The 56,717-nt window shown below is 68.4% G+C and carries 53 protein-coding genes and 1 tRNA gene (2 of these 54 cut by a window edge); 24 read left to right on the top strand and 30 right to left on the bottom strand.

The genetic code is table 11. The features are described 5' to 3' along the window. The 3 genes in view from CLV29_RS14520 to ssd are tightly spaced (each overlapping or abutting the next) and all read right to left on the bottom strand, a layout consistent with a single transcriptional unit that may run on beyond the window. Positions 1–111: the 5' portion of a type II secretion system F family protein gene (locus CLV29_RS14520; protein ID WP_133755822.1), read on the bottom strand. 720 nt of this gene lie to the left of the window's left edge; only the first 111 of its 831 coding nucleotides appear in the window; its start codon is at positions 109–111; its stop codon lies beyond the left edge, outside the window. Then, on the bottom strand, positions 108–1,337 hold the full coding sequence (locus CLV29_RS14515) for a TadA family conjugal transfer-associated ATPase (RefSeq protein ID WP_133755821.1): 1,230 nt from the start codon (positions 1,335–1,337) through the stop codon (positions 108–110). The genes CLV29_RS14520 and CLV29_RS14515 overlap by 4 nt, the downstream gene beginning before the upstream one ends. Continuing rightward, positions 1,334–2,392, bottom strand: a complete 1,059-nt coding sequence (ssd, locus tag CLV29_RS14510; protein WP_133755820.1) for a septum site-determining protein Ssd — start codon at positions 2,390–2,392, stop codon at positions 1,334–1,336. The genes CLV29_RS14515 and ssd overlap by 4 nt, the downstream gene beginning before the upstream one ends. Before the next feature lie 1,022 nt (positions 2,393–3,414). Between ssd and CLV29_RS14505 the strand changes: the two genes are divergently transcribed. Further along, complete coding sequence (locus CLV29_RS14505; protein WP_133755819.1) at positions 3,415–4,164, top strand: class I SAM-dependent methyltransferase; 750 nt, start codon at positions 3,415–3,417, stop codon at positions 4,162–4,164. 3 nt (positions 4,165–4,167) lie between these two features. Here CLV29_RS14505 and CLV29_RS14500 read toward each other — a convergent pair whose 3' ends face one another. From CLV29_RS14500 to CLV29_RS14480, 5 genes are read right to left on the bottom strand one after another with little or no spacing between them, the layout of a single operon-like run. Then, on the bottom strand, positions 4,168–5,346 hold the full coding sequence (locus CLV29_RS14500) for a VWA domain-containing protein (RefSeq protein ID WP_133755818.1): 1,179 nt from the start codon (positions 5,344–5,346) through the stop codon (positions 4,168–4,170). Continuing rightward, positions 5,339–7,648, bottom strand: coding sequence for a DUF5682 family protein (locus CLV29_RS14495; protein WP_133755817.1), 2,310 nt, complete (start codon positions 7,646–7,648; stop codon positions 5,339–5,341). Before CLV29_RS14495 ends, CLV29_RS14500 begins: the two co-directional genes overlap by 8 nt. Next, positions 7,648–8,730, bottom strand: a complete 1,083-nt coding sequence (locus tag CLV29_RS14490) for an ATP-binding protein (protein ID WP_133755816.1) — start codon at positions 8,728–8,730, stop codon at positions 7,648–7,650. Before CLV29_RS14490 ends, CLV29_RS14495 begins: the two co-directional genes overlap by 1 nt. Continuing rightward, positions 8,727–10,181: a DUF5691 domain-containing protein gene (locus CLV29_RS14485; protein WP_166649294.1), complete on the bottom strand. Its 1,455-nt coding sequence runs from the start codon at positions 10,179–10,181 to the stop codon at positions 8,727–8,729. Before CLV29_RS14485 ends, CLV29_RS14490 begins: the two co-directional genes overlap by 4 nt. Further along, the gene (locus CLV29_RS14480) at positions 10,178–11,473 is read right to left on the bottom strand and encodes an SWIM zinc finger family protein (protein ID WP_133755814.1); all 1,296 of its coding nucleotides are present in this window, start codon (positions 11,471–11,473) and stop codon (positions 10,178–10,180) included. The genes CLV29_RS14485 and CLV29_RS14480 overlap by 4 nt, the downstream gene beginning before the upstream one ends. Positions 11,474–11,667: 194 nt before the next feature. On the opposite strand from CLV29_RS14480, the gene acs reads away from it, so the two are divergent. Then, positions 11,668–13,614 carry an acetate--CoA ligase gene (gene acs / locus CLV29_RS14475; RefSeq protein ID WP_243831957.1) on the top strand — a complete coding sequence of 649 codons (1,947 nt, stop codon included), beginning with the start codon at positions 11,668–11,670 and terminating at the stop codon, positions 13,612–13,614. 104 nt (positions 13,615–13,718) lie between these two features. Continuing rightward, the gene (gene nhaA, locus CLV29_RS14470) at positions 13,719–14,921 is read left to right on the top strand and encodes a Na+/H+ antiporter NhaA (RefSeq protein ID WP_133755813.1); all 1,203 of its coding nucleotides are present in this window, start codon (positions 13,719–13,721) and stop codon (positions 14,919–14,921) included. A gap of 18 nt (positions 14,922–14,939) precedes the next feature. Here nhaA and CLV29_RS14465 read toward each other — a convergent pair whose 3' ends face one another. The 6 genes from CLV29_RS14465 to CLV29_RS14440 all read right to left on the bottom strand — a co-directional run bounded on the left by CLV29_RS14465 (position 14,940) and on the right by CLV29_RS14440 (position 20,607). After that, the gene (locus tag CLV29_RS14465; protein WP_133755812.1) at positions 14,940–15,620 is read right to left on the bottom strand and encodes a DUF1028 domain-containing protein; all 681 of its coding nucleotides are present in this window, start codon (positions 15,618–15,620) and stop codon (positions 14,940–14,942) included. Continuing rightward, positions 15,617–16,027 carry a RidA family protein gene (locus CLV29_RS14460; RefSeq protein WP_133755811.1) on the bottom strand — a complete coding sequence of 137 codons (411 nt, stop codon included), beginning with the start codon at positions 16,025–16,027 and terminating at the stop codon, positions 15,617–15,619. The genes CLV29_RS14465 and CLV29_RS14460 overlap by 4 nt, the downstream gene beginning before the upstream one ends. After that, complete coding sequence (locus CLV29_RS14455) at positions 16,024–17,277, bottom strand: flavin-containing monooxygenase (protein WP_133755810.1); 1,254 nt, start codon at positions 17,275–17,277, stop codon at positions 16,024–16,026. Before CLV29_RS14455 ends, CLV29_RS14460 begins: the two co-directional genes overlap by 4 nt. Next, positions 17,274–18,023, bottom strand: coding sequence for an IclR family transcriptional regulator (locus tag CLV29_RS14450; RefSeq protein ID WP_133755809.1), 750 nt, complete (start codon positions 18,021–18,023; stop codon positions 17,274–17,276). The genes CLV29_RS14455 and CLV29_RS14450 overlap by 4 nt, the downstream gene beginning before the upstream one ends. A gap of 239 nt (positions 18,024–18,262) precedes the next feature. Further along, positions 18,263–19,186 carry a LysR substrate-binding domain-containing protein gene (locus CLV29_RS14445; RefSeq protein WP_243831956.1) on the bottom strand — a complete coding sequence of 308 codons (924 nt, stop codon included), beginning with the start codon at positions 19,184–19,186 and terminating at the stop codon, positions 18,263–18,265. A gap of 20 nt (positions 19,187–19,206) precedes the next feature. Then, on the bottom strand, positions 19,207–20,607 hold the full coding sequence (locus tag CLV29_RS14440) for an LLM class flavin-dependent oxidoreductase (protein ID WP_208292980.1): 1,401 nt from the start codon (positions 20,605–20,607) through the stop codon (positions 19,207–19,209). A gap of 50 nt (positions 20,608–20,657) precedes the next feature. Here CLV29_RS14440 and CLV29_RS14435 point away from each other — a divergent pair, with 50 nt between their 5' ends. The 8 genes from CLV29_RS14435 to CLV29_RS14400 all read left to right on the top strand — a co-directional run bounded on the left by CLV29_RS14435 (position 20,658) and on the right by CLV29_RS14400 (position 28,630). After that, the gene (locus tag CLV29_RS14435; RefSeq protein ID WP_166649293.1) at positions 20,658–22,085 is read left to right on the top strand and encodes an FAD-binding oxidoreductase; all 1,428 of its coding nucleotides are present in this window, start codon (positions 20,658–20,660) and stop codon (positions 22,083–22,085) included. A gap of 123 nt (positions 22,086–22,208) precedes the next feature. Further along, positions 22,209–23,351: an aminotransferase class I/II-fold pyridoxal phosphate-dependent enzyme gene (locus tag CLV29_RS14430; RefSeq protein ID WP_133755806.1), complete on the top strand. Its 1,143-nt coding sequence runs from the start codon at positions 22,209–22,211 to the stop codon at positions 23,349–23,351. 142 nt (positions 23,352–23,493) lie between these two features. Beyond that, positions 23,494–24,363 (top strand): transporter substrate-binding domain-containing protein, encoded by an 870-nt coding sequence (locus CLV29_RS14425; RefSeq protein ID WP_166649292.1) that lies wholly within the window; start codon positions 23,494–23,496, stop codon positions 24,361–24,363. Positions 24,364–24,396: 33 nt separating this feature from the next. Next, positions 24,397–25,254 (top strand): amino acid ABC transporter permease, encoded by an 858-nt coding sequence (locus CLV29_RS14420; RefSeq protein WP_133755804.1) that lies wholly within the window; start codon positions 24,397–24,399, stop codon positions 25,252–25,254. Positions 25,255–25,295: 41 nt separating this feature from the next. Then, positions 25,296–26,048, top strand: coding sequence for an amino acid ABC transporter ATP-binding protein (locus CLV29_RS14415; RefSeq protein WP_133756014.1), 753 nt, complete (start codon positions 25,296–25,298; stop codon positions 26,046–26,048). Positions 26,049–26,109: 61 nt separating this feature from the next. Further along, positions 26,110–26,676, top strand: a complete 567-nt coding sequence (locus CLV29_RS16585; RefSeq protein WP_133755803.1) for a flavin reductase family protein — start codon at positions 26,110–26,112, stop codon at positions 26,674–26,676. 57 nt (positions 26,677–26,733) lie between these two features. Continuing rightward, positions 26,734–27,948, top strand: coding sequence for an allantoate amidohydrolase (locus CLV29_RS14405; RefSeq protein ID WP_133755802.1), 1,215 nt, complete (start codon positions 26,734–26,736; stop codon positions 27,946–27,948). Positions 27,949–28,093: 145 nt separating this feature from the next. Continuing rightward, a complete protein-coding gene (locus CLV29_RS14400; protein ID WP_133755801.1) occupies positions 28,094–28,630 on the top strand; it encodes a phage holin family protein in 537 nt (178 codons plus the stop codon). Positions 28,631–28,743: 113 nt separating this feature from the next. Here the strand turns inward: CLV29_RS14400 and CLV29_RS14395 are convergent, their stop codons facing one another. From CLV29_RS14395 to nth, 4 genes are all read right to left on the bottom strand, one after another. Then, positions 28,744–30,477, bottom strand: a complete 1,734-nt coding sequence (locus CLV29_RS14395) for a glycerol-3-phosphate dehydrogenase/oxidase (protein ID WP_243831955.1) — start codon at positions 30,475–30,477, stop codon at positions 28,744–28,746. Positions 30,478–30,709: 232 nt separating this feature from the next. Continuing rightward, positions 30,710–31,357: an NUDIX hydrolase gene (locus CLV29_RS14390; protein WP_133755800.1), complete on the bottom strand. Its 648-nt coding sequence runs from the start codon at positions 31,355–31,357 to the stop codon at positions 30,710–30,712. Continuing rightward, positions 31,354–32,004, bottom strand: coding sequence for a TlpA family protein disulfide reductase (locus CLV29_RS14385; RefSeq protein WP_133755799.1), 651 nt, complete (start codon positions 32,002–32,004; stop codon positions 31,354–31,356). Before CLV29_RS14385 ends, CLV29_RS14390 begins: the two co-directional genes overlap by 4 nt. Continuing rightward, on the bottom strand, positions 32,001–32,654 hold the full coding sequence (gene nth, locus CLV29_RS14380) for an endonuclease III (protein WP_133756012.1): 654 nt from the start codon (positions 32,652–32,654) through the stop codon (positions 32,001–32,003). The genes CLV29_RS14385 and nth overlap by 4 nt, the downstream gene beginning before the upstream one ends. 176 nt (positions 32,655–32,830) lie before the next feature. Here nth and CLV29_RS14375 point away from each other — a divergent pair, with 176 nt between their 5' ends. Next, complete coding sequence (locus tag CLV29_RS14375; protein ID WP_133756011.1) at positions 32,831–33,508, top strand: Crp/Fnr family transcriptional regulator; 678 nt, start codon at positions 32,831–32,833, stop codon at positions 33,506–33,508. Between the two features lie 4 nt (positions 33,509–33,512). On the opposite strand, the gene CLV29_RS14370 is transcribed toward CLV29_RS14375, so the two are convergent. The 5 genes from CLV29_RS14370 to CLV29_RS14350 form a co-directional block, all read right to left on the bottom strand. After that, a complete protein-coding gene (locus CLV29_RS14370) occupies positions 33,513–34,271 on the bottom strand; it encodes an MBL fold metallo-hydrolase (protein WP_133755798.1) in 759 nt (252 codons plus the stop codon). Next, entirely contained in the window at positions 34,268–35,047 is a 780-nt protein-coding gene (locus tag CLV29_RS14365; protein ID WP_133755797.1) for an NUDIX hydrolase, read from the bottom strand. The genes CLV29_RS14370 and CLV29_RS14365 overlap by 4 nt, the downstream gene beginning before the upstream one ends. Positions 35,048–35,049: 2 nt before the next feature. Then, complete coding sequence (locus CLV29_RS14360; protein WP_133755796.1) at positions 35,050–35,511, bottom strand: RidA family protein; 462 nt, start codon at positions 35,509–35,511, stop codon at positions 35,050–35,052. Next, positions 35,508–35,669 (bottom strand): Sp36 family protein, encoded by a 162-nt coding sequence (sp36, locus tag CLV29_RS14355; protein ID WP_133755795.1) that lies wholly within the window; start codon positions 35,667–35,669, stop codon positions 35,508–35,510. The genes CLV29_RS14360 and sp36 overlap by 4 nt, the downstream gene beginning before the upstream one ends. A gap of 62 nt (positions 35,670–35,731) precedes the next feature. Then, positions 35,732–36,646, bottom strand: coding sequence for a DUF808 domain-containing protein (locus tag CLV29_RS14350; protein WP_133755794.1), 915 nt, complete (start codon positions 36,644–36,646; stop codon positions 35,732–35,734). A 102-nt stretch (positions 36,647–36,748) separates the two neighbouring features. Here CLV29_RS14350 and bagA point away from each other — a divergent pair, with 102 nt between their 5' ends. Together bagA and CLV29_RS14340 are read left to right on the top strand one after the other, a co-directional pair. Further along, positions 36,749–37,729: an ATPase BagA gene (bagA, locus tag CLV29_RS14345; RefSeq protein WP_243831954.1), complete on the top strand. Its 981-nt coding sequence runs from the start codon at positions 36,749–36,751 to the stop codon at positions 37,727–37,729. Continuing rightward, positions 37,726–38,871, top strand: coding sequence for an ArsA family ATPase (locus tag CLV29_RS14340; protein WP_133755793.1), 1,146 nt, complete (start codon positions 37,726–37,728; stop codon positions 38,869–38,871). Before bagA ends, CLV29_RS14340 begins: the two co-directional genes overlap by 4 nt. A gap of 119 nt (positions 38,872–38,990) precedes the next feature. Here CLV29_RS14340 and CLV29_RS14335 read toward each other — a convergent pair whose 3' ends face one another. Continuing rightward, positions 38,991–39,254, bottom strand: a complete 264-nt coding sequence (locus tag CLV29_RS14335) for a WhiB family transcriptional regulator (RefSeq protein WP_133755792.1) — start codon at positions 39,252–39,254, stop codon at positions 38,991–38,993. Positions 39,255–39,450: 196 nt separating this feature from the next. Here CLV29_RS14335 and CLV29_RS14330 point away from each other — a divergent pair, with 196 nt between their 5' ends. The 6 genes from CLV29_RS14330 to CLV29_RS14305 all read left to right on the top strand — a co-directional run bounded on the left by CLV29_RS14330 (position 39,451) and on the right by CLV29_RS14305 (position 45,627). Then, on the top strand, positions 39,451–41,958 hold the full coding sequence (locus CLV29_RS14330) for a penicillin-binding protein (RefSeq protein WP_166649291.1): 2,508 nt from the start codon (positions 39,451–39,453) through the stop codon (positions 41,956–41,958). 3 nt (positions 41,959–41,961) lie between these two features. Then, the gene (locus CLV29_RS14325; protein ID WP_133755790.1) at positions 41,962–42,876 is read left to right on the top strand and encodes a metallophosphoesterase; all 915 of its coding nucleotides are present in this window, start codon (positions 41,962–41,964) and stop codon (positions 42,874–42,876) included. A gap of 161 nt (positions 42,877–43,037) precedes the next feature. After that, a tRNA-Pro gene (locus CLV29_RS14320) sits at positions 43,038–43,114 on the top strand. A 197-nt stretch (positions 43,115–43,311) separates the two neighbouring features. Beyond that, the gene (locus tag CLV29_RS14315; RefSeq protein ID WP_133755789.1) at positions 43,312–44,130 is read left to right on the top strand and encodes a glycerophosphodiester phosphodiesterase; all 819 of its coding nucleotides are present in this window, start codon (positions 43,312–43,314) and stop codon (positions 44,128–44,130) included. 61 nt (positions 44,131–44,191) lie between these two features. Continuing rightward, entirely contained in the window at positions 44,192–44,995 is an 804-nt protein-coding gene (locus CLV29_RS14310) for a CoA transferase subunit A (RefSeq protein ID WP_133755788.1), read from the top strand. Further along, a complete protein-coding gene (locus CLV29_RS14305) occupies positions 44,992–45,627 on the top strand; it encodes a CoA transferase subunit B (protein ID WP_133755787.1) in 636 nt (211 codons plus the stop codon). The genes CLV29_RS14310 and CLV29_RS14305 overlap by 4 nt, the downstream gene beginning before the upstream one ends. A gap of 72 nt (positions 45,628–45,699) precedes the next feature. On the opposite strand, the gene CLV29_RS14300 is transcribed toward CLV29_RS14305, so the two are convergent. Further along, positions 45,700–46,110, bottom strand: a complete 411-nt coding sequence (locus tag CLV29_RS14300; protein WP_133755786.1) for a hypothetical protein — start codon at positions 46,108–46,110, stop codon at positions 45,700–45,702. Between the two features lie 2 nt (positions 46,111–46,112). Further along, on the bottom strand, positions 46,113–47,381 hold the full coding sequence (locus CLV29_RS14295) for an aspartate kinase (protein WP_133755785.1): 1,269 nt from the start codon (positions 47,379–47,381) through the stop codon (positions 46,113–46,115). A gap of 307 nt (positions 47,382–47,688) precedes the next feature. Here CLV29_RS14295 and CLV29_RS16285 point away from each other — a divergent pair, with 307 nt between their 5' ends. Continuing rightward, positions 47,689–48,162 (top strand): DUF1707 SHOCT-like domain-containing protein, encoded by a 474-nt coding sequence (locus CLV29_RS16285; protein ID WP_166649290.1) that lies wholly within the window; start codon positions 47,689–47,691, stop codon positions 48,160–48,162. A gap of 2 nt (positions 48,163–48,164) precedes the next feature. Here the strand turns inward: CLV29_RS16285 and CLV29_RS14285 are convergent, their stop codons facing one another. The 3 genes from CLV29_RS14285 to CLV29_RS14275 all read right to left on the bottom strand — a co-directional run bounded on the left by CLV29_RS14285 (position 48,165) and on the right by CLV29_RS14275 (position 52,007). Beyond that, entirely contained in the window at positions 48,165–49,640 is a 1,476-nt protein-coding gene (locus CLV29_RS14285) for an amidase (RefSeq protein WP_133755783.1), read from the bottom strand. Further along, entirely contained in the window at positions 49,640–50,944 is a 1,305-nt protein-coding gene (locus CLV29_RS14280) for an MFS transporter (protein WP_133755782.1), read from the bottom strand. The genes CLV29_RS14285 and CLV29_RS14280 overlap by 1 nt, the downstream gene beginning before the upstream one ends. Positions 50,945–51,089: 145 nt before the next feature. Then, on the bottom strand, positions 51,090–52,007 hold the full coding sequence (locus CLV29_RS14275; RefSeq protein ID WP_133755781.1) for a LysR family transcriptional regulator: 918 nt from the start codon (positions 52,005–52,007) through the stop codon (positions 51,090–51,092). A 92-nt stretch (positions 52,008–52,099) separates the two neighbouring features. Between CLV29_RS14275 and CLV29_RS14270 the strand changes: the two genes are divergently transcribed. Then, on the top strand, positions 52,100–53,131 hold the full coding sequence (locus CLV29_RS14270; protein ID WP_133755780.1) for a Gfo/Idh/MocA family protein: 1,032 nt from the start codon (positions 52,100–52,102) through the stop codon (positions 53,129–53,131). A 91-nt stretch (positions 53,132–53,222) separates the two neighbouring features. Beyond that, entirely contained in the window at positions 53,223–54,347 is a 1,125-nt protein-coding gene (locus CLV29_RS14265) for a M24 family metallopeptidase (protein ID WP_133755779.1), read from the top strand. Positions 54,348–54,370: 23 nt separating this feature from the next. Here the strand turns inward: CLV29_RS14265 and CLV29_RS14260 are convergent, their stop codons facing one another. Next, complete coding sequence (locus CLV29_RS14260; protein WP_133755778.1) at positions 54,371–54,796, bottom strand: PPOX class F420-dependent oxidoreductase; 426 nt, start codon at positions 54,794–54,796, stop codon at positions 54,371–54,373. A 176-nt stretch (positions 54,797–54,972) separates the two neighbouring features. Here CLV29_RS14260 and CLV29_RS14255 point away from each other — a divergent pair, with 176 nt between their 5' ends. Beyond that, a protein-coding gene (locus tag CLV29_RS14255; protein ID WP_133755777.1) for a bifunctional metallophosphatase/5'-nucleotidase crosses the window boundary here: on the top strand, positions 54,973–56,717 show its 5' portion. 298 nt of this gene lie beyond the right edge of the window; only the first 1,745 of its 2,043 coding nucleotides appear in the window; the start codon lies at positions 54,973–54,975; its stop codon lies beyond the right edge, outside the window.

Genomic DNA, 56,717 nt, shown 5'->3' with positions numbered 1-56,717 from the left:
CCAGCGTCCACCAGCTGCCGGTTCCTCGGGTTGCAAACGGGACAGTGGTACACGGACCGGCCACAGGAGCCAGCCGAAGACGGCGGCACAGACGACGGCGATGATGATCATCGGCTGAGGATCCGGTCGAGCCGTTCGGCACCGCTGCACCGTTGGACCTGATCATGATCGAACCGCACGGCGGTCTCCGCACGGACCTCACCGGCGCTACGAGTCGCGACGCAGATCTCGGACAGGCTCCGGAGCCCGTCGCGTCCACGGCTGAGATGGATGAACACGTCGACAGCCGCCGCGAGCTGGGAATGCACCGCGTCCCGACCCATCCCACCGAGTGCGGCCAATGCCTCCAGCCGCGCCGGGACATCGCTCGCCGAGTTGGCGTGGACCGTACCGCAACCACCCTCGTGGCCAGTGTTCATCGCCGTCAGCAGATCGGCAACCTCGGCACCACGTACCTCACCGAGCACCAGCCGGTCGGGCCGCATCCGCAGCGCCTGCCGCACCAGGTCGGTGAGACTGATCCGACCGGCCCCCTCGGCGTTGGCCGGTCTGGCCTCCAGCCGCAGGCAGTGACCATGATCGGGATTGAGCTCCCGGGAGTCCTCGACGATCAGGATCCGTTCGTCATCGGGTACGCGGCTGAGCAGCGAGGCGAGCAAGGTGGTCTTGCCGGTGCCGGTGCCACCGCTGATCAAGAAGGCCGCCCGACAGTTGATCAAGGCATCGAACAGCTCCGCGGCGACCGGGTGCAGGCTGCCCAGCCGGACCCACTCGGCCAGGTCGAGCACCGTCCGGCGGGGAACTCGCAACGACAGGCAGGTGCCCGGATCGGCCAGCGAGGAGAGGATGGCGTGCACCCGTACCCCGTCGGCCATCCGGGCATCGACGAACGGCGCGCTGTCGTCCAGCCGTCTCCCGGCCAGGGCCGACAACCGGCTGGCGAGTCGGCGTACCTCGGCGTCATTGGCGAAACTGATGCCTGCCGGTTCCAGCCCGCGGCCCCGATCGACGAAGACCTGGTCGGGTCCGTTGACCAGCACATCGGTGACGCCCGGCTGGTGCAGCAGATCCTCCAGCGGCCCGGCCCCGGTGATGTCGCGCCGCAGTCGGCCGACGGTCTCGGCGAGCAATCGGTCGGTGACGGCGAACCCGGCCGCCCGCATGGCCTGCGCCACATCGGCCGGGGTGGGCGCCTGCTCGAGCTCGGCCAGCCAGGGCCGCAGGCGATCGAGGTCGACCTCGGCCCGAGTCGGGTCGGTGCTTTCGCGGTCCCGGCCGGATCCGACCCCGCCGAGGACCGTCGTGGCCGGATACCCCCGCCGATCGACGGTACTCATGCCGCCGACCACCACTGGCCGACCAGTGCATCGACCGCGCGGATCCAGCGACGCCCCGCGACCGCCACCGGGCCCATACCCTGATCGACCCCGCGGGCGATCCGGTGGTCGGTCGGCACCGCACCCACGAGTGGTACGCCGACCAGCTCGGCCACCTGATCGGCCGACAGCTCTCCCCACCGGTGCCGGCGCACGACCAGCCGCACAGCAGCGGCCGGCAACCGGATCCGCGTCCGGCGGGCGGCAGCGATGGAGGCGATGTCATTGCCCACCACCAGCCAGACCTCCGAGGCCAGGCGGATCACCGACTCGCTCACCGCGCCGCCACCGCGACCGAGATCGACCAGACTGGCCACGGCCTCCTCACCGGCTGCCCGCAGCACCGCGGTGACGGCCGAGGGATTCGGCTCCGGAGAACGAGGATCGGCCGACAACACCTTCACCCGGTCGCGGCCGGGCAGTTCGTCCAGCAGCCCGCGCAGGTGACCGTGGGCTGCGGCGAAATGCGACCAGCGTCGTCCGGGCACCGACTCCACGCCCAGCACCAGGTCGATCCCGCCGCTGCCCGGGTCGACATCGACGACCGCCACCGGTCCGGCCGCTTCGCCGACCGCGCCGCGGGCGCTGGGCAACCGCTGGGCCATCCCGACAGCCAAGGTCGAAGTGCCGATACCGCCGCAGCCACCGACCAGCGCGAGCAACCTGCCGCTGCCCGGTTCGGGGTCACTGCCGAACAGGGTGGTCAGCCAGCCGATCCCCTCCGGCAGCGCCAGGATCGATGCGCCCAGTGGCTGCGACCAGCGGCACAACGCCTCGGTCTGATCGTCGTGGCCCAGTAGTACGGTCTCGCCCCGTCTGCTCGGCAGTTGTTCGGTCACTCGTTGGGCCTGGTCGACACCGACCAGCACCAGCGGGCTGCTGGACCAGTTCCGGGACAACTCGACCGTCCCGTCGGCCAAGGTCGGACTGACCCCGGCGACAGCAGCGCAGGACTGGACCTGGTCCAACAGCTTTCGGTCGGCAGTGATCACCAAGGGATCGTTCGGACTCGCCATGCAGGCAGCTTCGCCGTCGCACGTACCGGATCCCAGAGCCGCCGGAAAATCTGTGGACAAAGGGGTTCCGTTTTGCTGTGGCTTGAGTCACACTGGGTTCAAGGCCTTCACAAGTGAACAGGTGGCCACGCCGAGACCAGAACCGTCCAGGGGTTGCCGAGACCGATGCAGAGCGCACGGCCGGCGATACGAACACTGCACGCATGGCGCCTGATCACAAGTGAGCACTGGCGTCCGTCGGGAGACGGGCGCCATTGCGCTGTCCGGGTGTCGGGTCACCGATGCTGCTGGCAGATCGGCCCATACAGCCGGGCAATCCGCCAATCGATCCGACCGGCATCGTCGCCGGCGCCATGGGCGGCCCTGGATGTGCAACCCTCCGGATGATTGGTGCGTGCCCCGCGAGGCAGTTGCCGCAAGCCTCAGCATCCACAGAACCCGCACTCGAGCACCGCCAACTCCCCCGAGATCGGCGATTGCCAGCCAACGCACAGTTGGCTTGCTGCGAACAACTGCCCCGCCGCCTCAAGCTGACGTGGAATGTCGCGAGGCTGCAGATTCTGACGCCGCAATCACCCGAAGTGGGATGGCGAAACGGGAGCTGACTACCTCGATGGGTGACCCTGGTACCAATCCGCTAGGACGGGAGGACCCTGGAGACCACCACCTGGGCCAGGCGTGGAAACCTTCGGGTCGTGGATCGTCAATCTGAAGTTGCGGCAACGAGGCTCGCTCAGAGCCGTCACCGGGTTCTGGGGACGTTCACTGCTGCTCCTCATTCTTCCTGCGGCGTCCTACTACCTCGTGGCGGGGGTGGTAGGTCTCCTGGCGACAGCCGTCCTACGCTGAGTAGGGCAAGGGCCCGCCGGTTCGCCCTGGAACTCCACAACCGGGTGGTACGAGCCCGGGAGACGCCGCCCGGCCACCCAGGTGCCCCGTCGAACCTGTTCGGTCGCTGTGGAGTGCTCGACACGGGCCGAGTCTGCCGTCGTTGCCCGCCGCCGACCCTTAAGGTCGGGCCCATGAGCATCCGACGTACCCCCTTTCCCGAGGACAGCGTCGGTTGGGCTCTGCCGGATGCCCGGTCGACCGTGCTCGGCATCGGCCGGCTCGGCGGCTTCGCCGAGCTGGCCAGCCGGGCCGGGCACCGGGTGGTCTGCGCCGAGGCCCGGAAGGCCGCCGCCGAGCGGATGGCCGGCCGGGTCAGTGCCGGAGCCGTCTGCTCCGAACCGACCGCATTGCCCTTCGCCTCGCACAGCTTCGACCGGGTGGTGATCGGCGAGGGACTGACCGAGAGCGCGAAGCTGCACCGTTCATTGCCGGAGATCGCCCGGGTGCTCCGGGCCCGCGGCCGGGTGGTGCTGGTGCTGAACAGCCGCGACGACACCGTTCCCTGGGTGAAGCGGCTGGGCGCCCTGGTCCAGCAGCTCGACCCGAGCGCCATGCGCGGCGCCTACGGCACCGAGACGGCCGCGGTGATCGAGGAATGCGAACACTTCGGCACCGTCGCGACCCGGACCTGGCGCAACTGGGTGCCGATCACCCGCCGTGGCCTGATCGACATGGTCAGCGCCCGGCCGGCGGTCAACCGGTGCGAGGAGACCCAGCGGGCGACCGTGCTGAAGGACATCGGCGCCCTCTACGACGCCAGCTGCCGCGCCCCGGACTCGCTGATGCTGCCGTTCCAGACCACCATCTGGAGTGCCGCGGCCGACCATTCCCAACTGGGACTGACCGCCCCGACCGAGAGCCTGCGGATCAAGATCCGCTGAGACTCAGCCCTGACTGCGTTCGGCCCGGTAACGCTCACCCCAACTTCGCAGGTCCGCACCCCGGACCGCCGCGGCCAGCAGCTCGGGGAACGCATCCGGGGTGCAGGCGAAGGCCGGGATGTCCAGCTCCACCAGCTGTGCAGCAAGATCATGATCGTAGGCCGGTGCCCCACTGTCGGCCAACGCCAACAACGCCACACACTGCACACCGGCGGTACGCAGCTGCCCCAGCCTGGTGAGCAACTCCTCGGAATCTCCGCCCTCGTAGAGATCACTGATCAGGACGAAGATCGAGTTCTGCGGTTGGGTGATCAAGGTCGAGCAGTAGCCGACGGCCCGGTTGATGTCGGTACCGCCACCGAGCTGGATCCCGAACAGCAGATCGACCGGATCCTCCAGCTGGTCGGTCAGGTCCACCACCTCGGTGTCGAAGGCCACCACCTGGGTACGCACCGAGCGGATCGAGGCCAGCACGGAGGCGAAGACCGAGGCATAGACCACCGATTCGGCCATCGACCCCGACTGATCGATCGCCAGCACGATCTCGCGCTGGACCGCCGTCGAACGCCTTCCGTACCCGATCAACCGTTCCGGCACCACGGTGCGGTGCTCGGGTTGGTAGTGCTTCAGGTTCGCCCGCACCGTCCGGTTCCAGTCGATGTCGGCGTGCCGCGGCCGATGGGTACGCGAGGCACGGTCCAGCGACCCCCGCAGCGCCGAGCGGGTGGTTTCGCCGATCCGCTTCTCGATCGCCTCCACCACCTCCCGTACCACCTGTCGGGCCGTCTCCCGGGATTCGGCCGGCAACGCATCGGCCAGCGCCACCAGGGTCCCGACCAGGTGCACATCGGGCTCGATCGAGGCCAGCATCTCCGGCTCCAGCATCAACCGGTGCAGTCTGTGTCGTTCGATCGCGTCACGCTGCATCACCTGCACCACCGTCGAGGGGAAGTAGCTGCGGATGTCACCCAACCAGCGCGCCAGCTTCGGCGAGGAACTGCCGAGACCGGCCGAACGGGGTGCGCCCGAGGCTCCCCCACCATCACCGCTGTCGTAGAGCTGACTCAGTGCCTTGTCCATCCCCTGATCGGAGGTGGGCAACGGTTCGTCCCCGCCGGTCACCAGCCGCCACCGACGCCGTCGCTCGTCCGTTCCTGCGCCGCCGGGCTGTTCCTCAGACATGCACACCCCCGTCCACCGACCCGATCCGCTCCGCACCTGCCGGCGTCGAGCTCGGAGTCAGGATGCTGCGGATCGTCTGCAGCACCCCGGCTGCGGCCAACAGGTCGATCTCGGGTTCGTCGCTGATCGCTGCCCGCTCGACACCGGCCGCCACCCGATTCAGCTCCCGACGCTCGGGTGGGGAGAAGGCACCGAAGGTACGCCGCAGCAGCGGCAGCACATCGAGGAACTCGATCTCGGCCAGTTCACCGAGCCATTCATCGACCAGGGCCAGCAAACGCTCGTCGTGGATCAGCAGCAGCGGACCGCCGGACAGGAAACCCTCGGCCCACAACGCCTTCTCCGCCGCCGACGAGCCGACCGACAGGGCCGCATGCAACCGGTCCCCCGCCTCGTCGACGCTCACCTGGCCACCGTCCAACAACATCCGCACCACCCGGCCGGAGATCCCGGGCGGCAGATCGGCCCGGTCCAACAGGGTCTGCAAGGTCTCGATCCACACCTGTTTGGCGCCGGGCAGCAGCGGTACCACCCGGTGGGTGTCGTCGATCCGCTCCCGGGCCTGTTCGGCCGCTTCCGGTGCGAGCCCGCCGAGGGCGGCGCCGAGTCCGGCACAGGCACGATCGAGCAGCCCCCGCGCGACCGTGGCCAATGCCTGCGTATCGGTGCCCCGGACATCGCCGTAACGCTGCGCCTCCACCAGCGGAACCAGCGCGGCCAACAACTCCAACACATCGTTGGTCCGGGCCGCCCGAGCGTCCAGGCCGCGCATCAGCTGCGGCAGCACCCCCGGCAGCTCGGCGACGATCGCCGCCGAGATCGCCTGGGTGATCGTGGCAAGATCATCACTGCGCTGCGACAGCCGGTACTCGGCCGCGGAGACCAAGGTCGTCCCCCACAACGATGCCTCGATCAGCTTCACCGACAGCTCCGGCTGCCAGAGCACCGCCCAGCCCTCCTTGAAGGTGCCGATGCCCCCGGTGGCCACCCGCTCGCCCCAGTCGACTCCGATGATCGACATCCGGTGCAGCAGCACCGAGCGCCGGCGATCGGTGGGGGTACGCAGGTCCAGCACGAGTTCACGTTCGGTGGCCGACGGTTTCAACCGGGCGGCCTTCGCCGCCGCCCGGAAGTCGGCCTCCAGCGGTACCACCGGAACCTCGTCGGGCACCGTACCCAACCGTTCGCCGATCACCACCTCGGAATTGATCAACTGTGCCAGCGGACGGTGGCCCTCACAGAGCACCGCCTCGGCGGCATCACTGACCTCACTGAGGCCGGCCAGCGGACGATCCCGCAGGGCGGCCAGGGCGTCGGCCAGCCGTACCGACTCGATCACGTGCGCACTGGAGACCGGCAGGTCATGATCACGCAACACCGTGGCTGCCTTGGTCATCCAGCGTTCGATCACCTGGTCGGTGGCGGAGAACAGATGGTGGTACCAGCCCGGTGATTCCACCCCGGCCCCGTAACCCGACCACAGTCCGAGCCGGGAATGGGTCCACGGCACCCAGGCCATACTGATCTTGGTCTTCGGCAGGCCACGCAGCAGTGCGTTGTCCTTGGTGGCCGGCGGCAGCTTCCCGCTGAGTGCCGGTGCATGCCAGGCGCCGCAGACGACCCCGATCGACCGGGGGCCCTGTTTGATCACCGCCCGCAGCACCTTGCGCATCTGGGCCTCCCGGCGGTCCTCCCGCAACTGTGCCTGCGGACTGCGCTGCGGCGGGGCGCTCTCGCGTACCGCGGCCATGGCCTGGGTGATCGCGTCGAAGGGGTCGCCGTCGCGGCGGGACTCGACCACATCGTCCCACCAGCGTTCGGGATCGTCGTAACCACCGGCCCGGGCGAGGACGGCGATCGGGTCCGAGCGCATCCGTTCACCGTCGGCATCCCGGTCCTCGTCGACACCCCCGTCCTCGTCGGACTCCGGATCCTCCTCCAGCTCGAGCAGGTCGGGATCCTCCTCTGCCGGGTCGGCCAGCACGATCGCGGCGGGCAGGTCCATGAACCGGACCGTCGCCCCGTGGCCGACCGCCCAGGTCAATGCCTGCCATTCGGGTGAGAACTGGGCGAGCGGCCACATCGCGGCCGCGGCCGGATCGTCGTTGCGGTACGCCAGCAGCGCGACCGGTGGTTGCAGCTCGGGATTGGCCAGGTACTCGACGAGTCCGTCGGCCTCCGGCGGTCCCTCGATCAGCACCACCTCGGGTTGCAGTTCCTCGAGTGCCGCCAGCACGGCCCGGGCCGATCCGGGGCCGTGGTGGCGGATCCCGAGGACCCGGACGAGTGGCTGTTCGGCCATCACTGCACCTCGCGGCAGGCCCAGTAGAAGTCCTTCCAGTCCTTGCGCTGTTTGACCACCGTCTCCAGGTACTCGGCCCAGACGACACCGTCGGCGACCGGGTCCTTGATCACCGCGCCGACGATCCCGCCGGCCAGTTCGGCCGCACCGAGCTCGCCGTCACCGAAATGGGTCGCCAGGGCCAGCCCGTTGGTGATCACCGAGATCGCCTCGGCGGTCGACAAGGTGCCCGAGGGAGACTTCAGGTTGGTCCGTCCGTCCTCGGTGATCCCCGAGCGCAGTTCCCGGAAGACGGTCACCACCCGGGCGATCTCCGCCGACGCCTCGGTGGCCGGCAGCTCCAGCGACCGCCCGAGATCGGCGACCCGTTGGGTGACGATCCGTACCTCGTCCTCGGCACTGGCCGGCAACGGCAGGACCACGGTGTTGAACCGCCGCCGCAGCGCCGCGGAGAGCTCGTTCACCCCACGGTCGCGGTCGTTCGCGGTGGCGATGATGTTGAACCCGGCGACGGCCTGCACCTCGGTGTTCAGTTCCGGTACCGGAAGCGTCTTCTCGCTCAGCACGGTGATCAACGCGTCCTGCACATCGGAGGGGATCCGGGTCAGTTCCTCCACCCGGGCGAGCCGTCCCTGCTGCATGGCGGTCATCACCGGGGAGGGGACCATCGCCCCCTCCGACGGCCCCTCGGCCAGCAACCGGGCGTAGTTCCAGCCGTACCGCACCGCCTCCTCGGCGGTCCCCGCGGTGCCCTGCACCAACAGCGTCGAGTCACCACTGATCGCCGCCGCCAGGTGCTCCGAGACCCACGACTTGGCCGTACCCGGCACCCCCAGCAGCAGCAATGCCCGGTCCGTGGCCAGGCTGGCGACGGCGATCTCCATCAGCCGCCGCGAACCGATGTACTTCGGTGTGATCAAGGTCCGGTCGGGCAAGGTGGCCCCGACCAGATAGTCCACCACCGCCCACGGCGAGAGCTGCCAGCTGGCGGGTCGTGGCCGCTCGTCGACCGCGGCCAGTGCCTTCAGCTCCTCGGCGAATGCCTGTTCGGCGTGCGGCCGCAGGATCGTCTGTTCGGTCACGGGGTTCCTCCCTGGTTCGGGGTACGTGCGGGGGCGTCATCGGTGAGGGGCAGGTTGCGGAGGATGGAGGCGCGCAGGTTCAGCCGTTCCGCGGCCCGCTCCCAGGCACGTCGGTGCGCCGGGCCCCGGGCCTCGAAGGCCAGGTGACGGGCGTACCCGGTGGCCGCAGGTACGTCGGCGTCGGGGACCCGCGTCACCCACAGGTCCATCAGCGGTACGGAGTGCTCCTTCCGTAACCGCTCCTCCATCCAGAAGGCGAGTCGCCGCGACAACTGGCTCGGCCACTGTGCCCACTGCTCGAGCGCCTCCGAGGTCTGGGGTTTTCTGACCAGCGAGGTCATCACCCGGTCGGCCCGCTCCTCATCGGGCAGACCGAACCACAGTTGCGGCAGATCCTCCCCGGGTCGGGAGAACCGCAGGACCCAGTAGGCGGTCTCGGCATCGCCGAAGCGGACGGCGGCCCGGGCCAGACCGCGGATCAGCTTGTCCCCACCCGGGACGGCCAATGCTGCGGCTGCCTCGACCCCGAAGATCTCCGGCCAGCGGTGCGGCACGACGGCCGCGATCGCGTCGGTGGCGCCCTCGCTCAGCGTGATCGCCCCCGGCCGGATCCGGACCGACCGGCGGGCGTTCTCCGCGGCCCGCTCGGCCTCGGCGGTTCCCGGCAGCCGCCAGGCCAGGGACTGGGCGGTGGAGCGGACCGGCAGGCTGCGGTCGGCGGCGAAGGCATCCAGCAGTGCGGTGTCGGTCTCGCTCAGCCCGTCGGCCAGGGCAGCCACCAGTTCCGCCCGCTGGGCGGCGCCGAAGTCGGCGGCGTCGGCACCGAGCAGTTCGGCCGCGGCCTGCGGGTGGGCGGCCCGGACCCGCCGGAACCAGGCGATCTGCTCGGCCGGTTCGGCGTCCGGCCAGCCTTCGGTGACCGGGCGGGTGAGGATCGACCAGCGCGGGTGCTGGCCGGCGATCCACTCACCGACCGTCCCCAGCACCGGGAGCAGCGCGTCGGCCAGCTCCGTGCCGCTCACGCCACCGGCATTGGTCCGGGTGGCGGTCAGCAGGGCCGGTACGCGGAGCGGCGGCAGCACCTGCCCGGCGGCGCGGATCCGGCGCAGCGCCAGCAGCAGCAGCGGCCGGTCCTCGGCCAGCCGGAGCAACAGCTGGTCGACCACCGTAGAGTTGGTCGGCCGGGACTCGGTCACCGGAGGATCGGGAGGCCCCACCTGGACCGTCGGCACGACCGTGCGCAACCCGGCCGAGAGCAGCGCCGCGGTGTCCAGCAATGCCTCCGCAGGCTCCGCCGCCACCGGTTGCAGGTCCGGCGCCAGGGTGCTCAGGACGACCTCGCGGGAGGCGACACCGAGCACTGCGGCCGCCGCGAGGTCGGCGAAACGGGGTGCCGGGCCGTCGGCCTGCGGTTCGCTGCCCGCCACTTCTGCCCCTGTCTCGGCGGTCACAGCGGATGCACCCGCCCGTCGATCACACTGCCGGGCAGCAGCCCGGCCTCGGACCACTCGCCGAAGAGGACCGCCGGCACTCCGGCCATCAGTGCCAGCACCTGCCACAGGATCTCCTCCGGCCCGCTCAGCGGTACGGTCACGCCGTCGGCATCGGTGAGCCCGAATCGGCCCTCGCTGAATCCGACGGTGCCGGCCAACAGCACCGGCGCCTGCCGGGTCCACGGGTCCAGAGCGAGCAGCTCGGCCCACCCCCGTCCGACCTCGGCGGCCGTATCACCGGCCACCCGCCATCCGCTCACCGGTTCGGCGTCACCGGCGGTGGCTCCGATCACTGCCCGCAGCGCGGGGCGGCCGGGATAGAAGTGGAGGTCGGCGGTGAGCGCCGACCCCGGCGGCAGTGGCATCTCCCAGGGGGCGCCGTTGGCCGAGTGCAACAGCACCAGTGCCCAGCGCCGGGTGCGCTGACCCCGCAGCCAGACCCGCCGGGTGGAGACCTGCTCCTCGTCCAGGTCGCGCACCCCCACCGCCACCCACCGGTCGTGCACGGGTTCGCCCGCGAGCACCTCGGCCTTGGCGGTGGTGAACCCGATCCTGCTGCGCACCGTCGCGACCAGCTCGGCCGGTAGGTCGTCGATCCGTTCCCAGGCCCTGGCCAGCAGGTGCATCCCGGAGAGTTCGGCCAGCAGCCGTTCGGGCCAGCCCTGCCCGGAGGCGATCACCCCCGGCAGCCGACGCAGCCAGTTCGCCACAGCCGGGGCCTGGGCGTCGACCATCCGGGCGGCCATCGGCTCGGCCCAGCGGTACGGGTCGGCGGCGGCGCGGGCCAGCCCGCCACGTACCTGATCGGCCAGCCAGCGGTCGAGTTCGACCATGCCGGCACTGACCCGTTCGGTCCGCCGCTGTGCCCGGGCGACTGCTGCGGCCCGCTGCTCCGGGGTCTGCTCGGTGCCGGCCGACCGGTCGGCCGGCGCCGGCTCGGCTCGCAGCGCGGTCGGCGGTGGGGCGACCCCGTCGTCACCGCCGAGCTGTCCCTGGGCCCACAGGAACAGCAGTCCGAGGGCATGTTTGCAGGGGAACTTCCGTGACGGACAGGTGCATTTGTACCGCGGGCCTTCGGTGTCGATACTCACCTGGTAGGGCGTTCGCCCCGAGCCTCGACACTGGCCCCACAGCAGCCCGCCGTCCACCCCGGTGGCACTCCACGGAGCAGGTACGGCGAGCCGGCGGCCGGCCACCTCCGACGCCGAATCGGGGGCCGCTGCCGCCACCCGGTCCACCGTCCACGCCATTGCTTCAGCCTAGGCCCTGGCGGCGACAGCCGAAGCCGCCGACGAACGGCTCACCCCTCCGTTCGGTGAGGGGCCCGCCGACCGGGGTGGGCATCGCCAGCGACGGTGGGTGGTCGCTAGGCTGCCACCGAACGGCGACGGCGCCAGCTGCCCCCGCAGCGCCGACCAGCACAGTCAGTCGAAGGAGACGCATTGTGAACCAAGCTGCACGCGAAGACCTGACCACGCCGACCTTTCCGCCGCCGGAGGAGCTGGCGCGGAACGCGAACGTCACCGAGGCCACCTACGCACAGGCCGAGGTCGACGACCTGGCCTTCTGGGCCGAACAGGCCAAGCGGATCAGTTGGTCCAAGGAACCGACCGAGGTGTTGGACTGGAGCAACGCCCCGTTCGCCAAGTGGTTCGCCGACGGGGAGCTGAACGCCGCCTACAACATGGTCGACCGCCATGTGGAGGCCGGCCACGGCGACCGGGTCGCCTTCCACTTCGAGGGTGAACCGGGTGATGCGCGCGCGATCACCTACGCCGAGCTGAAGGACGAGGTCTCCCAGCTGGCCAATGCCCTGGTCGAGTTGGGGGTGCAGGCCGGTGATCGGGTGGCGATCTACATGCCGATGATCCCCGAGGCCGTGATCGCGATGGTCGCCTGCGCCCGGCTCGGTGCACCCCATGTGGTCGTCTTCGGTGGCTTCTCCGCCGACGCCTTGGTGAACCGGATCAACGACTGCGGTTGCGAGATCGTGATCACCGCCGACGGCGGCTACCGACGGGGCAAGCCCTCGGCGCTGAAACCGGCCGTGGACAAGGCGCTCCTGCAGTGCCCGCAGGTACGCAATGTGATCGTGGCGAAGCGGACCGGTCAGGACACCGAGATGGTGCAGGGCCGTGACCTGTGGTGGGACGACTTCGTCGCCACGCAGTCGACCGAGCACACCCCGGAGTCGTTCCCGGCCGAGCAGCCGCTGTACGTGATGTACTCCTCGGGTTCGACCGGGAAGCCGAAGGGCATCCTGCACACCACCGGCGGCTACCTGGTGGGTACGGCTTACACCCACTGGGCGACCTTCGACCTGAAGCCGGAGACCGATGTCTTCTGGACCGCCGCCGACATCGGCTGGGTCACCGGGCACAGCTATCTGGTCTATGCGCCGCTGCTGAACGGCGCCACCTCGGTGCTCTACGAGGGCACACCGGACACCCCGCACAAGGGCCGCTGGTGGGAGATCATCGACAAGTACCGGGTGACGATCCTCTACTGCGCACCGACGGCCATCCGTACCTTCATGAAGTGGGGCTCGGAGATCCCCGAGCGGTACGACCTGTCGTCGCTGCGGATCCTCGGTTCGGTCGGCGAACCGATCAATCCCGAGGCCTACCTCTGGTACCGCAAGCACATCGGACACGACGACACCCCGGTGGTCGACACCTGGTGGCAGACCGAGACCGGTATGCACCTGATCTCGCCGATGCCCGGCGTCGCGACCGGCAAGCCCGGTGCGGCGATGCGCGCCCTACCGGGAGTCAGCGTCGAGGTGGTCGATGACGAGGGCAAGGTGCTGGGCAAGGGTGAGTCGGGCCTGCTGGTGCTGACCAAGCCCTGGCCGGCAATGTTGCGCTCACTGTGGAACGACGATCAGCGCTACATCGACACCTACTGGTCGCGCTTCGACAACATGTACTTCGCCGGTGACGGGGCCAAGCGTGATGCCGACGGCGACATCTGGCTGCTCGGCCGGGTGGACGACGTGATGAACGTCTCCGGCCACCGGATGTCGACCGCCGAGATCGAATCGGCGCTGGTCTCCCATCCGAAGGTGGCCGAGGCCGCCGTGGTCGGTGCCACCGACGAGACCACCGGGCAGGCGATCGTCGCCTTCGTCATCCTGCGCTCCGATGCCGGCGACGGTGGTGATGACATCGTCAACGAGTTGCGTACCCATGTGGCCAACGAGATCGGCGCGATCGCCAAGCCGAAGTCGATCATGGTCGTCAGCGAACTGCCGAAGACCCGTTCGGGCAAGATCATGCGGCGGCTGCTGCGCGACATCGCCGAGGACCGCGAGGTCGGCGATGTGACCACCCTGCAGGACTCCTCGGTGATGGATCAGATCAAGTCCGGGCTGAAGGGCGGCAGCGACTGATCCCGTGGTACGGCCGCGGGAGCGGTCGAACGGTGTAGGATCTCTCGCGGAGTGCCGGGAAGTCTGGTCGGCGACCAGTCCGCCGACCCCGCAGGAGTTTCCCGATGATCACCCCGGCCAGTCCTTCCACCCGCGAACGCCTCACCTCGCTGCTGCGGCGCGACACCGTCGGCGGTTTGTTGATGTTGCTCGCCGCAGTCACCGCGCTGTTGTGGGCCAATCTCGGCACGGCCGGCTACGAGGCCGTCAGCACGTTCGTGATCGGCCCGATGGATGTCGCCCACTGGGCGAGTTCGGGTGTGCTGACGATCTTCTTCTTCCTGGCCGGTCTGGAGCTCAAGCAGGAGTTCACCGACGGCTCGCTGGCCGAGCCGCGCAAGGCCCTGGTGCCGATCGCCGCCGCCGTCGGCGGCATCATCGTCCCGGCGCTGATCTATCTCGTGATCAACGGCGCCCACCCGGCCGGTGATCATCGGGGATGGGCGGTGCCGATGGCGACCGACATCGCCTTCGTGATGGCGATCCTGGCGATCGTCGGGCGCGGACTGCCCCGGGCCTTGCGGGCCTTCCTGCTGACCCTGGCGATCGTCGACGACCTGGGCGCGATCCTGGTGATCGCCGTCGCCTTCACCGCCGACCTGAGTCCGGTCTGGCTGCTCGCCGCCCTGGCCTGTTTCGTTCTCTGGTGGCTGTTGCAGTACCGCCGGCGTGGAGCGTGGTACGTCTTCCTTCCGCTCGGTGTCCTCGCCTGGTGGTGTCTGCACGCCTCCGGGGTGCATGCGACGATCGCCGGTGTGGTCCTCGGCCTGTTGACCCGGGCACGCCGCGACCCCGGTGAAGCAGCGGCCCCGGTGCAGCGGTGGCAACATCGGTGGCAGCCGATCAGCAGCGGACTGGCCGTACCGGTCTTCGCCCTGTTCGCCGCCGGGGTCACCCTCGAACCGGAGTTGCTGGGCCAGTTGTTCAGCGATCCCGTGGCGCTCGGCGTCGCCGCCGGGTTCATGCTCGGCAAGCCGATCGGCATCACCCTCACCGCCTGGCTGACGACCAGGCTCACCGGTGCCGCACTGGATCCGAGCCTGCACTGGCGGCACGTGCTGGCCGGAGGCCTGCTGGCCGGGGTCGGCTTCACCGTCGCCATCTTCGTCACCGAGCTGGCCTTCGGCGGCGGGCCGGAGCAGGACATCGCCAAGACCGCGGTCCTGCTGACCTCGGCCTGTGCGGCCGTGCTGGGGGGCGGCCTGCTGGCACTGATGGGCCGTACCGGAACGGCCACCGCCGGGAGCGGTGTCCGCCAGACCCGCTGAGGCTTTCCGGGCCGGGGGTCAGCGCTCGTCGCCGGGCACCCCGTACCCCGGGGAGGCGTCCGGATCGAGCGCCCGCTGGATGTAGTCGTCGCGCTGCGGCAGCCACACCTGCAGCAGCCGGCGCAGCTCGGCGATCGGGGAATCGCTGAGGTCGACCCGGAGATCGGTCACCCGCCACCCCAGACCGGAGATCACCGACAACCCCGCCGAGTGGACCGGACCGGCCTCGCCCCCGGCCTCGACGGCCGTCTCCAGCACCGCCATCAGCGTCTCCTCCAGCGGCTCGCGCTCCGGCCGGTTCGACCAGCGTTCGACCATCAGTGAGGGGATCAGCTCGGTGGCCAGCATGTTCCCGGCAGCGACCACTCCGTCCCCGGTCCGTTCCCCGACCGTACCCAGGGCATGGGAGCCGGAGTGGACGGCAGCGCCACCGGCGGCGTCGACCACCAGCAGTTGCCGCCACGCCAAGGTCGGTTCGGATTCGCGCACCGTCTGCAGCGCCTGCTCCGCCGACTGCCCGGTGGCCAGCAGGCTCAGCAGCCGCGGACCCAATCGCGGGTCGGTGACGTTCTGCGAGTGCACCGCGCCGATGCCATCGGCCAGATGGACACAGCGGGCAGCGACCGCCGGGGAGGAGGAACAGATCACCGAACCGAAGGCACCGCTGCTCGGGTCCCGGGCGAGGAGGGAGAAGGTCATGGCTGGAGCACCGCGGTGGCGTCGATCTCGACCAGCCATTCCGGGCGCGCCAGCGCCGAGACGACGATCCCGGTGGAGACCGGGTAGACCCCCTTCAGCCATCGCCCCATCACCTTGTAGACGGGCTCGCGGTAGCGGATGTCGGTCAGGTAGACGACGACCTTGACGATGTCGTCCAAGGTCCCGCCCGCCTCCTGCAGCAGCAGGTCGATGTTCGCCATCGCCCGTTCGGCCTGGGCCTCGACATCGCCCACACCGACGTTCTCCCTGCTGTCCAGGTCCTGCCCGATCTGCCCCCGCAGGTAGACGGTCCCGTTCGCGACCACGGCCTGGCACAGGTCATTGTCCAGCTCCTGCTCGGGATAGGTCTGCTTGGTGTTGAACGGGCGGATCCGCTGATGGCTCATCGAGCCTCACTTCCGTAGGCGAGGTAGGTACGTTGGATCTCGATCTGGTCGGCCAGGTACTTGGCGTCGTGCCAGACCCCCCAGATGAAGCTGGAGCCGCGCCGGGACAGCCAGGGCAGGCCGAGGAAGTAGACCCCCGGTTCGTCGGCGACACCCCGCTGATGCCGTGGCCGGCCCGCAGCGTCGAAACTGTCCACCTTCAGCCAGCCGTAGTCGGTCCGGTAGCCGGTCGCCCAGACGACCGCGCCGATCCCGGCGGCGGCGACGTCGAGCGAGGACAGCGGATCGGTCAGGCAGGGCGGATCGGGCAGCACCCGGCGGTCCTCGGGCAACGCCGGTGGCAGATCGAGTCCGTTGCTCTCGACATAGGCATCGGCCTCGTCGAGGAATGCCCGATAGTCGGCATCACCGCAGGCGATGTTCTCGACCAGGTCAGGGGCGAAACCGATCACTCCGTCACCGAAGGACTCGGTGCGCCCGACCAGGGTCACCCCGGTCGCGGCGAGCTCCCGGAAGTCGACGGTGTGCCCACCCTTGGCACCGGAGACCGCGAAGGTCACATGTTCGGCACCTTCGGCCGGCGTGGTCCGGTCCCATTTGCCGAGCACGCCGAGCCACCAGACGTTGTCCCGCCCGCGATAGCGCCGGGGTGGCCGGTCATGGGCACTGAGGGACAGCCAGACCTCGCGACCGGACTCGCGCAGTTCGGCGGCGATCTGCGCACCGGAGGCGCCGCCACCCACCACCAGCACCCCGCCGGGGGGCAGTTGGCCGGGATTGCGGTAGTCGGCCGAATGCAGTTGGCACAAGCCTGCGGTGGCCGGAATCAGGGAGGGGACGACCGGGGTCTGGAAGGGGCCGGTCGCGGCCACCACGAACCGGCACTCGATCGGCCCGGCGGAGGTCTCGGCCAGGAACTGCGGGCTGCCGTGGACCTTGGTCACCGAGGTGACCTCGACGCCGGTACGTACCGGCGCACCGAGCATCGAGGCGTAGTCGACGAAGTAGTCGGCGACCTGCTCCTTCGGTACGAAGGCGTCCGGTTCGGCATCCATCGACATCGAAGGGAAGCGGTCGTGCCAGGCGGGCCCGTTGGCGACCAGCGAGTCCCACCGGCCGGAGCGCCAGCGTTCGGCGATCCGGCCGCGTTCGAGGACCAGGTGGTCGATCCCCTGGGCGGTGAGGTGCTCACTCATGGCGATCCCGGCCTGTCCGGCGCCGACCACCAGTACCTCGGTGCGCTCGCTCATCGCTCACCGGCGCAGGGGGATCCCAGTGCCCGGCTGAGATCGGCGGCGGCACGGCAGACGGCGTCGGCGATCTCCAGATGGTCCTGTCGCTTGTGGGAGAGGAAGGAGACCGTCACCGCTGCGGTCGGACGGTCGGTACGGTCGGTGACCGCGGCCGAGATGCAGGTGACGGTCCGGCTGACGCACCCCTTCTCGATCGACCAGCCGCGCCGCAGATCCTCGGTCAGCAGGTCCCGCAGCTCGCGCAGCGTCGACGGTCCCTGTCCGTTCAGCCGGACCAGCGGTCCGGCGTCGGCGAAGTGGGCCAGCACCTCCCGGCGCGGCAGCCGGGCCAGGATGGCCCGGCCGCTGGCGGTGAGATGGGCGGGCAGGCGGACGCCCTTGTCGGTGACCAGGGCGATCGGTCGGGCCGGTTGCACCTTGGACAGGTAGAGCACCTCGTCGCCCTGCAGGATGCTCAGCGCCGCCGACTCCTGGATGGTCCGGGCCAGTCGGGTCAGATGCGGACGGGCCAGGTTCTCCAGCGAGGAGCGTTGGGAATAGGCGCTGCCCAGTTCGGCCACCCCGCCGCCCAGGGCATACCCGTGGGCGTCGGGTACGTGGACGACCAGGCCTTCCTCGACCAGGGTCTGCAGCAGCTGGTAGGTGCTGGAACGGGGAATGTGCAGACTGCGGGCCAGGGCGCCGGCCGAGACCGGTTGCACATTGCGGGCGAGTTCGCGCAACAGGGCGACAGCATTGCGCACAGCCGGAACCCGGGCTCCGCTCTGGCGGGTTTCGTGCCGGGGGCCGAATGCGCCGAGGTCGGCGGATTCGACGGGTTCGACGGCGGAGGGAAGAGACACCGGACCTCCCGAGGTCAGGACGGGATCAATTGGACCTCTTCAGTCTCAAACCGCCCACAACATCAGTCAAACAGTGAAAAGCGCATGACTTCATAAGCTCGATAGATGTGTTTGCGCCGCTGAAACGTCACCGAAATCTTCTACCGGCGATCGGCGAAGACCTGCCGTACCAGGTCGGCGACCGCCCGGGCGCGAGCCGAGGGATGGGAACCGTTCAGCGAGGAGATCACCACCGGCAGCGGGGAGACCTGGTCCCTGATCGGTACCGCCGCCACCCGCCCACCGTCGTAGGCCAGGGCGTCGACCGGTCGCTGGTTCAAGATGGAGTAACCGTGGCCGTGACCGACCAGCGCCCGGACGGTCTCGAAGCTCGGCGTCCGGTGCCGGATCGTCGGTTCGATGCCGACCGAGTGCAACAGGTCGAGGAAGTACTCCCGGCTGTGCGGCAGGTCCAGCAGGATCATCCGTTCGCGGCCGAGTTCGCGCAGGCCCACCGAGGGCTTCAGCGCCAGCGGGTGGTCGGCGGCCAACAGGACATAGGGCGGTGTGGCGTCGACGACCTCGGAGACGATCCCGTTGGCCAGCCCGAAGTCGTAGCCGACGGCGATCTCGGAGCGGCCGGACTGCAACTCCTCGACCGCCTGGGCCGCGTCGACCTCCACCACCTCCAGGCTCAGCTCCGGATGCAGGTTCCGGGCCCGGCTGAGCAGTTCGGGCAGGGCGAACGGGGCGATGGTGACGAAGAAGGCCAGCCGCAACGTACCCCGCACATGTTCACCGACCCCCTGGGCCGACTCGACCGCCCGGTCGAGCGCGGCCAGCAGTTCTCGGACGTGGACCAGCAACTGGCTGCCGGCCGGGGTGAGGATCAACCCCTTGGACCGCCGACGGACGAACAACTGGGTGCCGACGCCGCGCTCGAGCGCGGCGATGGCCGAGGAGACCGCCGACTGGGCGACATAGAACTCCTCCGCCGCGGCGGTCATGCTCAGGTGGACCGCCGCGGACTGGAAGTAGCGCAGTTGGACGAGCGTGATCGACGATCGGTCGGCGGTCCAGGTCACCCGCCGATCCTCGCACGCCGTCAGGACTTGACGTGCTGGTTCGCCGGCCGGGCCAGCCCCAGATTCTCCCGCAGCGTGGATCCGGTCCATTCGGTACGGACCATGCCCCGGCGCTGCAGTTCGGGAATCGCCAGCTCGACGAAGTCGGCGAGATTTCCCGGCAGCCAGTTGACCGACATCATGAAGCCGTCGCCGGCTCCCTGGTCCACCCAGTCCTGCAGGTGGTCGGCGACCTGCACCGGGTCGCCGCAGAAGACCGTCGTCGCCCGGGTGAACCGCATCGCCACCTCCCGCAGGGTCAGGCCCTGCCGGATCAGGTCCGCCGCCTCGGCGAAGTAGACCTGATGGTGGTTGGACTTCTCCGGGATCCGGTCCAGCGGTACCGGCTCGTCCAGCGGGAGGTCGAACAGGGAGGTCTCCAGGTCGTTGCACAGGTGCATGATCTTGGCGCCGATCGGGACCAGGGAGTCCATCAGCTCACGCTTCTCGATCGCCTCGGCCTCGGTCCGGCCGACGATCACCTGCAGTCCGGACAGCACCTTCAGCTCATCGGGATGCCGACCGTACTTCTCCATCCGTCCCTTCAGGTCGTCGTAGAAGGCCTTGGCGGCCTCCACCGACGATCCGGTACCGAAGACCACCTCGGCGGTCCGTGCGGCCAGTTCCTTGCCCGGCACCGAGGCACCGGCCTGGATGATCACCGGCCATCCCTGCGGCGGCCGGGCGATCGGCAGTCCGCCGTAGACCCGGAAGAACTTGCCGTCATGATCGACCACGTGGAACTTCGACGGGTCGAAGTTGACCGCATTCTCCTTGTCGTAGACGAAGGCGTCGTCCTCCCAGGTGTCCCAGTAGGAGGAGACGACGTCGAAGGCCTCCTCGGCCATCACGTACCGCTCGTCATGTGGCGCCAGTTTGGCCTGCCCGAAGTTGCGGGCGGCGTAGTCGTTGGCGCTGGTGACGACATTCCAGGCGGCCCGGCCGTGCGAGATGTGATCGAGGGAGGCGAACATCCGGGCGATGTTGAACGGCTCCACGAAGCTGGTGGAGGCGGTGGCTCCCAGGCCGATGTGCTGGGTCGCCCCGGCGACGGCCGACAGCACCGTCAACGGCTCCAAGGAGTTGAAGTACATCGGCGACTGCGACCAGTACTCCAGGTTGTCGGTCCGGGTGGCCGGGGTGTCGGCCAGGAAGAAGAGGTCGAAGAACCCGCGTTCAGCGAGCTGGGCCATCTGCTTGTACTGCTCCACATCGGTCACCATGGCCGGGTCGACATCGGGGTGCCGCCAGGCTCCGGTGGTGTTTCCGGGCGGGACGATCAGGGCACTGAGCGCAATCTGTTTGGTCACCACCCCATCCAAACCGCTGCGGGCACCCGGCGTCAGGCCACCGGGACAACCGGTGTCTGCGATATCGGACACTGACTGCTCCGAGCCTCGGTTCAGCACCCGACCGCGCTGGAACGATGATCATGACGAATCGATCCGAAGGAGCTGCGGTGAACACCTCACCCGGGACCGCCGAAGCCGTGGCCGAGCTGTGCGCGGCCCTGCCGCAGGTGGTGTCCACCGACCCGGCGGTCCGTGCCGCCGCGTCCCACGACCGTTCCCATCACGAAAGCGCTCCCCCGCTGGCCGTGATCACCCCGACCGACACCGAGCAGGTCTCGACCGCCCTGCGGATCTGTCACCGGCACCGGTTGCCGGTGGTGACCCGGGGATCGGCCACCGGGCTGGAAGGAGGGTCCAATGCCTTCGACGGTTCGGTGGTGCTGGACCTGCGCGCAATGGACCGGATCGTCGCGATCCACGCCGCGGACTTCGACGCGGTGGTGCAACCGGGAGTGATGAAGAGCAGCCTGAATGCCGCCCTCGATCCCCATGGCCTGTTCTTCCCCGGCGGTCCCGGGGTCGACGCCTCGATGGGCGGGATGATCTCCACCCGGGCCAGCGGTACCAATGCGGTGCGGTACGGGACGATGCGCGAGCAGGTGCTGGCACTGACCGCCGTCCTGGCCGACGGCAGGATCATCCACACCGGCACCCGCGCCCGGAAGTCGGCGGCAGGCTACGACCTGACCCACTTGCTGGTGGGGGCGGAGGGAACCCTGGCCGTGATCACCGAGGCGACCGTGAAGGTGTACGGCAAACCCGATGCCACCGCGGCGATGATCTGCTCCCTGGACTCGATCTCCGATGCCACCGCGGTGGTCCAGCAGGCGCTCACCCGGGAGGTACCGCTGGCCCGGGTGGAATTGATCGACGACATCACCATGGGCGCGATCAATGCCTGGACCGGGTCGGAGTTCGTCGTCGCGCCGACCGTGATCTTCGAAGTCACCGGAAGCCGTCTGGCGGTGCAGGAGAATGTCGAACTGCTCGGAGACCTCGCCCGCTCGGTCGGCGCGACCGGGATCCGGATCGCCACCGACCCGACCGAGGTGGCCGAGATCTGGTCGGCCAGGGCGCAGGTGCTGCCCTCCACCGCCGCCCTCGTACCCGACGCCAGGACCTGGTCGACCGATGTCTGCGTACCGATCAGCCGGCTGGCCGAATGCATCGCCCTGACCCAGGCCGATGTCGCCGAGACCGGGATCCTGGCACCGATCGTCGGTCATGTCGGCGACGGCAACTTCCATCTGGCGATCGTCCTCCCGCCCGATGATCCCGAGGCCCGCGAGCGCGCCGGTCTGGTCAACGAACGACTGATCGACCGGGCACTGTCCATGGGCGGGACCTGCACCGGGGAGCACGGCATCGGAGTCGGGAAGGTCGCCGCACTGGCCCGTGAACACCACGATGCCCTGCCGGTGATGCAGTTGATCAAGGACGCCCTGGACCCCCGGCACATCCTCAATCCCGGGGTGATCCTCACCGACCCGACGACCGATCGTCGATGAGCAGCAGCCACATCGACCTCACACACCCCCCCATACACAGATCGCCCATACACAGATCGCCGCCACACAGATCGACAGGAGTCCGACGATGATCATGTTCCTCACTTTGGGGAAGACGGCCTCATGAGCGCCCCTTCGTCCACCGGACCGGCGGATCCGATGGCTCGTCCCGGTCCACCCGAGGACGATCGCCGAGACCCCGGACCGCCACCGGCCCGGCCCGAGATCACCGCCCTGCCGGACTATTCCTCGGCCCGGGCCGGCTCGGTGCCGATCACCATCCGGGCCTCCTCCAACGAGGCACCCTTCGGTCCCGGCGCGCTGGTGGTCGACGCGGTCACCGAACGCCTGCGCAGCGCCCACCGCTATCCCGAGCTGGGTGCGGTGACGCTGACCCGCGCCATCGCCGAACAGCTCGGTCTCGATCCCGATCAGGTGGTCGCCGCCGACGGGTCGCTGTCGCTGCTCAACTACCTGCTGATCAGTCACTGCCGCCCCGGCAGCACGGTGGTCCATCCCTGGCGCAGCTACGAGGCGTACCCGATCTGCATCCGCACCGCCCACGCCGAACCCCGGGCCGTGGCCAATCTCCCCGACGGTTCCCACGACCTGGCCGCGATGGCCGCAGCGATCGGCCCGGACACCGCGGCGGTGATCCTGTGCTCGCCGAACAACCCGACCGGTGCCGGGCTGTCCCACGATGCCGTGGCCGCCTTCCTGGCCGAGGTCCCTCCCTCGGTGCTGGTGGTCCTGGACCAGGCCTATGTCGACTTCGTCACCGACCCGCAGGCGGTACGAGGCCTCGAACTCCTGCCGGCACATCCGAACCTGGTGCTGCTGCGCACCCTGTCCAAGGCCTATGGTCTGGCCGGTCTGCGGATCGGCCATCTCCTCGCTCATCCGCAGCTGTGCCGCGCCGTGCGCAAGATCGTGCCGCCGTTCGCGGTCAGCGCCCTGGCCGAGACCGCGGCGCTGGCCGCCCTGGTCGACCTGCCCCATCGCGACCGGATCGTCACCGCGGTGATCGACCAGCGTGGTCCGGTCACCGAGTTGCTGCGCCGGCACGGGCTCCCGGTGGTGCCGAGCGAGGCCAACTTCGTCTGGCTGCCACTGGGCGATCGGGCCGCCGAGTTCGGAGCGCGCTGTGCCGATGCCGGACTCGGCACCCGGGTCTTCGACGGTGAGGGGGTACGCATCTCCCTCGGTGAACCCGATCTGCCGACCCGGCTGTCCAGCATCGTGTCCGGGCTGCCGGAGGTCTCCTGAGCGCGGCTTGTGTGACGGACATGTTTCATGTCCACAGTCTCGGATCATCAACATCGCGCAAGCCCGGTGCGGCCCGTTCCCGCCTGCGAGGATCGAGTTGCCTGGTCACAGTGACCAGCGCCCATCCGGAAGGACCCCTTCGATGACCCACCGACCCCGTGCCGCCCTGGCCACCTGTTCGATCCTGGCCATCGCCGCCGTCGCCAGTGCCTGCAGTGGCAGCGACACCGCCGCCGAACCCGACGCCCCGGAGACGGTGGTGGTCGGTATGTCCTGGCCCTACGAGCCGTGGCAGGTCGGCGACGGAAGCGGTACGAAGGAGGGCGTCGAACCCGAGATCCTGGCCGCCATCGGGGAGAAGCAGAATCTCGAGTTCGAGCTGCAGAACGTCGACTTCAGCGGCATCATCACCGGCACCCAGTCGGGCAAGTACGATCTGGCCGTGTCCGCCCTCGGCATCTACGGCGACCGGTTGAATGCACTGAACTTCGTCCCCGATGCACGTACCGGCTACACCTCGTTGGTCAACGCCGAGGACGAGGGCAAGTACTCGTCGCTGCAGGACCTGTGCGGAGTCTCGGCAGCGATCCTCAACGGCACCCGGAACCAGTCCGATGTCGAGGTGGCGAACGGCACCGCCGAACCCGACTCCACCCAGCAGTCGTTCGCCGGGGTCTGCGCCGACAACCCGATCCAGGCCGAGTTCTACAACGACCAGGCCGGCCAGGACCTGGCCTTCCAGACCGGCAAGGCCGAGGTCGAGATGCTCACCTTGCAGGTCGCCCAGCAGAAGGCAGCCGATTCCGACGGCAAGTATGCCGTCGCCGAACCCTACGCCGAGGTCCTCTTCGGCATGGGCGTGGCGAAGAACAACACCGAACTCAGCGACAAGCTGATCGCCGGCATGAAGGAGATCATCGCCGACGGCACCTATGAGGAGATCCTGACCAAGTACGGCCTGGACTCCTCCTCGGCCGTCACCGAGTCCGAGGTCACCCTGGTCACCGAGTGACCGGGGCACAGGACAGCGCGAAAGAGGTATGACGTGACCCAGACCGAATCCAGCCTGTCACCCGACAGGTCCCAGGATGCGGCCCCCAAGGTCGTCGCCCGCAAGCATCCGGGCAGATGGGTGGCCGCCGCGCTGATCCTGCTGGCCGCCATCGCCCTGGTCCGCTGGGCGGCGACCAATGAGGGATTCGGCTGGGGCGAGTTCGCCGAGTACCTGTTCAAACCCGAGATCCTGCAGGGTGTGAAGAACACCTTGCTGCTCACCCTGGCGGCAGAGGCCCTCTCGCTGTCCCTGGGGACGCTGCTGGCAGTCATGCGCATGAGTCAGAACAAGATCATCTCCGGTGCATCCTTCTTCTACTCCTGGCTCTTCCGCAGCGTCCCCTTGCCGGTGTTGTTGATCTTCATCTTCTTCTGCGCGGCGATCGTCCCGGAGATCGGCTTCGGGTCGTTCACCATCGACACCAATGACCTCTTCGCCTCCCCGTTCCTGGCCTGCCTGCTGGGCTTCGGGCTGAATGACGCCGCCTACACCAGCGAGTTCGTCCGGGCCGGCCTGATGTCGGTGCCGAAAGGCCAGACCGAGGCTGCCTATGCGATGGGCATGAGCCCGGCCAGGGCGATGTGGCGGATCGTCCTGCCGCAGGCCCTGCGGATCATCATCCCGCCGGCCGGCAATGCCTTCATCGGGATGCTGAAGCTCACCTCGATCGCCATGGTGATCGGCTACGGCGACCTGATGAACACGGTGCGTTCGATCTACTCCAGCGAGTTCAACACCATCCCGATGCTGCTGGTGGCGACCTTCTGGTACCTGGTCATGACCACCGTGTTCTCGATCGCCCAACACTTCATCGAGCGTTACTACGGCAAAGGATTCGAACGTCGATGACCACCACCAACGAGAGCCGGTACGCCCCACCGGCCGATGTCATGGTCCGCGCGGTCGATGTGCACAAGGCATTCGGGCCGATCGAGGTCCTGCGAGGAGTCTCCCTCGATGTGAAGAAGGGGGAGGTCGCCTGCATCATCGGACCTTCCGGCTCGGGCAAGTCCACCTTCCTGCGCTGCATCAACCACATCGAATCCTTCCAGCGCGGTGACATGTGGGTGGCAGGGCAGGAGATCGGTTACACCCGCCGCGGCAACACCCTCTACGAACAGCATCCGCGACAGATCGCCCGGGCCCGCCGCAATGTGGGCATGGTCTTCCAGCACTTCAACCTGTTCGCCCACAAGACGGCGCTGCAGAACGTGATGGAGGGCCCGGTGCAGGTGCTGAAACTCTCCAGACGGGAGGCTGCCGAGCGGGCGAGTGACCTGCTGGAGCGGGTCGGACTCGGCCAGCGCAAGAACAACTACCCCAGCGGGTTGTCCGGCGGTCAGCAGCAGCGGGTGGCGATCGCCCGGGCGCTGGCGATGCAGCCGGAGGTGGTGCTGTTCGACGAACCCACCTCGGCGCTGGACCCCGAACTCGTCGGCGAGGTCCTCGATGTGATGAAGGACCTGGCCCTGGGCGGGATGACCATGATCGTCGTCACCCACGAGATGGGCTTCGCCCGGGAGGTGGGTACCTCCCTGCACTTCATGAGCGACGGCCTGCTGGTGGAGTCCGGGGTGCCGACCGAGGTACTCAGCGATCCGCAGCACGAGCGCACCCGATCCTTCTTGTCCAAGGTGCTCTGATCCGGTGATCACCAGCCTGCGCAACGAATTCTGGGATACCGGACAGCTGTCGGGATCTGCCATGGCAACGACCGTGACGGACCAGGAGAGTGATCATGTGTTGATCTCCACCCACACCGCTGACCCGACCGCCCTTCGCTCGGCCTTCGCCGGATTCCCCTCCGGGGTCGCCGCCCTGGCAGCCGTCGTCGACGGGGAAACGCAGGTGCTGCTGGCCTCCTCCTTCACCGTCGGCGTCTCCCAGGACCCGCCCTTGGTCCTGTTCGCCGTACAGCACTCGTCCTCGACCTGGCCGCAGTTGCGACAGGCCGCCCATCTCGGGGTCTCGGTGCTGGGCTCGCGCCATGCCGAACGGGCGCGGCAGCTCGCAGGCAAGGACCGCTCCCGGCGACTGCTCGACATCGACCACCAGGTGCAGCCGAGCGGGGCGCTGTTGTTGGAGCACTCACCGGTGTGGCTGGAGTGCATGATCGAGAACGAGTACCCCGCCGGTGATCATGACATCATCGTCCTCCGGGTGGAGGCGATGGCCACCGACGATGCCCACTCCCCCTTGGTCTGGCACCGGCGCGGATTCCTCTCCCTGACCGATCCGGCCGCGGCCGATCCCCGTGATGCCGTCGGCTGAGCCTCGGCGCGACGCCAACCGGGCCGATCTTCGGCTGCGCCGACCGGGCTGTCGGCAATGACCTTCCAGCCCTTGGCCGAGATCGCCGACATCGGCCGCGACCGGGAACTCGGTGGCTGGTCGCGGCATCTGCTCGATCCGGCCGACCGGGCGCTGCGAGAATGGTTCGTCGGCCGGGCGCAGGAGCTGGGACTGCAGACCGAGGTCGACGTCAATGCCAACATCTGGGCCTGGTGGGGCGAACCCGGACCCGACAGTGTGGTCACCGGCTCCCATCTGGATTCGGTGCCCGGTGGCGGTGCCTTCGACGGCCCGCTGGGCGTGGTCAGTGCACTGGAGGCGGTCGGTCGGCTGAGGTCGACCGGATTCGTCCCTCGGCGGCCGTTGGCGGTGGTGGCCATGGCCGAGGAGGAGGGTTCCCGGTTCTCGGTGGCCTGCCTGGGATCCAAGCTGCTCAGCGGCGCCCTCCCGGCCGAGCGGGCCCTGGGCCTGCGCGACCGCGACGGATTCAGCCTGGCCGAGACCCTCGACCGAGCCGGGCTCGCACCCGAGCGGGCCGGCCGCGATCCGGGCGCCCTGTCCCGGATCGGCCTGTTCGTCGAACTCCATGTCGAGCAGGGACGAGGGCTGGTCGAGCTCGACTCCCCCGTCGGCCTGGCCTCCAACATCCTGGGCCACGGTCGCTGGCGGGTGGTCTTCGACGGCGAGGGCAATCACGCCGGGGCCACCCGGATGCAGGACCGGCGGGATCCGATGGTCGCCGCCGCCGCGACCGTCGCCGCGATCCCGGCCGTGGCGATGGCCCATCCCGGTTCGCGTGCCACCGTCGGTCGGGTACGGGCCGTACCCGGTGGGACCAATGTGATCGCCAGCCGGGTCGAGGTCTTCCTCGATGCCCGCGCCGAGGAAGACCTGCTCACCCGTCGGCTGGTGCACGAGATCACCGAACTGGCCGCCGCCCGGGCGGCCGAGAACGGGTGCAGCTCTCGGCTGGTGGAGGACTCCTGGCTGCCGACCGTGCACTTCGATCCGGCGGTACGCGAAGGACTGGCCGATGCGCTGGCGCCGGGTTTCGGCACCGTACCGGTATTGCCGACCGGCGCCGGTCATGATGCCGGCGTCCTCAGCGAGTATGTCCCGACGGCGATGATCTTCGTCCGCAATCCGAGTGGTGTCTCCCATGCCCCTGCGGAGTGGGCGAGCGCCGAGGACTGCTGGGCCGGTGTCGATGCGCTGACCGCTGTGCTCACCGCACATCTGGCTGCCCGATGAGGCGGGCGCGGGTCGGCGGGTCGGGAGCGGATCGAGGCGGCAGCATCGGCCAACTGACCGGCAACCTCTCAGGGGTGCCGACACATGTGGGTGCTTGAAGGCGTTAGGCTTTCGACAAACGAGCCAACCCCGGAGGAGCTTCGTGATGAGTGAAGGCGCGCCGCGTCAGGACCCCGTGGGCCAGAGCAACGGGACTTCGTCCTTGCACTCCGGTCCGACACCGCTGCCCGAGCGAGGACTGGGCGCCGTCTTGTCCAGCGCGGCCAATGAGGCCAAGACCCTGGGCAAGGATGTCGCCGCGCTGGGGCAGATCGAATTCAAGGAGATCGCCAAGCACGGCGGGATCGGCGTCGGGCTGTTCGCCGGTGCCGCTTTCACCGCCATCTGCATGTTGGCGATGATCTTCACCGGTGGTGCCTACGGCATCGCCCGGCTGCTCGGTGCCGGCGTCGGAAAGGTATCGGCCGGTTTCTTCATCATCGCCGGTGTGCTGTTGATCATCACCGTGATCCTGGCGTTGATCGGTCTCAGTGCGATCAAGAAGGTGAAGGCGCCGGAGCGCACGATCTCGGCGGCGAAGCAGGCATCGACCTCGGTCCAGCATGCGATCTCCCGTGGGGTCGCCGATGCCAAGACCCATGAGTTGTCGACCCAGCACTTCGACGACGATCTGCATCGCTGACCGGACAGGTCGACCCTGGACGAACATGCTGCGGCCGTACCCCATCGGGGTACGGCCGCAGTCATTTGCGCCGGGCCCTCGGGTCGCCGAGGACTCAGGAGCGGTCCGAGGACTCAGGCCTGCACCGGCACCGCGTCCTGCAGCGGCACCAACTCGGGGACGCTGCTGCGCACCGCGGCCGCCTCGGCGTCGTCGGTCTGTGCCGCGGCCGCCGTGATCGCCTGCGCGACGGCGGTGTAGTTGTCGATCTCGGCCCGGACACGATCGGCATCCCAGCCCAGCAGCGGTGCCACCAGTTCGGCGATCTCGGACAGCGAAGCGACTCCGCGATCGGGTGTCTCGAAGTCCAGCCGTACCCGGTGCTGCAGGATGTCCTCCAGGTGCAGCGCACCCTCGTGGGTGACCGCGAACACCACCTCGACCGCGAGATAGGCCGGGGCGGTACGCAACGGCCGCGCCAGCTCCGGGCTCTGCTCGATCAATTCGACGAGTTCGGTCACCTCATCGCCGTAGCGCTCCAACAGGTGCTGCTGGCGACCGCTGGTCCAGCCGTAGGGACGGCTCAGATGGGTCATCCGGCGGGTCACCGAGGTCAGGTCCACCGCCCCCAGCAGAGGCGTCCTCTCGGTCACCGACGGCAGCCCGGCGGCCTGCTCACCGAGTGCGAAGTCGACCACGTCCTGGGCCATCTTGCGGTACGTCGTCAGCTTCCCGCCGGCGATCGCGGTGAGCCCCGGCGCCACCTCGGCAACGGTGTGTTCGCGGGAGACCTTGGTCGACTCGCGCTGTTTCACCGGTTGCAGCAGTGGCCGCAGTCCGGCATAGGTGCCGATCACATCGTCTCGGGTCAGCTCGGCCGACAGCACCGCATTGGCATGTTCCAGTACGTAGTCGACATCGGCACTGGTGGCCACCGGATTGCGCCGTTCCTCGGTCCACGGGGTGTCGGTGGTGCCGATGATCCAGTAGCGCTGCCAGGGGATGATGAACAGCACCGACTTCTCGGTTCGCAGGAAGAGCCCGGTGCTGCCCTGGATCCGGTCCCGGTCGAAGACCAGGTGGATGCCCTTCGAGGCCAGCACCTGCAGACTCGGGTCGACCTCGGCCAGCTTCTCCGAATCCTCGGTCCAGACACCGGTGGCATTGATCACCCGGCGGGCGTTGATCCGGTACGTCTCACCGGTCTCCAGGTCGGTCGCCTCGACCCCGGTGACCCGGCCATCGGCGTCCTTGATCATCGAGGTCGCTTGGGTCCGGCTGGCAGCCAGCGCGCCGTGATGAGCCGCGGTGCGGACCAGGTCGATCACCAGTCGGGCATCGTCGACCCGGGCGTCGAAGAACCCGATCGCACCGACCAGTTGGTCGGGTTTGATCCCGGGGAAGATCCGCAGCGCCTCCTTCTTCGAGTAGTGCTTCTGCACCGGCACCGAGACCCCTTGGCTGGTGAGGATCGACAAGGTGTCGTAGAGCCCCACCCCGACCGCGCTGTAGGACCGCTCGATCACCGGGGTCTTCAGCGGCCAGAGGAAGGGCTGGGCCTTCACCAGGTGCGGTGCGATGGTCTCCAGCAGCAGTCCGCGCTCCCGCAGCGCCTCGGCGACCAGGCCGAAGTCGAGGTTGTAGAGGTAGCGCAACCCGCCGTGGACCAGTTTGCTCGAACGCGACGACGTACCCGAAGCCCAGTCCTGCATCTCGACGATGCCGGTCCGCAGGCCCCGGGTGGCCGCGTCCAGGGCGGCCCCGGCGCCGGTCACCCCGCCGCCGATGATCAGTACGTCCAGACCCTCGGCGTCCGACATCTCCTCCAGGGCAGTGCGTCGCTGCCGAGCGTCCAATCGGGTCGTCATCATTCTCCTTCGACGGGTGTCGGAACCGGCGCGGTTCGACACTGCCATTGTCTCCCATCGGCATTGTCTCCCATCGGCATTGTCTCCCACCGGCACCGGATCCCATCGGCATTGTCTCCCACCGGCACCGGGTCCCATATTCGCCGGGCCCCACATGCGCCGGCCCTCGGCGCGGTGTCTCACCGCTTCCCGGCTGCCTCCCCCCGGCCCCGGCGAGACCGCGGTTCCGGGATCAGAGTCGTTCCTTCGGCACCGGCAGTCGGCGCTCGACCTGCCAGGGCTGTTCCCAGCCGCCGAGCCGCAGCAGCGCGTCCAGCAGGAAGGCCGTCAGCCCCCAGACGAAGACCTCCCGGCCGGAGTCGGTGCCGAAGACGAAACCGGGTGAGGTGAACCCACGCGGATGGACCGCGGTGCACCGGGTCTGCGGTGCGGCCAGCACCTCGATCGGCACCTGATGCACCGCCGCCACCTCGGCGGGGTCGGCTGCCCGCAGGGCATGCGGATTCTGCCAACGACCGATCACGGCGGTCACATTGAAGTGACTGACCGGGACCGGTACGGGCGGCAGCTCGCCCAGGATCTGCACCGTGTCGGTGCGCAGCGCGACCTCTTCGGCTGCCTCCCGCAGGGCGGTCGCCGGCAGGTCGGGGTCGGCGGGCTCGACGGCCCCGCCGGGCAGCGACACCTGTCCGGGATGACTGCGCAGATCGGCCGCCCGTTCGGTGAGGACGATCTGCGGTCCCCGATCGGCCAGCCCGAACAGGGCCAGGACGGCCGCCTTCCGGGGTTGTCGGGGAACTGAACGCCAGCGGGTGTTGTCGACCGCTGCTCCCGGGTCGGTCAGCCCCTCGACCAGCAGGCCGAGCGGATCGGCGCTCACCGGTCGATCCCCAGCTGTTCCTCGGCGGTGGCCTGCAACTGCTCCACCGAGGAGAAGGCGCCGTAGTGGGTATGCACGATCCGGCCGTCGGCATCGACGAACAGGGTCTGCGGGATGGCGGGTCCGGTGAGGGTACGGATCCGACCCTCGGGGTCGGCCAGTTGCGGCCAGGTCCAGTTGCTGGCCTCGGCGAACCGAAATGCACCGGCCGGGTCCGGATCCTCGATGTCGATCCCGAGCAGTTGCACCGGCGGATCGGCACCGAGACCCTCGGCGTACGCCGCCAGATGGGGTGCCTCCTCCCGGCAGGGACCGCACCAGGTCGCCCAGAGGTTGATGATCATGGGTTCACCGCGCAGGCCGGAGAGGGTGATCCCCGAGCTGCCGTCCAGGCACTGCAGTTCGATCGCCGGGAGTCCGTCCTCGCGGGCGGTGGCCTCGGCATCGACCTCGGGGCAGGCGGCGATACCGGCGGCCTCGCGTACCGCGACCAGGTCCGCGCCGGCGTCACCGGTCGGGGCCCCGGCGGTCGAGAACGGCACGGTCGCACCGCCGCCCGGCTCCCTGTTCAGCGCCACCACCACACCCACCACGAGCGCGATCACCAGCGCCGGGCCGAGCAGCAGCGCCACCAGCCGCCGGCTCATCCGCGCGGCTCCCGGACGAGCTTGGCGGCGATCACCGGATCGGTCGGGCCTTCCCCGTGGGACGGGCAGAGGCTGCTGACGGGACAGGCGCCGCAGGCGGGTCGCCGGGCATGACAACGCCGCCGCCCGTGCCAGATCACGTTGTGCGACAACTGGGTCCAGTCCTTGCGGGGGAACAGGGCGCCGACCTCGGCCTCCACCTTGTCCGGGTCGGTCTGGGTGGTCCAGCCGAAGCGGCGGACCAACCGGCCGAAGTGGGTGTCCACGGTGATTCCGGGCACCCCGAAGGCATTGCCGAGGACCACATTGGCCGTCTTTCGTCCGACGCCGGGCAGTTTTACCAGCTCGGCGAGCCGGTCCGGCACCTGGCCGTCATGATCGTCGACCAGGGCCTGCGACATCCGGATCAGGGCACTGGACTTGTTGCGGAAGAAGCCGGTCGGTCGGATCAGCTCGGCCAGCTCCTCGGGATCGGCAACGGCCATCGCCTCGGGGTCGCCGAAACGGGCGAACACCTGCGGGGTGACCAGGTTGACCCGTTTGTCGGTCGACTGGGCCGACAGGATGGTCGCCACCAGCAGCTCGAAGGCATTGCCGAAATCGAGTTCGGCATGGGCATCGGGATAGGTCTCGGCGAGGATCCGGTTCATTCGTCGCGCTCGGCGTACCAGCCCGACCTCGGGCTTGGGTACGACTGCTGCAGGCACCGAGACAGCCTAGTCGACGCTCGCCGGCGGTACCGGTCGTCCCTGACCCGGGGTGGGAATGCCGGGCCCACGGGTGCAGAACCGGTACGCTGAAACCGATCGATGACATTGGAGGAATGGTGGATCTCGACGTCTTGCGGCAGGCGCCGTTGTTCGCAGGTCTCGATGACGAGGCAGTGGAGTCATTGGCAGCGGCCATGACCACCGTCAAGCTGGCCCGCGGTGAGGTGCTCTTCCATGAAGGCGTCCCCGGCGACCAACTGCACGTGATCGTGTCCGGCAAGATCAAGCTCGGCCGCCATGGCAGCACCGGCCGGGAGAACCTGTTGGCGGTGCTGGGCCCGGGCCAGATGTTCGGCGAACTCTCCGCCTTCGATCCGGGCCCCCGCTCGACCACCGCGACGGCCATCGTCGACTCCGAGATCCGAGTCCTCGAACATGACGAGTTGATCACCTGGCTGACCGGTCGCCCGGAGGTCTCGCGGGCGCTGCTGGGTCAGCTGGCCTCCCGCCTGCGCCGGGCCAACGACGTGGTCTCCGATCTGGTCTTCTCCGATGTTCCGGGCCGGGTCGCCAAGCAGTTGCTGGAGCTGGCCGACCGGTTCGGTGAGGAGCGCGACGGCCGGCTGGTCGTCCGCCACGAGTTGACCCAGGAGGAACTGGCCCAGCTGGTCGGCGCCTCCCGGGAGACGGTGAACAAGGCCCTGGCCGATTTCGCCACCCGCGGCTGGCTGCGGCTGGAGCCGCGGGCCGTGGTGATCCTGGACAAGGGGCGGTTGCAGGGTCGCGTCCGCTGACCGATCAGTCCTCGGCCTGCAGGTAGTCCAGCTGGGCGCGTACCGACCACAACGCCGCCTGTTTCACCGAGGCGTCCACCTCGGCGTAGACGATCTCGACCACCTCCTCGGCGGTCTGTGCCCCCTCGGCCAGCACCGCCCGTACCTGATCGAGCCGCTGCTGCCGGTGCCGGAGATAGTGGTCGAGCGCCGCTGCCGGATCGTCCAGCCGCGGACCGTGCCCGGGCAGCAGCGCCACCAGGGGTTCGCCGTCGACCAGCCCTCGCATCCTGTCCAGTGAGGCCAGATAGGCACCGACATCGCCGTCCGGATGGGTGATCACCGTCGTCCCCCGTCCGAGCACCATGTCACCGGTCAGCAGCACCGGTCCGGGATCATCGGCGACGACGAAGCCGACCGAATCCGAGGTGTGGCCGGGGATGTGGATCGCCCGGGCACCCGCGGGCAGCCGCTGGTCGTCGGCCAGTGGTGCGAACCGGTCCACCTCGACCTCGAGCTCCGTCGGTGTGCGCCAGGCCCGCACCAGTGCCCCGGTCTCCGCGGCCAGCACCGGGACGGCCGCCAGGTGGTCGAGATGATGATGGGTCAGCCAGATCTCGGCGATCCCGGCCGGCGCCGCAGCCAGGATGGCCGCGAGATGATCGTCCTCGACCGGGCCGGGGTCGACCACCACCCGCGGTTCGCCCGGATCGCCCAGCAGGTAGGTGTTCGTGCCGTCCAGGGTCATCGGTCCCGGGTTGGGGGCGAGCAGCAGATCGATCATGGACCGACCCGCCTCGGATCGCCCGGCCGCGGAACCGGACTGCCGAGGTGTTGATCTTCGCCCGGTGTCGGCGGCTCCGCGCCGGTCACGGATTCGGTGCTCAGCGGGGCCGCGTACTCGGGGTCATCGGCCGGTACGGGCGGGTACTCCAACCTGCCCTGCTCGCCGTCGGCCACGAACACCGGCCGGATCGGTTCGACCACCCGCTGTGCGGCGGCCCGCAGCAACGACTCGGTGCTGTCGTGGTCGGAGAGCTCGAGCAGTCCGGCCAGGGTCGGCGGCATCAGCGCGAGGGTCCTCGCCTCGGACCGGGCCAGCGCCTCGGCCGGGGTGATCCAGAACGCGTCGTCGGCCTCCCCGGAGACATCACGCAGATGCGTACCGGACGGCACCACGGCCAGGTAGAACCAGGTGTCGTAGCGTCGCGGTTCGATCGCCGGGGTGATCCAGCGTGCCCACGGAATCAGCCGCTCGGGGTCGAGGACCAAGGTGGTCTCCTCGGCGAGCTCTCGTACCGCGCAGGCGCGCAGCGGATCCGGCGCCCGACGATCGATCGGGTCCAGCTTCCCCCCGGGGAAGACCGCCATGTTCGGCGCGAAGGCCATCCGTGCATGGCGCTGCATCAACCACACCTGCAGCCCGCGGACGACCTCGGCGACCGGGCGCACGACCATCACCGTGGCCGCCGCCTGTGGTGGCACCGACCCGGTGGCCGATCGGGGGATCGGGAACCTGGGTTGCGGAATCCGCGCCAGCACGTCCCGGGAGGAGACCATGATCAGGCCAGCTGGCCGATGACCTCGACCTCGACCGGAGCGTTCAGCGGCAGGGCGGCGACGCCGACCGCGCTGCGCGCATGCCGGCCGTTCTCGCCGAACACCTCGCCGAAGAGCTCACTGGCGCCGTTGCCGACCTTCGGATGATCGGTGAAGTCGGGGGCGGAGGCGACGAAGATCGTCACCTTCACGATCCGCTCCACTGCGTCCAGGCCACCGGCGGCGGCGGCCAGGGCCGCCAGCGCATTCAGACCGCAGACCCGTGCCTGGGCGTACCCGGTCTCGACGTCCAGTTCGGCGCCGAGCTTGCCGGCCACCGGCAGCGCACCGTCGACCATCGGCAACTGCCCGGAGGTGAAGACGAGCTTGCCGCTGGTCGTCGACGGGATGTAGGCCGCGACCGGCGCCACCACCGGCGGCAACTCCAGCCCGAGTTCGGCCAGCCGCTGGCTGGGCGTGCTCACTGCGACCCCAGCGGTCGCTTCAGGTAGGCCACCAGGTTCTCCGGATTGGGCCCGGGCACGATCTGCACCAGTTCCCAACCGTCGGCACCCCAGTTGTCCAGGATCTGCTTGGTCGCATGGACCAGCACGGGCACGGTTACGTACTCCCACTTCGTCATGGCCTCACCCTAGTGGCCGCCGCCCTCGCCGACCATGGTGCCCAGGTGCCGCCCGCCGGAGCTCAGACCGAGACGTTGTGCGGTGAACGCCCACCCTCGCTGAAGCTCGGACGCTTGCCGAAGATCTTGCCGATGCCCAGCACCAGACCGACGATCAGCAATCCGGCGACGAACCCGATCACCGCCGAGATCGCGGTGTCGACCACCCAGACGACCACCGCGCCGGCCGGGGCGAGTGCCTCCTCGACGAGGTGCAGGAAGTCGTACAGCGGGGTGAAACCTACCTCGGCCAGATTCGCCACCACCAGGTGCCCGCCGACCCAGAGCATGGCCACGGTGCCGATGATGCTGATCACCTTGAACACCGCCGGCATCGAACCCACCAGCCGCTGCCCGAGTGGCTTCGTCGCCTCGTTCTCGGTCATCTTCCAACCGATGTCGTCGATCTTCACCAGCAGTGCGACCGCGCCGTAGACGATGCCGGTCATCATGAAGGCGATCGCGATCAGCACCGCCAGACGCGTCCACGTACCCATGCCCTCGTCGATGTTCGACAAGGAGATCAACATGATCTCCGCCGACAGGATCAGATCGGTACGGATCGCGCCCAGGATCAGTTTGCGTTCGTCCCGGGCGCCCTCGTCGTCCTCGTGGCCGTGGTGGAACCCGAACCACTCCAGCACCTTCTCCGCACCCTCGAAACACAGGTAGGCACCACCGAGGATCAGCAACCAGGGCAGCACCCAGGGCGCGAAGGCGGTGAGCAGCATCGCCGCCGGGATGATCAGGATGAGTTTGTTCAGGATCGACCCGAGGGCGATCTTGCCGACCACCGGCAGCTCCCGCGCCGGGGACAACCCGTGCACGTACTGCGGGGTGACGGCGGCATCGTCGATCACGACACCGGCAGACTTGGAGGACGCTTTGATGGCAGCGGTGAGGATGTCGTCGACCACTGCGAGAAGACCTACGGACACGGCCTCGAGACTAGGGCCTGTGGCGGTCCACCGTGTACTTCTCGGCCGGTTGGGCAGGTGTGGCGGGTGATCGGTCACCAGGCAGCCGCTAGATTCGACACCGTGAGCGACAGGTCGCTGCTGGCCCCGCAGCTGCACGTGATCAGCGGCAAGGGCGGTACGGGAAAGACGACCATCGCCGCCTCGCTGGCCTGCGCCCTGGCCGCCGGCGGTCACCGGGTACTGGTCTGTGAGGTGGAGGGGCGCCAGGGGTTGGCCGAGGTGTTCGGCACCGACCCGCTGCCCAGCGACTCCGAGCCGCGTCTGGCCCGTCTCTCCGACGGTGGCCAGATCCACGGTCTGCACGTGGACGCCGAGCAGGCATTGGCCGAGTACCTGGCCATGTTCTACAAGCTGGGTGTGGCGGCCAAGGCGATGGACCGATTCGGGCTCTTCGACTTCGCCACCTCGATCGCGCCCGGGTTGCGTGACGTACTGCTCAGCGGGAAGGTCTACGAGGCGGTCCGTCGGCGGGCGAAGAACAGCCCCGACAGTTACGACGCGGTGGTCCTGGATGCTCCCCCGACCGGACGGATCGGCACCTTCCTGAATGTCCACGCCGCCATCTCCGGGTTGGCCAAGGTCGGCCCGATCCGTAGCCAGGCCGATTCGATCCTGCAGTTGTTCCGGTCCCGGGCAACGGTGGTGCATCTGGTGACCCTGTTGGAGGACATGCCGGTCACCGAGACGCTGGATGCGATCACCGATCTGGCACCGACCCGGATCCGGGTCGGTTCGCTGATCGCCAACCGGATCCGGGAGACCCCGATGGCCGATGCCGACCTGCAGGCCGCTGCCCGGGGTGCGCTGCCGATGCAGGTGCCCGCGCTGGATGCCGACCGCAACACCGCGTTGCGCGAGGAATTCGCCAGCGATGCCCGGGTGATCCTCGACGAGCGGGCCCATCACGCCCGGTTGGCCGAGCTCGGCCTGCCGCTGGTGAGCGTTCCGGTCGTCCCCGGCGGGATCGACCGGGGTGCGCTGCTGGCGATCGCCGACCGGTTGCGGGCCGAACTCGGCCGGCACCCGGAGGTCGTCCGTTGACCACCATCGACAGCCCGGGTCTGGACCTCGACGCAATCCTCGACGACCCGGCGATCGAGGTACTCATCACCTGCGGTTCGGGTGGGGTGGGCAAGACCACGACTGCTGCCGCCCTGGCGCTGCGAGCCGCCGAGCGCGGCCGCAAGGTGGTCTGCCTGACCATCGATCCGGCCCGTCGCCTGGCCCAGTCCCTGGGGATCGCCGAACTGGACAACACACCGCGTCCGGTAGCGACCATCGACGCCTCCGCCGGCGGATCGCTGGACGCGATGATGCTGGACATGAAGCGCACCTTCGACGAGGTGGTGCTGACTCACGCCAGCCCGGAGAAGGCCGAACAGATCCTGACCAATCCGTTCTACGACGCGCTGTCCACGAGTTTCTCCGGAACCCAGGAGTACATGGCGATGGAGAAGCTGGGTGAACTCCACCGGCAGGCCCGAGACGACGGTCGATGGGACCTGATCGTGGTGGACACCCCGCCGGCCCGCTCGGCACTCGACTTCCTCGATGCGCCCGAACATCTGACCAGACTGCTCGACGGACGGGTGCTGAAACTGCTGCTGAGCCCGGCCAGGGGGCCACTGCGGGTGATGGGATTCGGTATGCAACTGGTCACCGGTGCGCTGTCGAAGATCCTCGGCGGTCAGGTGCTGACCGATGTGCAGACCTTCGTCAGCGCCTTCGAAACCCTGTTCGGCGGGTTCGGTGAGCGCGCCCGCCGGACCCGGGCGGCACTGGCCGGACCGCACACCACCTTCGTGGTCGTCGCCAGTCCCACCGCCGATGCGCTGCGGGAGGCGACCTACTTTGTGGAGCGGCTGCAGGAGGAGCAGATGCCACTGGCCGGTGTGGTGGTGAACCGGGTGCATGCCAGCAGTCTGGACCTGTCCGCCGGCCGGGCCGAGGCGCTGGCCGAGGATCTGGCAGCCACCGATCGGCAGGCCGAGCGGTACGCGCTGCGGCGACACGCGGCACGGATGGTGGAGATCGACACCGAACAACGGCTGCTGGGTCGGTTCCGGGCGGTCACCGCCGAGGTGCCGACGACCTATGTACCCGACAACGGCCGGGATGTCAGCGATCTGGCGGCGTTGCGGGCGCTCGCGTTCCGTACCACCTGGACCGGCCGGGAGGCCTGAACCGCGGCAGTTCCGTAACGTTTCGGCGTGTCGCTGACCGGATCGCAAACGGCCCCTCGTCCCCCGCCGTGGTGGCCGGGAACGAGGAGCCTGAGAGCGAACTCAACCGAGCCGACGGCTCATTCGGCGCCGACCAGCATGGCCTTCCAGGAGGCGACATCGGTACGCGAGCGCAGCAGCTGCCGCCGCTCACGTTCGGTCATCCCGCCCCAGATCCCCCACTCGATACGGTTGTCCAGCGCCTCGGCCAGACACTCCCGGCGCACATCGCATCCCGCGCACACCTGACGGGCATCGCGTTGCTTGGCACCTTCGACGAACAGTGCGTCCTTCGAACCGGCGCACTTCGCCTGCAGACTCCACTCGGCGACCAACTGAGCCATGACGGTCTCCCCTCTTCGCGTTCAGAGCAAAAAACCCTCTGGTTCCGCCCCCTTCGCCGGACTTCAAGGTGGGCAGGACTTTAGGCGTCGGATATGGATTCTTGGTGTTCGTTCACAAAGCTGTAACCTCCGGCTCAGGAAGCGGGTAACCTCGTCGGTTCGGTTCTGCACTTGTCCTTCCCGTACTCTGGGCGCCATGTCGAACCGGTCCGGCGGCAGCGCCTCGCTGCTGTACTCACTGTCCATGTTCGGTGTCGTCAGTGTGATCTGCGGGGTGTTGGTAGCAGGACTGATGGTGCCGTTCGCCGCGTTGGCCACCGCCGGCGCCCGTGCAGGTGTCACCACGGTGCAGGATCTGCCCGAGGAACTGGTCATCCCGGCCCAGGGTCAGCGGACATCGGTGTACATGGCCAATGGTGAAGTTCTGGCGAACTTCTATGAGGAATACCGGATCTACAAGCCGCTGGACGAGATCTCTCCGTACATGAAGGAGGCCCAGCTCGCCATCGAGGACCACCGGTTCTACGAGCACGGCCCGCTGGATGTGGTGGGTACGTTGCGGGCGTTGTTGACCAATGTCGGCGGTGGGGACACCCAGGGTGGTTCGTCGATCACCCAGCAGTACGTGAAGATGGCGCAGATCGACATCGCCAAGCGGAACAACGACGAGGAAGGTATCCGCAAGGCCCAGGAGCAGACGATCGCCCGCAAGGTGCAGGAGTTGCGGTACGCGATCGCGCTGGAGCGTGAGCTGTCGAAGGACGAGATCTTCGAGCGGTACCTGAACATCGCCTACTACGGTTCGGGCGCCTATGGTGTCGAGGCGGCGGCGAAGACGTATTTCAACAAGTCGGCCAAGGATCTGGACCTGGCCGAGTCGGCGATGCTGGCCGGGATGGTGCAGAACCCGACCGCGACCGATCCGGCGAACAATGTCGAGGCCACGATCGAGCGTCGCAATGTGGTGCTGAACCGGATGGCCTCGCCCGACATCGCGCTGATCACGGTCGAGGAGGCGAACGAGGCCAAGGCTGAGGAATATGATCCGGCCGACATCCGCAAGCCGATCAACGACTGTGTGAACTCGCGTTACCCGTTCCTGTGTGACTACGTGAAGAAGACGATCACCACGAACCCGATGTACGGCGAGACGCCGGAGGATCGGGAGAACCTGCTCAAGCGTGGCGGGTTGGAGATCCAGACCGAGATCGATCCCGATGCCCAGGATGCGGCCGAGGCCGCCGTGGCGAACATGGTCGGTTCGAAGGATCCGGTGCTGGGGGTGATGACCCAGATGCAGCCGGGTACCGGTTTGATCATCTCCATGGCCCAGTCCCGTCCGGAGATGGGTGACGGTGATGGCCAGACCTTCTACAACTACGCCGCCGCGACCGAGATGGGCGGTGCCGAGGGCTACCAGATGGGGTCGACCTTCAAGCCGATCACGGCCACTGCCGCGGTGGACAAGGGCATTCCGCTGAATGCCACCTACGCCTCCCCGTCTCGCAAGCAGTTCCAGGGCCAGGTACTGGAGACCTGCAACGGCCCGGCCACCGTCGGTGACTACAAACCGGCCAACTCCACCCGCAGCGGTACGTTCAACATGCGGCAGGCGATGGCCTACTCGGTGAACACCTACTTCGTGCAGCTGGAGATCAACGCCGGCGGCTGTGCGACTGCCCAGATGGCCGACAAACTCGGTTTGAAGTACGCCCCGGGCGGCACCTTCGTCGAGCCGGCCGGACGTGATTACGGCTTCGATGCCGACGCCTCGATGACCCTCGGTGTGGCCGAGGTGACGCCGATCTCGGTGACCGAGACCTATGCCACCCTGGCCGCCCGCGGCAAGCACTGTGATCCGGTGATCATCAAGTCGATGAAGGACGCCAACGGTGACGACGTGAAGGTGCCGGACGCGAACTGCAAGCAGGTGATCGACGAGGGCGTCGCCGACGCCGTCACCTCCCTGCTGCAGGGCGTGATGAACGGCACCGGCGCGCCGGCCACGATCCCCGGCGGTTACCCGCAGGCGGGCAAGACCGGCACCACCGACAGCAATGCCTCGGTCTGGTTCGCCGGCTACACCCCCGAGGTCGCCGGTTCGGCGATGATCGCGATCGACAAGACCAACCCGTTCTGGGCCGATCGCAACCAGAGCCTGAAGGGGCTCAGCCTGCCCGACAGCGGCGTCTACCTGGCCGGCTCCGGTGGTGGCGACGCGGGTCAGATCTACAAGTCCGCGATGGCCGAGGCGCTGAAGGACAAGCCGAAGACGAACTTCCAGGCTCCGCCACGCACCAATATCGAGGGCAAGAACGTACCGATTCCCGACACCAGTGGGCTGAGCGCTTCGGAGGCCCGGGCCAAGCTGCAGGCGGCGGGATTCAATGTCGGCCAGACACAGGTCTACAGCAGTGCGGCGGCCGGTACCTACCTCGGGGTCGCCGGCTCCGGTGAGGCGAAGGTCGGCTCGACGGTCAACCTGCAGTACTCGAAGGGCCCGAAGCCTGCACCGAAGCCCGCGCCGGAGACGAACGACGACTCCGACGAGAAGAAGAAGGAAGAAGAGAAGAAGAAGCAGGAGGAAGAGGACAAGAAGAAGGAAGAAGAGAAGAAGAAGCAGGAGGAAGAGGACAAGAAGAAGGAAGACGAGAAGAAGGACGACGACAACGGTGACACACCGTCCGACAACGGCGGCAACTGATCGTTGAAGCGCTCACTCGGCGCCGCCGGTCTCCTGCTCGGAGCCGGCAGCGCATGTTTCGCCTACGGCGCCCTGGTCGAACCTCGTCGGTTCCACCTACGGCACGCCGTCGCCCACTGCCTGCCCCCAGGCTCGCCGGAGTTGCGGGTCCTGCACATCTCCGATCTTCATCTGACCGCCAACCAGCGACACAAGATGGACTGGGTCTCCTCCCTGGCCCGGTTGCAGCCGGATCTGGTGATCAACACCGGTGACAACCTGTCCGCGCCGGTGCCGCACAAAGTGGTCGAGACCCTCTCCGGTCTGCTGGGAGTTCCGGGTGCCTTCGTCTTCGGCTCCAACGACTATCTGGCGCCGGTCTTCCGCAATCCCCTGCGCTATCTGCTCGCCTCCTCCAATGCCCACCACACCACCGACGAGGAGACCCCACCGGCGGAGCGTGAACTGCCGTGGCGCCCGATGCGCGATGCCTTCGTCGACGCCGGTTGGCTGGACCTGAACAATGCCCGCGGTGAACTTGAGATCAAGGGGGTGCCGATTCGCCTGCGCGGGGTGAACGACCCCCACATCGAACTCGACGACTACCCGGCGGTGGCCGGGCGGCGCGATCCCGAGGCGCTGGAGCTGGCGCTGTGCCACGCCCCGTACCAACGACTGCTGGATGCGCTGACCGACGACCGGGTGGACCTGATCTTCTCCGGCCACACCCATGGCGGACAGGTCTGCATCCCCGGTTTCGGCGCGATCATCACCAACTGCGACATCGACCGCGACCGGGTGAAGGGTTTGTCGACCCACACTCGTCCCGGCTGGACCTCGCTGTTGCACGTCTCGGCCGGTCTCGGCATGTCGCCCTTCGCGCCGTACCGCTTCGCCTGCCCGCCGGAGGCGACACTGCTCACCCTGGTCCCGCGCTGAGGGCGTACCGATCCGTTCCGCAGGAGGTGCACCCATCGCCCCGCCATGGGTGCAGGTACTGCGGAACGGATGGGTACGGGAGCCCGTAGGGTGACCTGCCCTCGCCGATTGGCTGCCGAGGGCCACAGTGAGCTAGGATCTTGCGGTGCCCGCGAGGGCATCGGGGTGTGGCGCAGCTTGGTAGCGCGCTTCGTTCGGGACGAAGAGGTCGCAGGTTCAAATCCTGTCACCCCGACCACATCACGACGCCGTCCTCCGGGGCGGCGTTCGTCGTTCCCGGGGCGATCCTGCGATGGCGCCCCTCGTCCCGGCCCGACACCCACGCAGTCGCCTTTCCCGCGGCCGATGACCTTAACGTTGTGGTTACCGTACGTTGGGTGAGTACCGCTAGCGTCACAGGTGCTCGCAGCAGCCGAGCAGAACCCGAGAGTTGGGATGATCGTGACCGGATCCGGATCGACGGCACCTGCATCGAGTGCCATCATCGCCCACCGCGGCGCCAGCGCACTGGCCCCGGAGAACACCTTGGCCGCTGCCGAACTCGGTATCGCCCACGGTGCCGAACTGATCGAATGCGACGTCCAGCGGACCGCCGACGGTGAGTTGGTGGTGATCCATGATCCGACCGCCGGGCGGACCACCAATGTCTCCGCGGTCCTGCCCCGGTTGCGGCCGTGGAACATCTCCGAGCTGACCCTGGCCCAGTTGCAGAGCCTGGACGCCGGGTCCTGGTTCGACGTGGCCTATGCCGACCAGCGGGTGCCGACCCTGACGCAGTGGCTGGAGACCATCGGTCCCCGGGCCGGGATGCAGATCGAGATCAAGCAGACCTCGGAGAAGTACCCGGTCGAGCACGAACTCGCCGACATCCTCACCGCCAGTCCGGCCGCACAGCACGCGATTGCCGACGGGCGGTTGGTGATCCAGGCCTTCGACCTCGACTGGCTGCGGGGCCGGTACGCTCCCCTGGCCGGTGAAGGCGTGCGACTCGGGGCCCTGTGCAACAGTCGCCCGAGCAGCAAGCTGATCGAGTCGCTGTCCAGCTGGGCCGACCAGCTGAACCCCCGCCTCGGCGCCACCGACCGGTCGCTGATCGACAATGCGCACCGCCACGGTCTGCAGGTATGCGTCTGGACGGTGGACAAGACCGCCGACATGCGACGCCTGCTCGATGCCGGAGCCGACGGGATCATCACCAATGAACCCGCGAAACTGCTGGCGCTGAGCCGGCGGAATCGGCTGCCGACGAACTGAGCACCCGGGTGTCGATCAACCGCGCCGGCGGTCTAGGCTCAGCGCCGGAAGGGAGATCACCATGGACAAAGTTGTCCCGACGGCCGCAGAAGCCGTCGCTGACATCGGGGACCGATCACGCCTGGCAGTCGGCGGATTCGGCCTGTGCGGAGTACCGGAGACCCTGATCAAGGCGCTGCTCGACACCGGCGCCACCGATCTGGAGGTCGTGTCCAACAACTGCGGTGTCGACGGCCGCGGACTGGGCAGACTGCTCGGCGAACATCGGATCGCGCGAGTGGTCGCCTCCTATGTCGGGGAGAACAAGGAGTTCGCCCGGCAGTACCTCAGCGGCGAGCTGGAGGTGGAGCTGACCCCGCAGGGAACCCTGGCCGAGCGCCTTCGCGCCGCCGGTTCCGGTATCCCTGCCTTCTACACCGTCACCGGTGCCGGTACCCAGATCGCCGAGGGGGGCCTGCCCTGGCGCTACGACTCCGAGGGCAATGTGGCGATCGCCTCACCGCCGAAGGAGACGCGTACCTTCGAGACCGCCGAGGGCCCGAAGGAGTTCGTCCTGGAGGAGGCGCTGGTCGCCGACTACGCCCTGGTGCACGCCTGGAAGGGCGACCGGCACGGCAACCTGATCTACCGTGCCTCGGCACAGAACTTCAATCCGCCGGCTGCGATGGCCGGCCGGGTGACCATCGCCGAGGTGGAGGAACTGGTCGAACCCGGTGAACTCGACCCGAACGAGATCCACACCCCCGGCGTCTTCGTGCACCGGGTGGTGGCGCTGAGCCCCGAACAGGCTGCGGACAAGATGATCGAGAAACGGACGGTCCGGCCACGACCGGACAGCGGCGAGGCCGAAGGGGGTACGAAGTGAGCTGGACCCGTGAGGAGATGGCTGCTCGAGCGGCCTCGGAGCTCGTCGATGGCAGCTATGTGAATCTGGGCATCGGTCTGCCGACCCTGGTGCCGAACTACGTCGATGACGACGTCGAGTTGGTGCTGCAGTCGGAGAACGGGTTGCTCGGTGTTGGCGCCTACCCCTTCGAGGGGGAGGAGGATGCCGACCTGATCAACGCCGGCAAGGAGACCGTCACCTTGCGCCGTGGCGCCTCGATCTTCGATTCCGCGACCTCGTTCGGGATGATCCGCGGCGGCAAGATCGACATCGCGATCCTCGGTGCGATGCAGGTCTCCCGCCACGGCGACATCGCCAACTGGATGATCCCGGGCAAGATGGTCAAGGGCATGGGTGGTGCGATGGACCTGGTCCACGGTGCCAAGCGAGTGATCGTGCTGATGGAGCATGTCGCCAAGGACGGCAGCTTCAAGATCGTCGAGGAGTGTTCGCTGCCCTACACCGGCAAGGGAATGGTGGAGCGGATCATCACCGACCTCGGGGTCATCGATGTCACCGCCGAGGGCCTGAAGCTGGTACAGACCGCGCCCGGGGTGAGTACCGAGGAGATCGTCGAGAAGACCGAACCGGAGCTGATCGTCGGCGTCTGATCGTCGGCGACTTCGTACACCGAACGGGCCCGGTGGATCACTCCACCGGGCCCGTTCGCTGTTTCGCCTCGCTCAGGCTCGCGGATCGGATCCGTCCGCCCCGCGTGCCTGCTTCCGGCTGACCCGGGGGGATTCTGCGTCCGGGATCGGCGCCCCGGCACGCGGCTGCTTGTGGCCGATGACCAGTGCGACGGTCACGAGGATGAACCCGATTGCGATCAGGATCGTTGCGATGCCGCTGGACAACCCGGTCACCAGCGCCACCGAGGCCAGCTGCCCTCCCTGGCCCATCAGCGCCAGACCGATCACTTGACCGACCAGGCCGGTGACCTCGGCGAGGATGATCACACCGAACCCGACCGCACCGAAGGTCCGCGGAGCGCCCGGGACGGCGAGTTTGATCACCGCCACCAGACAGCCGATCACCACCAGCAGCAGGACGATGCTGGGGAGCTGCGATGCCAGGGCATCTGCCCAGTCCATGATCAGCGCCCCGTTCCGGCGTAGACCACGGCCTCGGTGTCACTGTCCAGACCGAAGGCGGTGTGCGCCGCCCGTACCGCCTGATCGACCTCGGCCGAATCGACCACCACCGAGATCCGGATCTCGGAGGTGGAGATCATGCCGATGTTCACCCCCGCCTCGGCGAGCGCGCCGAAGAACCTCGCCGTCACCCCGGGGTGGGTACGCATGCCGACGCCGATCACCGAGACCTTGCCGATCTGGTCGTCGTAGAGCACGTTGTCGAACCCGACGTCCTCGGCGATCGCGTTCAGCGCCGCAACCGCCCGCTTGCCGTCGGACTCGGGCAGGGTGAAGGAGATGTCGGTCTTCGCCGTGCTCACCTCCGAGGCGTTCTGCACGATCATGTCGATGTTGATCTCGGCGTCGGCGACCGCGCTGAAGATCTTCGAGGCCTCGCCGATCCGGTCCGGTACGCCGACGATGGTGATCTTGGCTTCGCTGCGGTCGTGGGCGACGCCGGAAATGATGGCCTGTTCCATGGAGTTGTCCTCTTCGTCGATGTCGGTCACCCAGGTGCCGTCGAGGTTGTTGAACGATGAGCGCACGTGGACCGGTACGTTCTCCCGACGGGCGTACTCCACGCAGCGCAGGTGCAGGATCTTGGCGCCACAGGCTGCCATCTCCAGCATCTCCTCATAGCTGATCCTCGGGATCCGCCGAGCCGCCGGGACGATCCGCGGGTCGGCGGTGAAGACCCCGTCGACGTCGGTGTAGATCTCGCAGAAGTCGGCGCCCAGCGCGGCAGCCAGGGCGACCGCGGTGGTGTCGGATCCACCTCGCCCGATCGTGGTCACATCCTTGGTGTCCTGGCTGACCCCTTGGAACCCGGCCACGATGACGATGTCACCCTCGTCGACGGCGCTCTCGATCCGGCCGGGGGTGATCTGCAGGATCCGGGCATTGCCGTGGACCCCGGTGGTGATCACACCGGCCTGGGACCCGGTGAAGGAGCGTGCCTGCAACCCGAGGTCGTTGATCGCCATCGCCAGCAGAGCCGCACTCATCCGCTCGCCGGCGGTCAACAGCATGTCGAGTTCGCGCTGCGGCGGCTGTGGGGAGACCTGATTGGCCAGATCGAGCAGCTCGTCGGTGGTGTCGCCCATCGCGGAGATGACGACGACCACCTCGTGGCCGGCCTGGCGGCTGGCCACCACCCGCTTGGCGACCCGCTTGATGCTGGCGGCATCAGCCACCGACGAGCCACCGAACTTCTGCACCACACGGGCCACTTCTGAACTCCCTCTCTCAGGTCCGTCGCAACTGTAGTTCCCCCGGGCCCTGTGCCGATACCCGACCGCGCCGCGGACGCGAGGGCAGCGGTGGGCCCGGACCGAGCAGCCGACGGCGACCCGCAGGTCCGAACCAAACAAGCGTCACACTCGTTCCACCGTCAGGCCCTCCCGATCGCGCGGCTGCGCGGTCGGCGACGGAGCTGTCCGGATCGAGTGTGACGTTTGTCTGGCTCCCGCCTTCACAGCTCACTCTTCCCAGACGGAGCTAGGCTGCAATGAGCAGGAGACGACGGTCGGAGGCACCGTGGCTGAGGAGAACGCCAAGCGCATCGGCGATGCCGAGCGTGATCAGGCGGTGGCGCTCCTGCAGGAGCACCTGGCCGCCGGTCGCCTCGATCAGGAGGAGTTCGACGAGCGGATGACCAAGGCGCTCTCGGCCAGGACCAACGCCGACCTGCTGCCGCTGTTCGACGATCTCCCCGGTGAGCGACCCGGGCAACAGGTCGTGCCCCTCGCCCGAGCCGATGCCGTGGCCCCGCCGAGCACCGAGGACCGTCTCGGCCCGCGGATCGGCCAGGCCGTGATCGGCTCCCTGTGGCCGATCGCGATCCTCGCCTGTTTCATCTTCGGCTGGCACCTGTGGTGGTTGATGCTGATGCCGATGTTCTTCACCCCGGTGCTGTTCCGGCTGTTCGGTGTGCACGAGGAGCACGACCGGGATCGGCGCCGGCACCCGCGGCAGGACCCCGAGGGACCGGGCCGGATCGGCGGCCCCTGAGGTCACGGCGCCAGTGGCTGCCAGGGCTGCAGTTGCTCGATGGCCGCACCCACACCCAGCACGGTCCTGTCGTCATGGGGATGACCGACCAGCTGCACCCCCGTGGGGACACCGAGGTCACCGACCCCGGAGGGGACGGCCAACACCGGGCAGCGATTCGCGATGTTGAACGGCGAGGTCATGTGGGCCTCCCAGTAGTGCTGCAGGTGGACACCGCCGACATCGATCCCGTCCAGGTACTGTCCGTCGGCCGCCAGTGAACCGACCGCCGACGTGGGACACAACAAGACGTCGAATCCCGCCATCGCGGTGGCCAGCTCGGACTGCAACTGCGCCTCCAGCTGCACCCCTTCGTAGAAGCTCCGGCGGGCGACCGTGGCTTCGGCATCCTCCATGAACCGCCTGGTGTACTCGGCGAGCTCGCGGGTGTGCCCCGCGGTGGCTTCCCGCATGGCCGGTACGAGCAGATGCCCGAAGTGGGTGAACGAGGTCTCCCGGGTCCGCTCGGTGGTCCAGGGCAGCTGCACCTCGACCACCTCGGCCCCGGCCTCGGCGAGCTTCCCGGCCAGCCCGGTGGTCGCTGCCGCGACGGCCGATTCCACCGGATAGTCCCCGAGCCTCACCGAGAGCGCCACCCGGATCCCGCGGAGATCGACCGGTCGGCTCGCCTGCAACCAGTCGGTGGTCGACATCGGATTCGGCAACGAGGAGTGATCAACCGGGCTGAGGCCGGCCATCACCGAGGCGAGCAGTGCGGTATCGGCAACACTGCGTGCCATCGGCCCGTCACCACGGTAGGTGTCGAGCGACAGCGGCGGAGCCCCCGGGATCCGGCCGTACGGTGCCTTGTAGCCCACCGTGCCGGTGAACGCCGCCGGCAACCGGGTGGATCCGGCGATGTCGGATGCGGTGGCCAAGGGGGTGAAACCCGCTGCCAGGGCAGCCCCGGCGCCTCCGGAGGACCCTCCGGGTGAGCGATCGTGGTTCCACGGGTTGCGGGTGACACCCCACAGCGGGCTGTGGGTGAAGGTGGCGCAGCTGAACTCCGGGCTGGCGGTACGCAGATGCACGATTCCCCCCGCCGACCGGATCCGGGCCACCAGGTCGTTGTCGGCCCCCGCCACCCGTGCGGCGTCGAAGGACAACCCCTGCGACAGGGTGTGACCAGCGAGGGCGTGCTTCTCCTTGGTCGCGACCGGCAGTCCCAGCAGTGGCGGCAACGGACCGTCGTGCTCACCCGCGGCCGCCGATCGGTAGACCCGTTCGGCCTCGGCCGCCTCGGTACGCGCCTGTTCCCATAACTGTTCGGTGGTGGCGTTGATCGCGGGTTCGAGTTCGTCCACCCGGCGCTGCAACACCTCGAGGTATTCCACCGGCGACAGCTCTCGGTCCACGAAGCGCTGCCGTACCTGCAGGGCGCCGAGCGCGAGCAGCTCGGCCTCTGCGGTGGTGCTGTCGGTCGTCACCTGCCCGGTCATCAGCCCTGCCTACCGCGGGTCTCCGGGACCCGGGTGAGGATGATCAACAAGAACACCGCAACTGCTGCTGCCGCCATGTAGTAGCCGGGCGAGGAGGCGACCTGGGTCGCTCCGACCAGGGCTGTCCCGACGAACGGGGCGGTGCCACCGAAGAGTGCATAGGCGACGTTGTAGCTCATCGCCGTGGAGGTGAATCGGGTACGGGTGTTGAAGATCTCGACGAAGAAGGTGTAGCAGCCACCGCCGTAGAGGCACAGGCCGACCACGAAGATCGCCTGCCCCAACAGGGCCAACCCGAAGTTGCCGCTGGTGACCATGGTGAACACCGGGATGGAGATCACCGCCAGCACCGCCGACCCGATCATGATCATCGGCTTGCGCCCCACCCGGTCACCGATCAACCCGCCGACCGGCAACAGGATCGCGTAACTGGTCATCGCCAGAGCATTGGTCAGCAATGCCTGTTCCCGGCTCAGGTTGCCGGCGGTCTGGATGTAGGTGACGAAGTAGGCCGAGAGGAAGTAGAAGCCCATCGCGGTCAGCCCCATCACGAAGATCACCTGCAGCATCTGCCGCCAGTTCTTGGCCAGTGACTCGCGGATCGGGCTGAACTCCTCACCTCGCTCGGCGACGGCCTCCTTGAACACCTCCGACTCCTCGGTCTGGGACCTGATCCAGACACCGAAGGCCGACAGCGGCAGGGCCAGCAGGAACGGCACCCGCCAGCCCCAGGAATCGAAGGCGGCATCGCTGAGGCCGGTGCTCAGGGCCAGGATCAAGCCGCCGGCGACCACCGAGGGCAGGGCGGTCGCGGCCAGGGTGATGTTGATCCAGAACCCGCGACGGGCCACCGGGGCGTGCTCGAAGACGAAGGAGGGCCCGCCGACCGATTCTCCGCCGGCGGAGAACCCTTGTGCCAAACGGCACAGCACCAGCAGCACCGGCGCCAGCCACCCGACCTGATGGAAGGTGGGCAACAACCCGATCAAGGTGGTTGCCCCGCCGACCAGGAAGAGCGTGATGGCCAGAGTGCGCCGTCGACCGATCCGGTCACCCAGGGCGCCGAAGAAGAGTCCGCCCAGGGGACGGCAGACGAAGGCGACGCCGAAGGTGGCGAAAACCACCAGCAGCCCCGTCAGCGCATCGCCCTGGGGGAAGAAGTGGGTGGAGAAGATCACCGCCGTCAACCCGTACAGGGTGAAGTCGTAGAACTCGATGAACTGCCCGACGCTGCCACCCAGCAGCACCTTCTTCTGCACAGTCGTCGCACGTGTCGGTCGTGCGGCCAACGAGGGGTTTGTCATACCGACATCGTCGTCCCAACCGCGGGGGGCCGCCAGCGTTTCCGGGTTGCCCTTCGATGAAGTCCGATCGAGACAGCCGTTGCCGGGCCATCGAAGACATCGATGCCGACCGCCGAGACCGGTCAACAGCCCGTGCCGCGGCCGGTCAGTAGGCGGGCCAACGATCGGCGTACAGCTCGGCACAGACCTCGACGAAACGTTCGGCCCGGCGGGTCAGCGTCACACCGGCCGGTCGTGCGAGCACCACCTCCACCGGCGGCAGCTCCTCCACGATCTCCAGGGCCACCGGCTGGGTGGCACCGCCGATCGAGGGAACCCGTTGATTGAGCACGGTCCAGCCGTGACCGGCGGCGACGAAGGCCCGGACGGTCTCGTAGTTGCGGAACCGGTGCCGCACCTTGGGCTCCATCCCCAGTTGGGCGAACAGCCGTTCGTAGTACTCACGCGAATGCGGCAACCCCAGGGCGATCAACGGTTCGTCGTCGAAGTCGGTGAGTCTGACCGGTTTCCCTGCCCGGGCGGCCGGGTGATCATGGGGAACCAGCACATGCGGTGGGATCCGGGCGACCACGGTCCGATCGAAACCGGCCGGCAGATCCAGGTCATAGGCCAGGGCGAGCTCACAATCACCCGACATCAGCAGTTCCTGCAACTCGGCCAGATCACCCTCCCCCACCTCCAGCCGCACCCGCGGGAACCGGTGCTCATAAGCGGCCACGATCTCCGGTGCCCGGAACGGGGCGATCGGGCTGAAGACGGCGATCCGCAGCAACCCGGAGACCTCGTCGTCACGGATTCCCTGTGCGGTCTCGTAGAGAGCATCTGCCTGTTCGAGGAAGATGTCGATGTTGGACCACAGCCGTCGCCCCATCGGCGACAGCACGACCGAGCGGTTCCGGCGACGGATGAACAGCTCCACCCCGAGCGCGCGTTCCAGCTCGGCCATCGCGGTGGAGACCGTCGACTGCGAGACCTCCAGCCGCGCCGCTGCCGTGGTGATGCTCTGCGCCCGCGCCACGGCCTGGAAGTAGCGGAGCTGGATCAGCGTGAACGGCCGCGGCATTCTCGGATCGTCTCACGATCAGCAGGGCCACGACGGGTCTTCGTACCACTTGCGGACTTGACCGGACCGCCGCAGTCCTCTAGGCAGAAGCCATGAGCATCGAAACCGTCCGCTGGGGCATCGTCGGGCCCGGGAGCATCGCCAACAACCTGGTCCGCGACCTGGCGCTGGTACCCAATGCCACCCTCACCGCGGTCGGTTCCCGCTCGGCCGAGCGGGCGCAGGCGTTCATCGACGACCATGCCGATGACGAGGGGGCGAGCGGTACGCCGATCGCCTACGGCAGCTACGACGAGCTGATCCACTCCCCCGAGGTCGACGTCCTCTACATCGCCACCCCGCACGCCCAGCACCAGGCGATCGCCGAGGCCGCGCTGGCCGCCGGGAAGCATCTGCTGGTGGAGAAGGCCTTCACCGCGACGTTGGACGGGACGATGGCGATCGTCGAGGCGGCGCGGAAACACGACCGCTTCGTCATGGAGGCGATGTGGACCCGCTTCCTGCCGGCGATCGTGAAGATCGTCGAGCTGGTCGACAGCGGCGCGATCGGTGAGGTACGCGGGGTGCAGGCCGATCTGTGCCTCGGCCGTCCCTTCCAGGCCGGGCACAGACTGTTCGAGCCGTCGACCGCCGGCGGGGCCCTGCTCGACCTGGGGGTCTACCCGGTCTCCTTGGCTCAGTACTTCCTCGGTGACCCCGAAAGCGTGGTCGCCGCCGCCAGCCACTACGACAACGGTGTGGATGCCTCCACCAGCATCCAGCTCGGCTACTCCGACGGGCTGCTCGCCTCGCTCTACTGCTCGATCGAGAACGCCGGGCCGGGGCGGGCGGCGATCCTGGGTACGGAGGGTTGGATCGAGATCCCGCCCCGGTTCCACCACCCCGATCGGTTCATCGTGCACCACATGAACTGGACCGGCCGGGCCGACCAGCACCACGAGCATCCGCCCATCGGCGGCGGCTACTACCACGAGCTGGTCGAGGTCACCGAGTCGATCCGCGCCGGCCGGACCGAGTCGGCGATCATGCCGCTGTCCGACACCGTGTCGGTGATGAAGATCCTGCAGGCCTGCGCCGATCAGGTCGGGTTGTCCTTCACCGAGGACCCGCAGATCCCGCGCTGAACCCGGGTTCTGCCCGACGCCGGTGGACCCACCGAGGAGACCCTCGGCCGGGGCCCCCGGCGCAGTGAGCGCCGATGGCTACAGTCGTGCCATGAGCAGCGTCCTCGACCCCTCCGTGTTCGGCCGCCGACTGGAACGCGCCGCATCCCTGGCAGCCGGGGCCGGCCTGGCCGGGCTCTTGGTGACCCCCGGCGCCGACCTGCGCTATCTGGTCGGTTCGGAGGCCGAATCCTTCGAACGGCTGACCTGCCTGGTGATCCCCGCCGACGGTCGCCCGGCCTCGCTGGTCGTACCCCATCTGGAACTCGGGGCCTGGCGGACCGGTGCGGTGACCACACTCGGTCTGCCGGTCCTCGACTGGATCGACGGCGCCGATCCGTACGCGCTGGTGCTCGATGCGCTGGGCACGCCCGCGACCGCCGCCGTCACCGATGCGATGCCGGCACTGCACCTGATCCCGCTGAACACCCGGCTGGCAGCCCCGGCGGTCTCGGCGACCCCTCTGCTCAGCCAGTTGTGGATGCGCAAGGACGAGTCCGAGATCGCCCAGCTCCGCGAAGCCGGGGCGGCGATCGACCGGGTGCACGCCGGCATGGCCCGGTGGCTGCGCGCCGGCCGGACCGAACGGGAGGTCGGCGCTGACATCGCCTCCGCGATCGTCGCCGAGGGACATGCCCGGGCCGACTTCGTGATCGTCGGCTCCGGGCCGAACGGCGCCGACCCGCACCACGAGGTCTCGGACCGGGTGATCAACAACGGTGACATCGTGGTGGTCGACATCGGTGGTCCGCTGCCCAGTGGCTACAACTCCGACTGCACCCGTACCTACAGCATCGGTGCACCCGATCCGGCGATCGCCGCACAGATCGCGGCACTGGAGGAGGCCCAGGCCTCGGCGGTCGCCGCGGTCCGACCCGGGATCAGCGCCGAGGCGATCGATGCGCGCGCCCGGGAGAGTCTGCGAAGGGCCGGTCTCGAGGAGTTCTTCACCCACCGCACCGGCCACGGGATCGGCCTGTCGGTGCACGAGGCGCCCTACATCGTCGCCGGGAACACCCTGGCGGTGGAGCCCGGGATGGCGTTCTCGGTGGAACCGGGGATCTATCACGCCGGTGAATGGGGTGCCCGGATCGAGGACATCGTGGTGGTCACGGCCGACGGCTGCGAGCGGCTGAACAACCAGCCGCACGGATTGACGGTGTTGCCGGCGACGTGATCGGTGACGGACTTCGTCCATGATCACCTGCTGACGATGCCCGGTCCCTCCTCGAACAGCATCCGCGACCCCAGCACCCGCTCGATCGTCACCTCGATCACCACCCGCTTCGGATTCGGCCGGGGTACGCGGTAGCGCTGCGCGTACCGGGCTTCGGCATCAGCCACCGCCGACGGATCGGTCAGTACCCGGGCCGTCCCCTCCAGGCTCAGCCAGCGGCGGCCGTCGACCTGGCTCAGCACCGCCCAGGTCCGTCGCTCGGCATTGCGCACCTTGGACGAATCGCCCGAGGTGATCACCCGCGCCAGCCCCGATTCCGGATCGTAGGTGAACCCGACCGCCACCACCTGCGGGCTGCCGTCGGCCCGCAGGGTGGTCACCACTCCCAGGTGCCGCTCGGCGAGGAAGGCGAGTGCATCCGGTGTCAGGTCGGCGATGGTACGAGGCATGGGCCCACGCTACGAGATCCCCGACCGGGAGTCGGCCACCGCGGCGAAGGAGGAGCCGCTGCCGTCCACCCATCCGGCCGAACCCGCACCGCCCACCCGGCCGCTGCTCTAGGCTGCCGCTGTCCGGACCCACCTCGCCGTGGGCCGACGCATCGCCCCCCGAGTGAAAGGCCGCCATGTCGTCCCCCCACCGCCGTCGCGCACCACGTACCGCTGCGCTCGCCGCCTCCGCCGCCGCCCTGCTGCTGCTCGCCGCTCCGTCCACGGCCCGGGCCGATGAGGCCGCCGAACCGATCGACCTGACGCTGCTGGCCACCACCGACAACCACGGCCACGTGCTGAACTGGGACTACTTCGCCGACGCCCCCTACCCCGAGGGTGAGGAGCTGGGACTGGCGCGACTGGGCACCTTGATCAACGAGGTACGCCAGGAGAAGGGTGAGGAGTCGGTGCTGCTGTTCGACAACGGCGACGCCATCCAGGGGACCCCGCTGACCTACCTCTACGGTTACCGCGAACCGGTCACCGAGACCGGTGAGAGCCACCCGATGGCGGCGGCATTCAATGCCCTGGACTACGACGCCCAGGTGGTCGGCAACCACGAGTACAACTACGGTCTGGAGCTGCTCGACAGCTACGCCGAACAACTCGAGGCACCACTGCTCGGAGCGAACGCCCTGGTCGCCGGCACCGAGGAGCCGAGCCGCCCGCCGACGACCATGATCGAACGCACCATCGACGGCCAGCAGGTGCAGATCGGTGTCGTCGGCGTGGTCACCCCCGGCGTCCGCTACTGGGACAAGGCCATCGTCGAGGACAAGATCGACTTCGCCGATCAGGTGGAGACGGTGCAGCAGTACGTCCCGCAGTTGAAGGCCGAGGGCGCCGATGTGGTGGTTGCCCTGGCCCACACCGGTCTCGACCCCGAGGGCCAGACCTGGGATGCCTCGGCCCGGCAGGAGAACCTCGCGACCTCGCTCGCCGAGAACGTACCTGATCTTGATGTGGTCGTCGCCGGGCACACCCACCAGGACATCCCGGAGACCATCGTCGAGAAGAACGACGGTGGCAAGACCTTGATCACCCAGCCCTATTACTGGGGCAACAGCGTCTCCGAGACCTCACTGCACCTGGTCCCCTCCGGTGACGGTTTCGAGGTCAACTGGTCCGACACACCACCGACGGCGGTGTCGCTGTACGCCCACGGTGAGGTCGCCGAGGATCCGGCCGTGGTCGCGGCGGTCAGCCAGGCCCACGAGACGACGATCGACTACGTGAACACCACGATCGCCACCTCCACCGAGGAGATGAGCGGCGCCACCTCGCGGTACGAGGACACCGCTTTGCTGGACATGGTGAACCAGGTACAGACCGAGACGGTACGCGAAGCACTGGCCGGCACCGAGAACGCCGACGCCACCGTGATCTCCCAGGCATCGCCGTTCAACCGCGATGTGGTCTTCGACCAGGGCGAGGTGACCATCCGCGACATGGCAGCCCTCTACATCTACGAGAACACCCTGCTCGGCGTCGAACTCACCGGTGCGGAGTTGAAGGACTACCTGGAATGGTCGGCGCGCTACTTCGTGCAGTTGGAGGAAGGGGCAACCTTCGACCCCGAGACCGACACCAACGCCTGGGACGCCGAGGCCGGCCGGGCGATCCCCGACTACAGCTACGACGTGATCGACAACCTCGACTACACGATCAACGTCTCCCAACCGGTGGGATCACGGATCGAGGGGTTGAGTCACCCCGACGGTACGCCGGTCGCCGACGACGACACCTTCGTCATGGCCGTCAACAACTACCGGCAGTCCGGCGGTTCGGGATACCCCCACATCACCGACGCACCGGTGGTCTACGACGAACGCCTCGAGATCCGCCAGTTGTTGATCGACTGGGCGATCGAGACCGAGAC

Origin of the sequence: Naumannella halotolerans, from assembly GCF_004364645.1 — a bacterium.
GTDB classification, from domain to species: Bacteria; Actinomycetota; Actinomycetes; order Propionibacteriales; family Propionibacteriaceae; genus Naumannella; species Naumannella halotolerans.
The sequence above is the reverse complement of the archived record's forward strand: the minus strand, read 5'-3'. Positions and strand labels throughout refer to the sequence as shown.

What these genes read in the sequence shown, in the direction of transcription:
- CLV29_RS14270 (WP_133755780.1), top strand. Translation starts at nt 52,100, where the DNA reads ATGAGCATCGAAACCGTCCGCTGGGGCATCGTCGGGCCCGGGAGCATC.
- CLV29_RS14300 (WP_133755786.1), bottom strand. Translation starts at nt 46,110, where the DNA reads ATGGACTGGGCAGATGCCCTGGCATCGCAGCTCCCCAGCATCGTCCTG.
- CLV29_RS14400 (WP_133755801.1), top strand. Translation starts at nt 28,094, where the DNA reads ATGAGTGAAGGCGCGCCGCGTCAGGACCCCGTGGGCCAGAGCAACGGG.
- CLV29_RS14365 (WP_133755797.1), bottom strand. Translation starts at nt 35,047, where the DNA reads ATGGTCTCCTCCCGGGACGTGCTGGCGCGGATTCCGCAACCCAGGTTC.
- CLV29_RS16585 (WP_133755803.1), top strand. Translation starts at nt 26,110, where the DNA reads ATGGCAACGACCGTGACGGACCAGGAGAGTGATCATGTGTTGATCTCC.
- CLV29_RS14370 (WP_133755798.1), bottom strand. Translation starts at nt 34,271, where the DNA reads ATGATCGATCTGCTGCTCGCCCCCAACCCGGGACCGATGACCCTGGAC.
- CLV29_RS14405 (WP_133755802.1), top strand. Translation starts at nt 26,734, where the DNA reads ATGACCTTCCAGCCCTTGGCCGAGATCGCCGACATCGGCCGCGACCGG.
- CLV29_RS14335 (WP_133755792.1), bottom strand. Translation starts at nt 39,254, where the DNA reads ATGGCTCAGTTGGTCGCCGAGTGGAGTCTGCAGGCGAAGTGCGCCGGT.
- CLV29_RS14285 (WP_133755783.1), bottom strand. Translation starts at nt 49,640, where the DNA reads ATGACCGGGCAGGTGACGACCGACAGCACCACCGCAGAGGCCGAGCTG.
- CLV29_RS14385 (WP_133755799.1), bottom strand. Translation starts at nt 32,004, where the DNA reads ATGAGCCGGCGGCTGGTGGCGCTGCTGCTCGGCCCGGCGCTGGTGATC.
- CLV29_RS14430 (WP_133755806.1), top strand. Translation starts at nt 22,209, where the DNA reads ATGAGCGCCCCTTCGTCCACCGGACCGGCGGATCCGATGGCTCGTCCC.
- CLV29_RS14265 (WP_133755779.1), top strand. Translation starts at nt 53,223, where the DNA reads ATGAGCAGCGTCCTCGACCCCTCCGTGTTCGGCCGCCGACTGGAACGC.
- CLV29_RS14460 (WP_133755811.1), bottom strand. Translation starts at nt 16,027, where the DNA reads ATGAGCCATCAGCGGATCCGCCCGTTCAACACCAAGCAGACCTATCCC.
- CLV29_RS14435 (WP_166649293.1), top strand. Translation starts at nt 20,658, where the DNA reads ATGACGAATCGATCCGAAGGAGCTGCGGTGAACACCTCACCCGGGACC.
- sp36 (WP_133755795.1), bottom strand. Translation starts at nt 35,669, where the DNA reads ATGACGAAGTGGGAGTACGTAACCGTGCCCGTGCTGGTCCATGCGACC.
- CLV29_RS14260 (WP_133755778.1), bottom strand. Translation starts at nt 54,796, where the DNA reads ATGCCTCGTACCATCGCCGACCTGACACCGGATGCACTCGCCTTCCTC.
- CLV29_RS14425 (WP_166649292.1), top strand. Translation starts at nt 23,494, where the DNA reads ATGACCCACCGACCCCGTGCCGCCCTGGCCACCTGTTCGATCCTGGCC.
- CLV29_RS14495 (WP_133755817.1), bottom strand. Translation starts at nt 7,648, where the DNA reads ATGGCCGAACAGCCACTCGTCCGGGTCCTCGGGATCCGCCACCACGGC.
- CLV29_RS14275 (WP_133755781.1), bottom strand. Translation starts at nt 52,007, where the DNA reads ATGCCGCGGCCGTTCACGCTGATCCAGCTCCGCTACTTCCAGGCCGTG.
- CLV29_RS14455 (WP_133755810.1), bottom strand. Translation starts at nt 17,277, where the DNA reads ATGAGCGAGCGCACCGAGGTACTGGTGGTCGGCGCCGGACAGGCCGGG.
- CLV29_RS14415 (WP_133756014.1), top strand. Translation starts at nt 25,296, where the DNA reads ATGGTCCGCGCGGTCGATGTGCACAAGGCATTCGGGCCGATCGAGGTC.
- CLV29_RS14280 (WP_133755782.1), bottom strand. Translation starts at nt 50,944, where the DNA reads ATGACAAACCCCTCGTTGGCCGCACGACCGACACGTGCGACGACTGTG.
- CLV29_RS14330 (WP_166649291.1), top strand. Translation starts at nt 39,451, where the DNA reads ATGTCGAACCGGTCCGGCGGCAGCGCCTCGCTGCTGTACTCACTGTCC.
- ssd (WP_133755820.1), bottom strand. Translation starts at nt 2,392, where the DNA reads ATGGCGAGTCCGAACGATCCCTTGGTGATCACTGCCGACCGAAAGCTG.
- CLV29_RS14505 (WP_133755819.1), top strand. Translation starts at nt 3,415, where the DNA reads ATGAGCATCCGACGTACCCCCTTTCCCGAGGACAGCGTCGGTTGGGCT.
- CLV29_RS14310 (WP_133755788.1), top strand. Translation starts at nt 44,192, where the DNA reads ATGGACAAAGTTGTCCCGACGGCCGCAGAAGCCGTCGCTGACATCGGG.
- CLV29_RS14395 (WP_243831955.1), bottom strand. Translation starts at nt 30,477, where the DNA reads ATGACGACCCGATTGGACGCTCGGCAGCGACGCACTGCCCTGGAGGAG.
- CLV29_RS14480 (WP_133755814.1), bottom strand. Translation starts at nt 11,473, where the DNA reads ATGGCGTGGACGGTGGACCGGGTGGCGGCAGCGGCCCCCGATTCGGCG.
- nhaA (WP_133755813.1), top strand. Translation starts at nt 13,719, where the DNA reads ATGATCACCCCGGCCAGTCCTTCCACCCGCGAACGCCTCACCTCGCTG.
- CLV29_RS14315 (WP_133755789.1), top strand. Translation starts at nt 43,312, where the DNA reads ATGATCGTGACCGGATCCGGATCGACGGCACCTGCATCGAGTGCCATC.
- CLV29_RS14500 (WP_133755818.1), bottom strand. Translation starts at nt 5,346, where the DNA reads ATGTCTGAGGAACAGCCCGGCGGCGCAGGAACGGACGAGCGACGGCGT.
- nth (WP_133756012.1), bottom strand. Translation starts at nt 32,654, where the DNA reads ATGAACCGGATCCTCGCCGAGACCTATCCCGATGCCCATGCCGAACTC.
- CLV29_RS14515 (WP_133755821.1), bottom strand. Translation starts at nt 1,337, where the DNA reads ATGAGTACCGTCGATCGGCGGGGGTATCCGGCCACGACGGTCCTCGGC.
- CLV29_RS14465 (WP_133755812.1), bottom strand. Translation starts at nt 15,620, where the DNA reads ATGACCTTCTCCCTCCTCGCCCGGGACCCGAGCAGCGGTGCCTTCGGT.